This is a genomic window from Streptomyces sp. PA03-1a (assembly GCF_033792805.1).
GTDB lineage: Bacteria > Actinomycetota > Actinomycetes > Streptomycetales > Streptomycetaceae > Actinacidiphila.
On the sequence record NZ_JARAVO010000001.1, the window covers coordinates 1 to 54,695 of the forward strand.

At 70.9% G+C, this 54,695-nt stretch carries 56 protein-coding genes, 1 tRNA gene and 3 pseudogenes; 28 read left to right on the forward strand and 32 right to left on the reverse strand.

What is annotated here, in order from left to right; all coding sequences use genetic code 11:
- The first annotated feature begins 364 nt into the window (after positions 1–364).
- On the forward strand, positions 365–2,173 hold the full coding sequence (locus tag PV341_RS00005) for a thiamine pyrophosphate-requiring protein (RefSeq protein ID WP_500329095.1): 1,809 nt from the start codon (positions 365–367) through the stop codon (positions 2,171–2,173).
- 30 nt (positions 2,174–2,203) lie between these two features.
- On the opposite strand, the gene PV341_RS00010 is transcribed toward PV341_RS00005, so the two are convergent.
- The 5 genes from PV341_RS00010 to PV341_RS00030 all read right to left on the reverse strand — a co-directional run bounded on the left by PV341_RS00010 (position 2,204) and on the right by PV341_RS00030 (position 6,209).
- On the reverse strand, positions 2,204–2,683 hold the full coding sequence (locus PV341_RS00010) for an MmyB family transcriptional regulator (protein WP_500356313.1): 480 nt from the start codon (positions 2,681–2,683) through the stop codon (positions 2,204–2,206).
- Between the two features lie 347 nt (positions 2,684–3,030).
- On the reverse strand, positions 3,031–4,050 hold the full coding sequence (locus PV341_RS00015; protein ID WP_500356251.1) for an ABC-2 membrane transporter-related protein: 1,020 nt from the start codon (positions 4,048–4,050) through the stop codon (positions 3,031–3,033).
- Positions 4,047–4,961, reverse strand: a complete 915-nt coding sequence (locus tag PV341_RS00020) for an ABC transporter ATP-binding protein (protein ID WP_500329097.1) — start codon at positions 4,959–4,961, stop codon at positions 4,047–4,049. The genes PV341_RS00015 and PV341_RS00020 overlap by 4 nt, the downstream gene beginning before the upstream one ends.
- 37 nt (positions 4,962–4,998) lie before the next feature.
- Positions 4,999–5,265 carry a hypothetical protein gene (locus tag PV341_RS00025; protein ID WP_500329098.1) on the reverse strand — a complete coding sequence of 89 codons (267 nt, stop codon included), beginning with the start codon at positions 5,263–5,265 and terminating at the stop codon, positions 4,999–5,001.
- A gap of 299 nt (positions 5,266–5,564) precedes the next feature.
- Positions 5,565–6,209: a hemerythrin domain-containing protein gene (locus PV341_RS00030; RefSeq protein WP_500329099.1), complete on the reverse strand. Its 645-nt coding sequence runs from the start codon at positions 6,207–6,209 to the stop codon at positions 5,565–5,567.
- Positions 6,210–6,281: 72 nt separating this feature from the next.
- On the opposite strand from PV341_RS00030, the gene PV341_RS00035 reads away from it, so the two are divergent.
- Entirely contained in the window at positions 6,282–6,905 is a 624-nt protein-coding gene (locus tag PV341_RS00035) for a TetR/AcrR family transcriptional regulator (RefSeq protein WP_500329100.1), read from the forward strand.
- A gap of 113 nt (positions 6,906–7,018) precedes the next feature.
- Here the strand turns inward: PV341_RS00035 and PV341_RS00040 are convergent, their stop codons facing one another.
- The 3 genes from PV341_RS00040 to PV341_RS00050 all read right to left on the reverse strand — a co-directional run bounded on the left by PV341_RS00040 (position 7,019) and on the right by PV341_RS00050 (position 10,018).
- The gene (locus PV341_RS00040; protein ID WP_500329101.1) at positions 7,019–8,380 is read right to left on the reverse strand and encodes a hypothetical protein; all 1,362 of its coding nucleotides are present in this window, start codon (positions 8,378–8,380) and stop codon (positions 7,019–7,021) included.
- A 65-nt stretch (positions 8,381–8,445) separates the two neighbouring features.
- Positions 8,446–9,453, reverse strand: coding sequence for a CU044_5270 family protein (locus PV341_RS00045; protein WP_500356253.1), 1,008 nt, complete (start codon positions 9,451–9,453; stop codon positions 8,446–8,448).
- The gene (locus tag PV341_RS00050) at positions 9,446–10,018 is read right to left on the reverse strand and encodes an RNA polymerase sigma factor (protein ID WP_500329103.1); all 573 of its coding nucleotides are present in this window, start codon (positions 10,016–10,018) and stop codon (positions 9,446–9,448) included. The genes PV341_RS00045 and PV341_RS00050 overlap by 8 nt, the downstream gene beginning before the upstream one ends.
- Before the next feature lie 185 nt (positions 10,019–10,203).
- On the opposite strand from PV341_RS00050, the gene PV341_RS00055 reads away from it, so the two are divergent.
- Positions 10,204–11,199: a phosphotransferase family protein gene (locus PV341_RS00055; RefSeq protein WP_500356254.1), complete on the forward strand. Its 996-nt coding sequence runs from the start codon at positions 10,204–10,206 to the stop codon at positions 11,197–11,199.
- 102 nt (positions 11,200–11,301) lie between these two features.
- On the opposite strand, the gene PV341_RS00060 is transcribed toward PV341_RS00055, so the two are convergent.
- The gene (locus PV341_RS00060; RefSeq protein ID WP_500329105.1) at positions 11,302–11,604 is read right to left on the reverse strand and encodes a hypothetical protein; all 303 of its coding nucleotides are present in this window, start codon (positions 11,602–11,604) and stop codon (positions 11,302–11,304) included.
- 285 nt (positions 11,605–11,889) lie between these two features.
- Here PV341_RS00060 and PV341_RS00065 point away from each other — a divergent pair, with 285 nt between their 5' ends.
- The 3 genes from PV341_RS00065 (at position 11,890) to PV341_RS00075 (ending at position 14,575) form a co-directional block, all read left to right on the forward strand.
- On the forward strand, positions 11,890–12,789 hold the full coding sequence (locus PV341_RS00065) for a metal ABC transporter solute-binding protein, Zn/Mn family (RefSeq protein WP_500356315.1): 900 nt from the start codon (positions 11,890–11,892) through the stop codon (positions 12,787–12,789).
- Between the two features lie 80 nt (positions 12,790–12,869).
- Positions 12,870–13,682, forward strand: a complete 813-nt coding sequence (locus tag PV341_RS00070; RefSeq protein ID WP_500329107.1) for a metal ABC transporter ATP-binding protein — start codon at positions 12,870–12,872, stop codon at positions 13,680–13,682.
- Entirely contained in the window at positions 13,679–14,575 is an 897-nt protein-coding gene (locus PV341_RS00075) for a metal ABC transporter permease (RefSeq protein ID WP_500356256.1), read from the forward strand. Before PV341_RS00070 ends, PV341_RS00075 begins: the two co-directional genes overlap by 4 nt.
- A gap of 81 nt (positions 14,576–14,656) precedes the next feature.
- Here PV341_RS00075 and PV341_RS00080 read toward each other — a convergent pair whose 3' ends face one another.
- Positions 14,657–15,526: a helix-turn-helix domain-containing protein gene (locus PV341_RS00080; RefSeq protein WP_500329109.1), complete on the reverse strand. Its 870-nt coding sequence runs from the start codon at positions 15,524–15,526 to the stop codon at positions 14,657–14,659.
- A 162-nt stretch (positions 15,527–15,688) separates the two neighbouring features.
- On the opposite strand from PV341_RS00080, the gene PV341_RS00085 reads away from it, so the two are divergent.
- The gene (locus PV341_RS00085; protein ID WP_500329110.1) at positions 15,689–16,744 is read left to right on the forward strand and encodes an NAD(P)-dependent alcohol dehydrogenase; all 1,056 of its coding nucleotides are present in this window, start codon (positions 15,689–15,691) and stop codon (positions 16,742–16,744) included.
- 25 nt (positions 16,745–16,769) lie between these two features.
- On the opposite strand, the gene PV341_RS00090 is transcribed toward PV341_RS00085, so the two are convergent.
- Complete coding sequence (locus PV341_RS00090) at positions 16,770–17,243, reverse strand: Lrp/AsnC family transcriptional regulator (RefSeq protein ID WP_500329111.1); 474 nt, start codon at positions 17,241–17,243, stop codon at positions 16,770–16,772.
- Positions 17,244–17,351: 108 nt separating this feature from the next.
- Here PV341_RS00090 and PV341_RS00095 point away from each other — a divergent pair, with 108 nt between their 5' ends.
- The gene (locus tag PV341_RS00095; RefSeq protein ID WP_500356258.1) at positions 17,352–17,852 is read left to right on the forward strand and encodes a DUF2000 domain-containing protein; all 501 of its coding nucleotides are present in this window, start codon (positions 17,352–17,354) and stop codon (positions 17,850–17,852) included.
- Between the two features lie 148 nt (positions 17,853–18,000).
- Positions 18,001–18,183: a hypothetical protein gene (locus tag PV341_RS00100; protein ID WP_500356259.1), complete on the forward strand. Its 183-nt coding sequence runs from the start codon at positions 18,001–18,003 to the stop codon at positions 18,181–18,183.
- Positions 18,184–18,222: 39 nt separating this feature from the next.
- Here PV341_RS00100 and PV341_RS00105 read toward each other — a convergent pair whose 3' ends face one another.
- Positions 18,223–18,438, reverse strand: a complete 216-nt coding sequence (locus PV341_RS00105) for a hypothetical protein (protein WP_500329114.1) — start codon at positions 18,436–18,438, stop codon at positions 18,223–18,225.
- Positions 18,439–18,558: 120 nt separating this feature from the next.
- A complete protein-coding gene (locus PV341_RS00110) occupies positions 18,559–18,936 on the reverse strand; it encodes a winged helix-turn-helix transcriptional regulator (RefSeq protein WP_500356261.1) in 378 nt (125 codons plus the stop codon).
- Positions 18,937–19,170: 234 nt separating this feature from the next.
- Between PV341_RS00110 and PV341_RS00115 the strand changes: the two genes are divergently transcribed.
- Positions 19,171–19,710: a 2'-5' RNA ligase family protein gene (locus PV341_RS00115; RefSeq protein WP_500329116.1), complete on the forward strand. Its 540-nt coding sequence runs from the start codon at positions 19,171–19,173 to the stop codon at positions 19,708–19,710.
- A 69-nt stretch (positions 19,711–19,779) separates the two neighbouring features.
- Here the strand turns inward: PV341_RS00115 and PV341_RS00120 are convergent, their stop codons facing one another.
- From PV341_RS00120 to PV341_RS00130, 3 genes are all read right to left on the reverse strand, one after another.
- Positions 19,780–20,184 (reverse strand): hypothetical protein, encoded by a 405-nt coding sequence (locus PV341_RS00120; protein ID WP_500329117.1) that lies wholly within the window; start codon positions 20,182–20,184, stop codon positions 19,780–19,782.
- Between the two features lie 137 nt (positions 20,185–20,321).
- Complete coding sequence (locus PV341_RS00125; RefSeq protein WP_500356262.1) at positions 20,322–21,248, reverse strand: right-handed parallel beta-helix repeat-containing protein; 927 nt, start codon at positions 21,246–21,248, stop codon at positions 20,322–20,324.
- A gap of 207 nt (positions 21,249–21,455) precedes the next feature.
- A complete protein-coding gene (locus tag PV341_RS00130) occupies positions 21,456–22,061 on the reverse strand; it encodes a helix-turn-helix domain-containing protein (protein ID WP_500356264.1) in 606 nt (201 codons plus the stop codon).
- Positions 22,062–22,193: 132 nt separating this feature from the next.
- Here PV341_RS00130 and PV341_RS00135 point away from each other — a divergent pair.
- Positions 22,194–23,195, forward strand: a pseudogene (locus PV341_RS00135) (alpha/beta fold hydrolase).
- Between the two features lie 91 nt (positions 23,196–23,286).
- On the opposite strand, the gene PV341_RS00140 reads toward PV341_RS00135, so the two are convergent.
- The 4 genes from PV341_RS00140 to PV341_RS00155 all read right to left on the reverse strand — a co-directional run bounded on the left by PV341_RS00140 (position 23,287) and on the right by PV341_RS00155 (position 25,300).
- Positions 23,287–23,718, reverse strand: coding sequence for a DUF7144 family membrane protein (locus PV341_RS00140; protein ID WP_500356266.1), 432 nt, complete (start codon positions 23,716–23,718; stop codon positions 23,287–23,289).
- A 117-nt stretch (positions 23,719–23,835) separates the two neighbouring features.
- A tRNA-Trp gene (locus tag PV341_RS00145) sits at positions 23,836–23,910 on the reverse strand.
- 210 nt (positions 23,911–24,120) lie between these two features.
- On the reverse strand, positions 24,121–24,678 hold the full coding sequence (locus PV341_RS00150) for a DUF1990 domain-containing protein (RefSeq protein ID WP_500329122.1): 558 nt from the start codon (positions 24,676–24,678) through the stop codon (positions 24,121–24,123).
- 7 nt (positions 24,679–24,685) lie between these two features.
- Complete coding sequence (locus tag PV341_RS00155) at positions 24,686–25,300, reverse strand: hypothetical protein (RefSeq protein WP_500329123.1); 615 nt, start codon at positions 25,298–25,300, stop codon at positions 24,686–24,688.
- A gap of 310 nt (positions 25,301–25,610) precedes the next feature.
- Here PV341_RS00155 and PV341_RS00160 point away from each other — a divergent pair, with 310 nt between their 5' ends.
- The 3 genes from PV341_RS00160 (at position 25,611) to PV341_RS00170 (ending at position 29,082) form a co-directional block, all read left to right on the forward strand.
- Complete coding sequence (locus PV341_RS00160; RefSeq protein WP_500329124.1) at positions 25,611–27,305, forward strand: SpoIIE family protein phosphatase; 1,695 nt, start codon at positions 25,611–25,613, stop codon at positions 27,303–27,305.
- Positions 27,306–27,489: 184 nt separating this feature from the next.
- Positions 27,490–28,089, forward strand: coding sequence for a hypothetical protein (locus PV341_RS00165; RefSeq protein WP_500329125.1), 600 nt, complete (start codon positions 27,490–27,492; stop codon positions 28,087–28,089).
- A 117-nt stretch (positions 28,090–28,206) separates the two neighbouring features.
- Complete coding sequence (locus tag PV341_RS00170; RefSeq protein WP_500356267.1) at positions 28,207–29,082, forward strand: NmrA family NAD(P)-binding protein; 876 nt, start codon at positions 28,207–28,209, stop codon at positions 29,080–29,082.
- 104 nt (positions 29,083–29,186) lie between these two features.
- Here the strand turns inward: PV341_RS00170 and PV341_RS00175 are convergent, their stop codons facing one another.
- The gene (locus PV341_RS00175; protein ID WP_500329128.1) at positions 29,187–29,780 is read right to left on the reverse strand and encodes a TetR/AcrR family transcriptional regulator; all 594 of its coding nucleotides are present in this window, start codon (positions 29,778–29,780) and stop codon (positions 29,187–29,189) included.
- Between the two features lie 162 nt (positions 29,781–29,942).
- On the opposite strand from PV341_RS00175, the gene PV341_RS00180 reads away from it, so the two are divergent.
- The gene (locus PV341_RS00180; protein WP_500329218.1) at positions 29,943–30,902 is read left to right on the forward strand and encodes an SDR family NAD(P)-dependent oxidoreductase; all 960 of its coding nucleotides are present in this window, start codon (positions 29,943–29,945) and stop codon (positions 30,900–30,902) included.
- 331 nt (positions 30,903–31,233) lie between these two features.
- Here the strand turns inward: PV341_RS00180 and PV341_RS00185 are convergent, their stop codons facing one another.
- From PV341_RS00185 to PV341_RS00195, 3 genes are all read right to left on the reverse strand, one after another.
- Positions 31,234–31,839 carry a Fic family protein gene (locus PV341_RS00185; RefSeq protein ID WP_500329129.1) on the reverse strand — a complete coding sequence of 202 codons (606 nt, stop codon included), beginning with the start codon at positions 31,837–31,839 and terminating at the stop codon, positions 31,234–31,236.
- Positions 31,826–32,524, reverse strand: a complete 699-nt coding sequence (locus PV341_RS00190; RefSeq protein ID WP_500329130.1) for a hypothetical protein — start codon at positions 32,522–32,524, stop codon at positions 31,826–31,828. Before PV341_RS00190 ends, PV341_RS00185 begins: the two co-directional genes overlap by 14 nt.
- A 152-nt stretch (positions 32,525–32,676) precedes the next feature.
- A complete protein-coding gene (locus PV341_RS00195; RefSeq protein WP_500329131.1) occupies positions 32,677–32,859 on the reverse strand; it encodes a hypothetical protein in 183 nt (60 codons plus the stop codon).
- A gap of 165 nt (positions 32,860–33,024) precedes the next feature.
- Between PV341_RS00195 and PV341_RS00200 the strand changes: the two genes are divergently transcribed.
- Together PV341_RS00200 and PV341_RS00205 are read left to right on the forward strand one after the other, a co-directional pair.
- Positions 33,025–33,192 (forward strand): DUF5670 family protein, encoded by a 168-nt coding sequence (locus tag PV341_RS00200; protein ID WP_018561957.1) that lies wholly within the window; start codon positions 33,025–33,027, stop codon positions 33,190–33,192.
- A 689-nt stretch (positions 33,193–33,881) separates the two neighbouring features.
- Positions 33,882–37,283, forward strand: coding sequence for a S8 family serine peptidase (locus PV341_RS00205; RefSeq protein WP_500356269.1), 3,402 nt, complete (start codon positions 33,882–33,884; stop codon positions 37,281–37,283).
- Between the two features lie 82 nt (positions 37,284–37,365).
- Here the strand turns inward: PV341_RS00205 and PV341_RS00210 are convergent, their stop codons facing one another.
- The 3 genes and pseudogenes from PV341_RS00210 to PV341_RS00220 form a co-directional block, all read right to left on the reverse strand.
- Entirely contained in the window at positions 37,366–37,566 is a 201-nt protein-coding gene (locus PV341_RS00210) for a cold-shock protein (protein ID WP_499509724.1), read from the reverse strand.
- Between the two features lie 213 nt (positions 37,567–37,779).
- Positions 37,780–38,534: pseudogene (locus PV341_RS00215) on the reverse strand (acyl-CoA dehydrogenase C-terminal domain-containing protein); the annotation flags it as partial.
- Positions 38,535–38,680: 146 nt separating this feature from the next.
- A complete protein-coding gene (locus tag PV341_RS00220) occupies positions 38,681–39,076 on the reverse strand; it encodes a hypothetical protein (RefSeq protein WP_500329219.1) in 396 nt (131 codons plus the stop codon).
- Between the two features lie 400 nt (positions 39,077–39,476).
- Between PV341_RS00220 and PV341_RS00225 the strand changes: the two genes are divergently transcribed.
- Positions 39,477–40,085 (forward strand): type 1 glutamine amidotransferase family protein, encoded by a 609-nt coding sequence (locus tag PV341_RS00225; RefSeq protein WP_500329133.1) that lies wholly within the window; start codon positions 39,477–39,479, stop codon positions 40,083–40,085.
- Between the two features lie 53 nt (positions 40,086–40,138).
- Here PV341_RS00225 and PV341_RS00230 read toward each other — a convergent pair whose 3' ends face one another.
- A complete protein-coding gene (locus tag PV341_RS00230; RefSeq protein WP_500329134.1) occupies positions 40,139–40,765 on the reverse strand; it encodes a TetR/AcrR family transcriptional regulator in 627 nt (208 codons plus the stop codon).
- A 106-nt stretch (positions 40,766–40,871) separates the two neighbouring features.
- Between PV341_RS00230 and PV341_RS00235 the strand changes: the two genes are divergently transcribed.
- The 3 genes from PV341_RS00235 to PV341_RS00245 all read left to right on the forward strand — a co-directional run bounded on the left by PV341_RS00235 (position 40,872) and on the right by PV341_RS00245 (position 44,294).
- Positions 40,872–41,573 carry an SDR family oxidoreductase gene (locus PV341_RS00235; protein WP_500329135.1) on the forward strand — a complete coding sequence of 234 codons (702 nt, stop codon included), beginning with the start codon at positions 40,872–40,874 and terminating at the stop codon, positions 41,571–41,573.
- Between the two features lie 97 nt (positions 41,574–41,670).
- Positions 41,671–43,215, forward strand: a complete 1,545-nt coding sequence (locus tag PV341_RS00240) for a SpoIIE family protein phosphatase (RefSeq protein ID WP_500356271.1) — start codon at positions 41,671–41,673, stop codon at positions 43,213–43,215.
- 428 nt (positions 43,216–43,643) lie between these two features.
- Positions 43,644–44,294: a cysteine hydrolase family protein gene (locus PV341_RS00245; protein WP_500329137.1), complete on the forward strand. Its 651-nt coding sequence runs from the start codon at positions 43,644–43,646 to the stop codon at positions 44,292–44,294.
- A 57-nt stretch (positions 44,295–44,351) separates the two neighbouring features.
- On the opposite strand, the gene PV341_RS00250 is transcribed toward PV341_RS00245, so the two are convergent.
- Complete coding sequence (locus PV341_RS00250) at positions 44,352–45,314, reverse strand: helix-turn-helix domain-containing protein (protein ID WP_500356273.1); 963 nt, start codon at positions 45,312–45,314, stop codon at positions 44,352–44,354.
- A gap of 112 nt (positions 45,315–45,426) precedes the next feature.
- Here PV341_RS00250 and PV341_RS00255 point away from each other — a divergent pair, with 112 nt between their 5' ends.
- Both PV341_RS00255 and PV341_RS00260 read left to right on the forward strand, forming a co-directional pair.
- Positions 45,427–46,458: a saccharopine dehydrogenase family protein gene (locus tag PV341_RS00255; protein WP_500356274.1), complete on the forward strand. Its 1,032-nt coding sequence runs from the start codon at positions 45,427–45,429 to the stop codon at positions 46,456–46,458.
- Between the two features lie 77 nt (positions 46,459–46,535).
- Complete coding sequence (locus PV341_RS00260; RefSeq protein WP_500356275.1) at positions 46,536–47,045, forward strand: SMI1/KNR4 family protein; 510 nt, start codon at positions 46,536–46,538, stop codon at positions 47,043–47,045.
- A 160-nt stretch (positions 47,046–47,205) separates the two neighbouring features.
- Here PV341_RS00260 and PV341_RS00265 read toward each other — a convergent pair.
- The 3 genes and pseudogenes from PV341_RS00265 to PV341_RS00275 all read right to left on the reverse strand — a co-directional run bounded on the left by PV341_RS00265 (position 47,206) and on the right by PV341_RS00275 (position 50,153).
- Positions 47,206–48,781: pseudogene (locus tag PV341_RS00265) on the reverse strand (IS1182 family transposase).
- A gap of 270 nt (positions 48,782–49,051) precedes the next feature.
- Positions 49,052–49,645 carry a hypothetical protein gene (locus PV341_RS00270; protein ID WP_500356277.1) on the reverse strand — a complete coding sequence of 198 codons (594 nt, stop codon included), beginning with the start codon at positions 49,643–49,645 and terminating at the stop codon, positions 49,052–49,054.
- A gap of 136 nt (positions 49,646–49,781) precedes the next feature.
- A complete protein-coding gene (locus tag PV341_RS00275; protein WP_500329142.1) occupies positions 49,782–50,153 on the reverse strand; it encodes an iron chaperone in 372 nt (123 codons plus the stop codon).
- A 455-nt stretch (positions 50,154–50,608) separates the two neighbouring features.
- Between PV341_RS00275 and PV341_RS00280 the strand changes: the two genes are divergently transcribed.
- The 5 genes from PV341_RS00280 to PV341_RS00300 all read left to right on the forward strand — a co-directional run bounded on the left by PV341_RS00280 (position 50,609) and on the right by PV341_RS00300 (position 54,418).
- Positions 50,609–51,328 carry an alpha/beta fold hydrolase gene (locus PV341_RS00280; RefSeq protein ID WP_500356279.1) on the forward strand — a complete coding sequence of 240 codons (720 nt, stop codon included), beginning with the start codon at positions 50,609–50,611 and terminating at the stop codon, positions 51,326–51,328.
- Between the two features lie 135 nt (positions 51,329–51,463).
- Positions 51,464–52,207: an isochorismatase family protein gene (locus tag PV341_RS00285; protein WP_500329144.1), complete on the forward strand. Its 744-nt coding sequence runs from the start codon at positions 51,464–51,466 to the stop codon at positions 52,205–52,207.
- A 114-nt stretch (positions 52,208–52,321) separates the two neighbouring features.
- Positions 52,322–52,519: a winged helix DNA-binding protein gene (locus PV341_RS00290; RefSeq protein ID WP_500329145.1), complete on the forward strand. Its 198-nt coding sequence runs from the start codon at positions 52,322–52,324 to the stop codon at positions 52,517–52,519.
- A gap of 111 nt (positions 52,520–52,630) precedes the next feature.
- A complete protein-coding gene (locus PV341_RS00295; protein WP_500329146.1) occupies positions 52,631–53,572 on the forward strand; it encodes a patatin-like phospholipase family protein in 942 nt (313 codons plus the stop codon).
- A gap of 9 nt (positions 53,573–53,581) precedes the next feature.
- Positions 53,582–54,418 (forward strand): phosphatase PAP2 family protein, encoded by an 837-nt coding sequence (locus tag PV341_RS00300; RefSeq protein WP_500356282.1) that lies wholly within the window; start codon positions 53,582–53,584, stop codon positions 54,416–54,418.
- Positions 54,419–54,695 lie beyond the last annotated feature (277 nt).

Here is a 54,695-nt window from a genome sequence, read left to right on the forward strand (position 1 = left end):
GCGTCGGTCGGCTCTTCGATCCGGGGGTCGGGCACGGTCTCGACCCGTACGTCGTGCTTGCCGTGCCACACGGTCGCCCGCATGATCGATCACTTCCTCCTCGCGGTTGTCCCTCACGGCAGGACCATCGGGTACCCGAGGACACGCCGGTGAACCGCCCGTCCGCATGCTCATCTGGCCGGTCAGTGCCGGGGGCGTTAGACACCGTACGGTCCGGGAACGCGTGACTGGGGCACCGAATCGGTTCACCGACGAGCGGAAGCGGACGACGCTACCACCGTCGCCCTCGTGGCCGGGGCGACCGGTACGGCCGTCACGGTGCGCCGCCACCGACGACGTTGAGCCGAACCGGAGGGTGACTCCCATGTCCATCAAGGTGTCCGACTACGTCCTGCAGCGGCTTCGCGAATGGGACGTCGAGCACGTCTTCGCCTATCCCGGTGACGGCATCAACGGACTGCTCGCCGCCTGGGGCCGGGCGGACGACAACCCGCGGTTCGTCCAGGCCCGCCACGAGGAGATGGCCGCCTTCCAGGCGGTGGGGTACGCCAAGTTCTCCGGCAGGGTCGGCGTCTGCGCGGCCACGTCGGGCCCCGGCGCCATCCATCTCCTCAACGGCCTGTACGACGCGAAGCTCGACCACGTTCCGGTGGTGGCGATCGTCGGGCAGACCAGCCGCAGCGCGATGGGCGGCTCGTACCAGCAGGAGGTGGATCTGCTCAGCCTGTTCAAGGACGTCGCCTCGGAGTACGTGGAGATGGTGACCGTCCCCGAGCAGCTGCCGAACGTCATCGACCGGGCGATGCGGGTGGCGGCCGCGAAGCGGACGGTCACGGCCGTGATCATCCCGGCCGATGTCCAGGAACTCGACTACTCCCCGCCGCAGCACGCGTTCAAGATGGTGCCGTCCAGCCTGGGCATGCCGTCCTTCACCCTGGTCCCCGACGAGGCCGATCTGGACAGGGCGGCCGAGGTGCTCAACGCGGGCGAGAAGGTGGCCGTCCTCATCGGTCAAGGAGCGCGCGGCGCACGGCCCGAGGTGGAGCAGCTGGCCGACACGCTCGGCGCCGGTGTGGCCAAGGCGCTGCTCGGCAAGGACGCGCTGTCGGACGAACTGCCGTACGTCACGGGGGCGATCGGCCTGCTGGGAACCCGGCCCAGCTACGAGCTGATGCAGGACTGCGACACCCTGCTGGTGATCGGTTCCAGCTTCCCCTACAGCCAGTTCCTGCCGGAGTTCGGCAAGGTCCGCGCGGTGCAGATCGACATCGACCCCTTCATGGTCGGCCTGCGCTACCCGTTCGAGGTGAACCTCGTCGGCGACGCCAGGACGACCCTGACGCGGCTGCTGCCGAAGCTGGAACGCACGAAGCACGGCAGCTGGCGCAGGAAGATCGAGAAGGACACGGCCCGCTGGTGGGAGGTCATGGAGCGCCGTGCCGGCGTCGAAGCGGACCCGATCAACCCCGAGTACGTCGTGCACGCGCTGGACGCGCTCCTGCCCGAGGACGTCATCCTGGCCGCCGACTCCGGTTCCGCGGCCAACTGGTACGCCCGGCACCTGCGGATGCGCGGTAGCATGCGCGGTTCCCTGTCCGGCACGCTCGCCACCATGGGGCCCGGTGTGCCGTACGTGATCGGCGCGAAGTTCGCCCACCCGGACCGCCCGGCGATCGCCCTGGTCGGTGACGGGGCGATGCAGATGAACGGGATGGCGGAGCTCATCACCGCCGCCAAGTACTACCGCGAGTGGTCCGATCCGAGGATGGTCGTGGCCGTGCTCAACAACGGCGACCTCAACCAGGTGACCTGGGAGATGCGCGCCATGTCCGGAGCGCCGCAGTTCCTGCCCTCCCAAGCCCTGCCGGACGTCGCCTACGCCGACTTCGCCCGCTCCATCGGCCTGGACGGCCTCCGCGTGGAGAAGCCGGGCGAGGTCGAGGGGGCCTGGCAGCGGGCGCTGGCCGCGGACCGCCCGTTCGTCCTGGACTTCCGCACCGACCCCGCCGTCCCGCCGATCCCGCCGCACGCCACGCTGGACCAGATCGAGGCGGCGGCCGCGTCCGTCCTCAAGGGGGACTCCGACCGCGCCGCCATGGTCCGGCAGGGCTTCAAGGCGAAGGTGCAGGAGATGCTGCCCGGCCGCGGGCGCCACGGCAACGGCGAACCGTGAGGCCGCCCGCCGCGACCGGGGGGCCGCGGCTCAGGTGCCGGGCGCGCGGTCGCCGAGCACCGGGAGCAGTTGCAGCTTCTCGTGGGTCTCCGAGCCCGGGGTGGCGGTGTAGACGAGCAGGGACTGGCCTTGGGCGGCGTCGTACAGCACCTGGCAGTTCAGTTCGAGCAGCCCCAGCTCCGGGTGGAGCAGACGCTTCACCTCGCCGCACCGCACACCGATCTCGTGTGCCTGCCACAGGTCGCGGAACTCCGGGCTCTGGGCGAGCAAGGCCTCGACGATGGCCCCGGCCCGCGAGTCCGCGCCGAGCCGGGAGTAGACCGCGCGCAGGTCGGCGACGAAGCGGCGGCTCAGCCCGGGCCGGTCGTCCTCGTGGTAGGCATGCCTGGCGGCGGGGTCGGTGAACCAGCGGTAGACGAAGCTGCGGGCCGGTCCGGTGAAGCGCGTCTCGTCCCCGAGCAGCGCGACCGACAGGCGCGTCTGCAGCAGGGTCTCCCCCAGCGCGGTGATCCAGCGCGGCGACCACCGGCCCGATGTCCTCCGGCTCCCCGACGCGGCCGAGCGCCGCCCGCTCGGCCATCGCCGTGCGCAGCCCCTCGTCGACGACGTCCGTCCCCGCGGCGCCCAGCGCGAGGGCCGTGGCCCGGCCCAGTCCCCGGTTGCCGCCGGTGATCACCGCGATCCCGTTCACGCTCATGTTCAGCTCTCCTGCATCCTCGGTCCGCGGTCGGGGCCCTGGCCGGGCCCCGAACCGCTCACCACCAGGTTCGGCGGGGGCGCCGCACGGATGAAGGCATCACCGATCCAGGGAGCGCCGGTCCTCCTTTGGCGGGGTCGCCCGAGGAACGCGGATCCGATCAGGCGGGGTTCCGGCGGATCCACCACACGGACAGGGCGGCCAGCGCGACGCCCAGTGCCAGGCACAGGCCCGTGGCCGTCCATTGCAGCGGCCAGAAGTCCGACGCGGGGTGGTACTCCGCCCAGCGGCCGCTGATGCCGCGGGAGGCGAGGCACTGCTTCACGTTCCCGGCGGCGTAGCAGTCCCAGGCCTCGGCCACGCGCCGCCCGTCCTTGGACAGCGGGCCGTCCGCCAGCAGCCACGCGGTCCTGGGGGCCGGCGGTTCCGAGGTGTGCTGCGCGTACGCGGTGCTGACCGGCCAGATGCCGGGCCGGACCGCTTCCAGCAGGGCGAACAGCCCGGCGCCGGTGACGAGGGTCGCCCCCATGGCCAGGACGGTACGGCGCAGGACGAGGCCGAGGGTCGTCCCGAGGAGGTAGAGCAGGACGCTGAGGCCGACGACGACCGGCCCGACCCCGTAGAACGGGTACCACATGTGCCAGTCGAACAGGGGGCCCATGGCCTTGGCGACGGGGTGCCACCACCAGGTCATGGCGGCGGCGATGACGCCGCTGACGACCGCGGTCATGGCGAGCGGCACACCCAGCTTCGCCGCGAACCAGCGCATGCGGGTCACGGACTGGGTGGCCGCCGTGCGGTACGTGCCCGATTCCAGCTCCTGCGCGAGCTGTGGCCCGCCGAGGAACAGCCCGAACAGGAACGGCAGCAGCAGCATCGCCTGGAGCGGCCGCCGCATCGGGAACTGGTACCGCTGCCCGAACGTGTTGAGGCGGCCGAGGCAGGAGTCGGAGTACTCGTGGCCGTGGCAGGCGTCGAGGTGCTGCGCGGCGACGGCCGCGGCGATGTGCTGGTGCTGTACGACGGCGTAGACGGCGATCGCTGCCGCGGCCGCCAGTCCGATCCAGAAGGCGGTGCGGTTCTGCCGCCAGATCAGCCAGGTCAGCCCGTGCAGTCGCGGTCGGCGGCGGACGACGGTGCGCGTGCCGGTGGGCGTGCCGGTGCGGGTGCCGATGCTCATGCCGCCACCACCTCGCGGCCGTTGGTGACCTGCGCGCTCGGGGTGAGCAGCGCGGGTGCGTCGGGCGTCCTGAGGTACCCGAGGACGAGCTCCTCCAGGGTGGCGGCGCGGTGGTCGGCGTCGTGGGGCGGTGCGTCGGGGGTCCGCACCAGCGAGGTGAACCCTCCGTCGCTGCCGGTGGTCGCGATGACCTGGTGGCCGTCCAGATCCTCCCGTCGGCGCGTGGTGAGCTGCCGGTGCCCGGCGAGGAGGAGTTCCACCTCGCCGGCCAGCCGGACGGTGCCGTTGTTGACGAGCACGAGGTAGTCGCAGGCGCTCTCCAGCTCGGAGACCAGGTGCGAGGACATCACGACGGTCGAACCGTGCCGCCGGGCCTCGGACTGGAGGATGTCGGTCATCTGGTGCCGGACCAGGGGGTCCAGGTCGGCCATCGGCTCGTCCAGGAGCATCAGGCGGGGGCGCTTGCCCAGGGCGAGGGCGAAGGCGACGCGGGTGGCCTGTCCGCCCGAGAGGGTGCCGACCCGGGCGTTCAGGGGGACCCCGCCGGCGTCGATGACGGACTCGGCGGTCTCCTGGTGCCAGGTGGGGTTCAGCTCCTGGCCCATGCGCAGGACCTCGCTGACGCGGAACCGCGGGTAGAGGGCCTTCTGCTGGCTGAGGAACGCGGTGCTCCGGCGGGCCCGCGCGCTGCCGGGACGGTGCCCGGACAGCGTGATCGTGCCGGTGGTCGGCGTGATCAGGTCGGCGGCCAGGGACAGCAGGGTCGTCTTGCCCGCGCCGTTGGGGCCGACGAGCGCGCAGACGCGCCCCGCGGGCAGGCGGAAGGAGGTGTCGCGCAGCGCCCACCCGCGGCGGTAGCGCCTGCCCAGCCCGATGGTCTCGACGGCGGGGACGATGGGGGAATCGGTCATGACGTGGTGGCCCGTGTGGTCTTCCTGTGCGTCCCGGTCATTCACCGGCCGGAGGGGCGGCCGGGGCCGCGGCGTACCGGCGGCGCCAGAACAGGGCCAGCAGCGCGGCACCCACGGCGAAGAGGGCCAGGTGGGGCAGTCCGGGGACGGTCAGGGCGGCGCCCCAGAGGGCCAGATGGGCGAGCAGCCGCCCGGCCAGCGGCACACCGCCTAGCAGGAGGAGCGCCACACCGAGCAGGCCGGCGGCGAGCGGTGCGGGGCGCTGGGCCAGGGGGACGGTGTCCGTACGCGAAGTTCGGTTCATGGAAAGGACGCTATGGCGCGGGCCCGGCGCCGGACTTCGGCAGAAAGTCTGCGTTCCACGGGTGACGTAAGTCGCCACCGGCGGCGGCACCCATACCTTCGTCTATTGCTTCGCGCCGCCCGGGCCCGGAGCGTCGCTCCCGGCCGGTTCGCCGGCCTCCGTGCGCCCCGAGGTGTCCAGGGCCGCTCCGGGGCGCACCCTGGAGATGCGGCCCCGCTCCCGCTTGCCGAATCCGCCCTCGGGGCGGGGCCGCCCGGCGTCCGTCCGCCGGCCTGGGCACCCCGCCCCTCGTGCCCAGGTCAGGCCTCGACGCCGCGCAGGCTCCGGAGGTCGTCCGCCGCCTGCTGGCGCAGCACGGGCACGAGCGGCCGCACCGGCTCCGGGAGGGCGGCGAGCATGAGTGCGACCTCCTCGGCGGACCCCACCTCGTCGAGGAATCCGATCATCAGGTGTCCGGCCACGGGCGGCGTGGTGGCGATCACCCGCTGCGAGAAGTCCGCCCAGTACTCGGGCGTGATGTGCTCCCGCAGTGCCGGGAAGAGGACGGGCTCTTCGTGGGCCAGGTGGCTGTGCACCGTGTCGCGTACGGCGACGGCCGCCTCGCGGAGCGCGGCCCGGGCTCCGTCGCCCTCCACGTCGCCCAACTCGACGGCGGCGAGCCGGTCGAGGCCCTCGTCCAGGCGCTCGTGTTCCGCGCTCAGCTCCTTGAGCGCGTCCGCGGCCGACGGTGCGGTCGTCAGGATCCGCGGCCACAGGTCCTCGTCCTCGGTCTCGTGGTGGTGGCGGAGGTTCACCACGAGGAAGTCACGCAGCTGGGCCAGCGTGCTCAGGGGTGCGGAAGGCCGAACGGCCGCCTCCGCCAGCAGTGTCGTGGCTACGCGGTGGACCTCGTGGGCGAGCCGGGTCTCGATGACGGCCATGGGCTCTTGGGAGGAGTGGTTCATGGGGCGGAACATATTCATTAGAAGTAATTATTGTCAATATAGTCACTTACGGTGGAGGGGTACGATGCGTCGGTGACGAGCCGGAAGTACCACTCCCCGCTGCGCGCCCATTCGGCCGCGAGCACGCGCGAAGCGATCCTGAACAGCGCCCAGGCGCTCTTCCTCGCCCGTGGATACGCCGGGGTGACCATCGGGGAGATCGCGGAGGCGGGGAAGGTCGCCGTGCCCACGGTGTACAGCAGCGTGGGGAACAAGCCGAAGATCCTGACGGCCTTGCTGGAGCCGGCCCTCACCGACCCCGCCATCGCCGACTCCCTCGCCGCCGTCGACACCAGCGACGACCCGCGCGCCGTCGTCGAGCTGACCGCCGCGGGCACCCGGCTCACGCACGAACGCCACTGGGAGCTGGTGTACGGGCTCTTCTACCGGGATCCGCCCGGGGAACCGGCTGTCAAGGCGGTGCTGGACAAGGGGGCGGACGACTACGTCCAGGCCCTGAACCGGGTCGCGGACCGCCTCGTGGCGCTCGACGCGCTCCGCTCCGAGGTGAGTCGCGCCGAGGCCGTCGACGTGCTGTGGTTCCACCTCGGCCCGCACGCCTGGATCACGCTCGTCGGCGAACGGGGCTGGGCCTTCGACCGCGCCCAGACCTGGATCGCCCGTGCCGCCTGCCGGGAACTGCTCAAGCAGGCCTGAGGCGACCGTCTCCCTCGACCAGGTGCCCGAGGGCTACCGGGCGATGGACCGGCGCGATGCGCTGGAGGTGCTCATCACTGCGTGAACACCGCGGCACCGGGCCCCGTCCGGCCTCACAAGCCGGCGTCGGCGAGGATGCCATGCATCCGCTCGGGGCGCAGCACGGGGTTGGCGGCGGCACTGTGGACGACCTCCGGATCCGGGTCGTAGAGCAGTCGTTCCAGCAGTGCGTCCGTGATGTTGGGGTGCCGCGCGACCGCTTGACGCAGGAAGGGCTCCTCCGCGGCGGCAAGTCGCTCCAGGACCGGCGGGGGCAGTTCGGGGTCCTGCAGGGCGACGTGACGCACACGGGCATCCGGTTCGTCGGCGAACGTAGGCAACATGTGGCGGGGGAAGTGGGGGTGCTCGACGAGCGGAGGCCGTACGCGGAACTCGTCACCGTGGGCACGTACGAGCCGTTCCAGGACCTCCGGGGGCGTGTCGGGCCGACGGGCGGCGATGCGGCGGACCTGGAGGTCGGGGTCGTCGTCGAGCCGTTGCCACGCCTCCTGGGGCAGGTCGCGGCAGGAGGCCAGTACGCGCCGGAATGCCACATGCGGGCTGTCCAGGTACGTCAGGCGTTCGTCGAGGGGCGCTTCGCTCAGCCAGCCTGGCCTGACGGGGTGCCAGTTCAGCGCGACCTCAGCCTCGATGCTGCCGTCCGCGCGCTGCCGTTCGACGTGGGCGTACAAGTTGTCCCGGGTCTTCGCGTCGACGTGCCGGCTCTGGGCCATCGCGACGCGCACGATCGGATCGTCCACGTCCAGGAGCCGGGCCACCATGTCGGCGGTCAGGTGCGGGTTTCCGGCGACGGCCTGCCGGACGTCCTCGTCCCCGTCTCGCATGAGCGCGAGGAACTGCTCCCCCGTGAGCGGGACGTGGCACGCCACGTTGGCACGGGTGGCGGGGTCGGCGAGGCACCGGTCCCACCACTCCGGCGGAACTCCCGGTCGCTCGTGCGTCGTCGCGGCCGCCCGGACCTGCGGATCGGGGTCGGCGAGCAGGGCCACCTGCACCTCGATGGGCCGCTCCCACCAGGTCTGCGCCACCGCGGCACGCAGCTTCGGGTCCGGCGCGCCGGCCAGTGCCCTCCTCGGCTCGCCATAGGCCTCTTCAAGAGCCTCGATGTGGGTCGGCACGCCGAGGTCGACCATGGAGCGGATGAAGTCCGCGTGCGCGTCGCGGATCGCGGCGTCGGGATGCGCGGCGATCCGGCGGCGCATCTCCGGGGAGATCAGGGACCGGCGCATCAGCACGCCGCTGTCGCTGCCGCCGTGGGTCAGCAGGGCCTCGACGACGGCGTCCGCCAGCCGGCCATCGCGCAGCTCCACCCCGTGCCGACCGGCGGCGTGCGCGGCCAGGCGCACCAGGACGTCGTCGGAAGCCGCGGGATTGCTCCCCAGCCCGGAGAGTCGCGGATGCGTGAGGCTCGTCATGCGCCCAACGTATCCGCACGGCGGACCGGCCGGTGAGCGGCAGGTACTCGTCCCCGCTTCCCCCCTCACATGCTGTCGAGGTAGTTGATGTAGAGGACAACGGCGGGAACCTTGACGTTGAGGGCGCCGGCATCGTTGGTCAACTGCTCGTCGTACGACAGCAGTTGACCACGCCTAGGGTCGAACACGAGGGTCTGAACCTTGGGAAGGCCGCCGTAGGCGGTCGCCACGGAGAAGGCGTCCCCCGATCTGCCCGCGCGATCGCTCACGACGCCGCGGTACTCGAGGCCTTCGACGGTGCTCAGGACCCTCAGCAGCGCGGCCCGCTGGGCCGGGGAGAAGCTGTTGTCGAGGTAGCGCTCGGCGACCGAGTCGAAGAGCTCACCCGCCCCATGCGTCTCGTACCCCGCGCGCAGCCAGCGCTTCATTCCCTCCGCGTCGGAGGGCGCCTCCTGATGGCGGACGTCCTCGGGGTCGGCGGGACCTGCCGAGTCGGTGTACTCCTCCCGTGCGCTCCCCAAAGAGCCGGCGTCCTCCCACGTTTCGCGCTGCTCCGCGGTCTGGAACTGCGGTTCCAGGGTGCGGACGCGCCACGTCTGCGACCCGTCCGGCTTCTTCCACGTCACCCTTCGCTCGGGGACGATCGCGGACGTGACCTGGATGCCGTCGATGCGGGTCGACAGGGACCAACTGTCCTGCACGAAGCGCTCGGTACCGGACGACGGCGAGTCGTCCGGCAGTGCCCCGACCCGCCCGGCAAGGGCCTCGAGGACTTCGGCGGCGGGCCTGTCCGAGTGGCGCAGTGGCAGTGGTTCCGGCGTCACGGCGTACGCGGGCTGCGCTGCCGGGCCGGACACCTGGGGAACCACCACCGCGATGGCCGTCGCCGCTGCTGCCACCGCGACAGCCAGGCCCCACGCGCGGGCCCCGGAGCGCCGGGGCCGCGCCGCTCCGTTCTCGCGGGGGGTCCGCAGGGTCCTCTCCAGCAAGGTCCCGCGCTCGGCTGCGGTCAGGAGCTCCGCCCGACCCATGGCCGGATCCAGGGCCCGGAATCGCTCGTCGGTGTCATGCATCGGATCCACCCCATGTCAGCCTCGGCAACGCGCTGTTCTGAGTGCCCTGTGACGGTCGCTCGATCGCGGCGGGGTGCGAGGCGACCCGTCGGCGCAGACGCTTGCGCGCACGGTGCAGGCGGACCTGGAAGGTGGCGGACGAGCACCCGAGGACGCGCGCCGCGTCCTTCGGCGTCAGCTCCTCCCACAGTGCCAGACGCAGCACCTCTTGGTCGGACTCGCTCAGGCCGTCGAACGCCTGCGCCAACTGGAGACGATCCGCGACGACGTCCGCGTGATCACCGACATCTTCCCTGGGCTGGACGGCAAGCACTTCCAGCAAACCTGCGCGCCGCTGGTCGGCACGGTGGGCGTTGGCCAGGGTCCGCCGTGCCACGCCGTACAGCCACGGCAGCACGTCGAAGGCGGGCGCCTCGTCGAACCTGCGCCACGCGACGAGGAACACCTCGGCGACCACGTCCCTCGCCTGGTCAGGGTGGATGCGACGACGCACGTACGCTTCGACCGCAGGGTAAGTCGCCCTGTACACGCTGGTGAAGCGCTGCTCATCGGTTGTTGTGTCCACATCGCCTCCATCCTGTCTATGTCCGGTCGCGGCGCCCGCTTACAGGCCGGGGTCGAAATCTTCGGCACGTCATAGGCGACCACGGGTTCGGGCGCTCCAGGCCCCTACGGCTAGTCTCTGTGCTGTCGGGGCGCAGCCGGGTGGCAGGGCCCAGGCGGCGGCCGGTGGGCCGGGGAAGGACGGATGTGGACTTCCAGCCGATCCTGCGCGCCGAACACGCCTTTCAGCAGGGCCTGTCCGCGCAGGAGATCCAGGCCGTCGCCGGCCGCGCCTTCGGAGCCGCGGCCCGGGTCGTCTCGGCCGTGGAGCTGGGCCTGGGCATGTACAACAACACGTACCGCCTGACACTGGCCGGGCGGCAACGGCCGGTGATCCTGCGCGTCGCACCGGAGCCACGCAGGCAGTTCCTCTCCGAGCGGGAGCTGATGCGCAACGAGTACGCGAGTGTGCCGTGGCTGTCGGTGGTCGCGCCGTTGATGCCGCGCGTGATCGCCGCCGACTGGTCGCACGAGGTGATCGGGCGGGACTGGATGGTGCAGAGCCTGCTCGACGGCGTGCCGGCGCCGGGCCATCTGGACGCATACCCCCGATCGGCCTGGCCGGGGTTCTTCAGGCAACTGGGCGCGGTGGCCAGGACGGTGCACTCGGTGCGGGGCCCGCACTTCGGGCCGGTCACCGGTCCCGGGTACGCCACGTGGAGCGAGGCGGTCGTCGCCTCGCTCGAGGACATCGCCACCGACCTCGACGGCGTCGGCCTGGACGCGGCGGATCTCCGCAAGGTGGCGGCCCCCGCCATGGAGCGCCGTGCGGTGCTCGACGAGGTCGCCGAGCCACGCATGCTCGCCGGCGACCTGTGGACCGTGAACGTCCTGATCGCCGAGGGTTCTCCCGAGCCCCGGATCACCGGGGTCCTGGACCTGGACCGGACCCTGTGGGGCGACCCGGCGGCGGACTGGACCATCCACATGGCGCGGGCCAGGCCCGGCAGCGAGCGGGACGCGTTCTGGGACGCCGACGGCTACGGCTCGCCGGCGGACTCACCCGCCGCGGTGTGGCGCTCCCACGTGTACCGGGCGCGTCACATCGGTGCGATCCGGCTGGAACACCATCGCCTGGGCAACACCGACGGCGTCCACGGCACCTACGAAGACCTGGCGACCGTGGCGGCGGAACTGGCCTGACATTCGAGCCCGGCCGGGGGCGTACAAGCGGCCCTTTCCGGTGCCGGCGAGGGCGGGCGAGATGACGTGCCGGGCGCTGCACCCGGCAGCCGGCGGAATCCGTCAGTGGTCGTCCCAGTGCCCGTCGTGGGCTGCGTGACGGTGCCCGTCGTGGACGTAGTCGACGTGGTCCCCGTGCGGCACGGCGACGTGGCCGCAACCCTCGGCGTGCTGATGGCCGTGCCCTTCGTGGGCCACGTGGGCCGCAGCATTGCATTCGTCGATGTGGTCGCCGTGGGTGCGGTGGATGTGACCGTCGTGGGCGTAGTCGGTGTGGTCCCCGTGCGGCACGGCGACGTGGCCGCAACCTTCGCCATGAGCGTGCTCGTGCCGATCGTGCGGACGGTGCTGGCCTGTGCTCTCCATCAGGACTCCTTCCATGACGCCTCGCATGCGAACGCGTCGCCGGTTGTTCGTCACCGGTAGAGCATCGACAACCGATAAGCATCGTAGCGCCCGATATGTGCCATTCACACACCCTGACGGTGACGCAACGACCTTCAGGATGCCCTTTGCCCGACCCCTGTCGATAGTGGTATTCATTTTCATCTAAGCTGCCGGTGTGCGTGTGGCCTTGCGCCCACCCGGCAACGCCCCTTCGCAGCCCTTGGAGGCTTCCGTCATGTCCCAGTCCTCTCCCCGTCTCGCCATCTGCTGACCGGTGCCGCGTCACTCGGTCTGCTGGCCGGCTGCGGCGGTTCCTCCGACGGTGCTGCGAGCGCCAAGAGCAGCGCTTCCGCGTCCAGGATCTCCGTCGTCGCCTCCACCGACGTCTACGGCGACATCGTCGAGCGGATAGGAGGCGACCGGGTCGACGTCACGTCGATCATCAGCGATCCCGACCAGGACCCGCACTCCTACGAGGCCGACACCCGCAACCAACTGGCCCTGTCCGAGGCGAAGATCGTCGTGGAGAACGGCGGAGGGTACGACGACTTCATCGACCGGATGCTGAAGAGCGGCAACGCCTCCGCGGACGTCATCAACGCCGTCGAGGTCTCGGGCCGGACCGCTCCGGCCGGCGGAGAGCTCAACGAGCACGTCTGGTACGACTTCCCCTCGGTCAGCAAGATCGCCGACCACGTTGCCGATGCCCTGGGCAAGGCGGACCCGGACCACGCCGGCACCTTCACCAAGAACGCCGCCGCCTTCAAGAAGAGCCTCACCGCGCTGGAGAACAAGGAGGCTTCCCTGAAGTCCGCACACAACGGCGAGGGCGTGGCGATCACCGAGCCCGTGCCGGGTTACCTGCTCGCAGCGTCCGGCCTGGTCAACCAAACCCCCGAAGAGTTCAGCGAGGCCGTCGAGGAGGGCGGCGACGTGTCCGCCAAGGTGCTCAAGGCCACCCTGGACCTCTTCCCCGGCAAGAAGGTCAGGGCCCTGGTCTACAACGAGCAGACCTCCGGCGCCCAGACGGAGAAGGTGAAGTCGGCGGCCGAGGCGGCCGGTGTGCCCGTGGTACCCGTCACCGAGACCCTGCCCGCGGGCAAGGACTACCTGGCGTGGATGAACGACAACGTCGACGCCCTCGTCGACGCCCTGAACAAGTGACCCGGCAGCCCTCGCCGTCGGTCCCCGGGCCCCGCACGGGCAACTCGCACGTTGACGGCAGGCCGGGGCCGCTGATCCGGATGAGGAAGGGCGGTCTCCGGTACGGGGACCGCACCCTCTGGAAGGATCTCGATCTGGACGTGGCGCCCGGGGAGTTCTGGGCGGTGCTCGGACCGAACGGCTCCGGCAAGACGAGTCTCGTCCAGGCCCTTCTGGGGCGCCGGCCGCTCTCCTCAGGCACCCTGCACGTGCTCGGCGACGAGCCCCGTCAGGCCGCGCCCCACATCGGGTACGTGCCCCAGCAGGGGACGGCCATGGCGCACGACATGGTGCGGGCGCGTGATCTGGTGGGTTACGGCCTGGACGGACACCGGTTCGGGCTGCGCCGGCGCGACGCCGCCACCCGGCGGCGCATCGACGCCGTCCTGGACGCCGTCGGCGCTTCGGCCTACGCGAACGCGCCCCTTGGCACCCTCTCGGGCGGCGAACGGCAGCGCGTCCGCATAGGGCAGGCACTTGCCACCGACCCCCGCGTGCTCCTGTGCGACGAGCCCACGCTCTCCCTGGACCTCCACCACCAGCGGGCGGTGACCGAGCTCATCGACCGAAGGCGCCGGGACCACGGGACCGCCGTGGTGTTCGTGACCCATGAGATCAACCCTGTGCTCGACCTGGTGGACCGGGTGCTCTACCTCGCCCCGCAAGGACACCGCACCGGCGCCCCGGAGGACGTGCTGACGTCGCGATCCCTGTCGGCCCTGTACGGCGCGCACGTCGACGTCCTGCGGGTGCGGGGCAGGATCGTCGTCGTCGGTACCCATGACCAGCAGGCCGTGCACCACCCGGGACTTGACGCCGCGGACGCACACGAACCCGACGGAGCAGACCGATGACGGCGGCCGAGATGTGGCAGCAGATGTCCAACTTCCAGGACTACGGCGCCCTGCTCGGCCTGGTGCGCAACTCCCTCATCGTGGGGGGCGCGCTGGGCCTGGTCGGCGGACTGACCGGGGTCTTCGTGGTCCTCCGCGACCTGCCCTTCGCCGTCCACGGGATCAGCGAACTGTCCTTCGCGGGCGCCTCCGCGGCCCTGCTGATCGGGGTGAACGTGGTGGCCGGCTCGATCGTCGGATCGCTCATCGCCGCCGTGGCGATCGGCGTACTGGGCTCCCGCGCCCGGGACCGCAACTCGATCATCGGCATCCTGATGCCGTTCGGGCTCGGCCTCGGCGTCCTCTTCCTCGCGCTCTACAAGGGCCGTTCGGCCAACAAGTTCGGCCTGCTGACCGGCCAGATCGTGGCCGTCGACGATCCGCAGACCGGGTGGATGCTCACCCTGTCCGCGCTGGTGCTGATCGCCCTCGCCGTCATCTGGCGCCCCCTGGCCTTCACCAGCGCCGACGCGCACGTCGCCGAAGCACGCGGCCTGCCCGTCCGCGGGCTGTCCGTGGCCTTCATGCTCCTCCTGGGAATCACGATCGCCCTGTCGGTACAGGTCGTCGGGGCCCTCCTGGTCCTCAGTCTGGTCGTCACCCCTGCCGCTGCGGCCGGCCGGGTCACCGCCTCCCCCGTGCTCCTGCCGTTGCTGAGCGTGCTCTTCGCCGTCCTCGCCGTCGAGAGCGGCATCCTCCTCGCCCTCGGCAGCAGCATCCCCATCAGCCCCTACGTCACGACCATCTCGTTCCTCGTCTACGCCACATGCCGGGCCGTCGGAACACGGCGCGCTCGACACGGGCGGACGACCCGCACGGTGACGGCGGTTGCCGGCGGACCCGTACGCAGCTGAAATCCACCCGGTGACGGCAAGCTTCCTGATGTCGAGCCAGGTCGACCGGCGATCGGACGATCCGCGGGCACCGGCCTGGCCCTACGGCCGGACGTGACGGTCGGCGTCCTCGGCCGCGGGCACGTTCCAGCTGGCCAGGATGCGCAGCTTCTCCTCCGACGGCGAGCCCCGGTCGGCCCTGAAGACGATGACGCTCTGGCCCTTGCCGCCGGGCAGGGCCATCGTCTCGTAGTGCAGGCTCATCTCGCCCACGGTCTCGTTGAAGAACCGCTTCACGCCGTACGAGTGCTCGTACAGCCGGTACTCCGCCCAGTACCGTGCGAACTCCGGCGAGGCCACCGCGATCTCCCCCACGAGCTGCTCCAGCACAGGGTCCGCAGCCCGGTCCGCGGCGACCTGGCGCAGTGCCGCCGCGACCTGGGGCGCGATCCTGTTCCACTCGGGGTAGACGGTCCTGGCCCGGGGGTTGAGGAACGTCCAGCGGGCGAGGTTGCGCTCCTTGACGGGCATGGCGTCGAAGTCGTCGATGAGGAGCCTGGCGGTGTGGTTGACCGCCAGCACCTCCAGTCGCGGCCCGTGCACCATGGCGGGCAGGTCGAGCGCGTGCACCAGGGCGACGACGCCCGGCCTGGCCTTCGCCGGGGGCGGCGCCGAGGGGGTGGGCCGGCTTCCCGCGTTCCGTACCAGTGTGCGGAAGTGCGCGCACTCCAGCTGGTCGAGCTGGAGCGCCTTCTCCACCGCTGCGAGGACCTCCTCGGAGATGCGGCCGATCCGCCCCTGTTCCAGCTTCGTGTAGTAGGCCACGCTCACGCCGGCGAGGGCCGCGACCTCCTCGCGCCGGAGTCCCGGCACCCGTCGGCTGCCGTAGCCGACCGGCAGTCCCGTCCGCCCGGGGTCGATCGCCGCCCGCCGGGAGACGAGGAAGTCCCGCAAGGCCCTCTCAGCGTCCATACCCCAGGTATAGCCGAGCCCCGCCTCCGTGGGGCCCCGAAGGTGGCTCTGCGAGTAGCACCCTCAGCACGGTCACGCTCCCTCTTCGCCGGGGGCCCCGCACCTGGTGCAGTCGAAGACGGAAGTTCTCCCCGTCCGACGTCGCCCCACCAGGAGACAGGCATGCCTTTCGTCGTTCCCGCCCTCGCCGCAGCCGGCCCCGACGCGCCGGTCGAGCTCACGACCATCGAGCGCCGTGACCCGGGCCCTCACGACGTCGTCATCGACATCGCGTACACCGGCATCTGCCACACCGACATCGCCCTCCTGCGCAACCACTGGATGGAGGGCCTGTTCCCCATGGTCCCGGGCCACGAGATCACCGGGACCGTCGTCGCGACCGGCCCGGACGTCACCCGGTACGCCGTCGGGGACCGGGTGGGCGTCGGCTGCTACGTCGACTCCTGCCGCACGTGCGTGAACTGCCTCGCGGGCGAGGAGCAGCACTGCCTCAAGGGTGAGGTCCTCACCTACGGCGCGCTCGACTACGACGAGCGGCCCACCTTCGGCGGCTACAGCCGGAGGATCGTCGTGGACGAGCACTACGTCCTCCGCATCCCCGACGGACTCGCCCTGGACGTCGCCGCCCCGCTGCTCTGCGCGGGGGTCACGATGTACGCGCCGCTGCGCCGCTGGGGCGCGGCGGCGGGCAGGAAGGTCGCCGTCGTCGGCATGGGCGGCCTCGGGCACATCGGGGTGAAGATGGCGCACGCGATGGGCGCGGAGGTCACCGTGCTCAGCCGGAGCCTGTCCAAGCGCGAGGACGGTCTGCGGTTCGGAGCGGACGACTACGTGTCCACCGAGGACGGCTCCTACGTCCGGGATCACGGGCAGGGCTTCGACCTGATCGTCAACACGGTGTCGGGCGGCATCGACACCAACGCCTACCTCGCACTGCTGCGCCTGGACGGCGTGCTGGTCAACGCGGGCGTCACCGCCGAGGCCGCCACCTTCCAGGGCATGCTGCTCGGCAGCCCGCGCCGGATCATCACCTCGACGAAGAACGGCAGCATCCGCGAGAACCAGGAGATGCTCGACTTCTGCGCGAGCCACGGCATCGCCGCGGACATCGAGACCGTGCCCGCGGACCAGGTCAACACCGCTCTGGAGCGTCTGGACCGCGGCGACGTGCGCTACCGCTTCGTCATCGACGTCTCCACCCTCGGGGCGTCGAAGTAGGTGACGGGCGGGTGGGGGGACGGGATCACTCGGCGGGGCCCGGGTGCGGCGTGATCCGGGTGTTGGTGATGTGCTCGTAGACGATCGAGGAACGCACGTCCGCGATCTCGGGGCGTTGGGTGAGCCGGTCGATGACGAACGCGTAGAGCGCGTTGTTGTCGGGGACGGCGACGTGGATGAGGAAGTCCTCCGTGCCCGAGGTCACGTAGACGCCGAGCGTGTCGGGCAGCGCGCTGACCCAGGTGCGGAAGCTCTCGATGACCGTGCGGGACGGGGGCCGGACCCGCACCGCGATGAGGGCCTGGACCGGGCGGCCGATCGCCGCGAGGTCGACGTCGAGGATCGCGCCCCGGATGATGCCGCGCCGGCGCAGTGCCCGGGTGCGGTCGAGGGCGGTGGTGGGAGAGACCCCGACCGCCGCGGCCACCTCCCTGTTGGTCTTCCGTGCATCCGACTGCAGTTCCCGCAGGATCGCCGTATCAATCTCGTCCAGCGCCACCGAAATCCGCCCTTCTCCGATACATGTACGGATGCTTTGCATCAGCTTCGTACGAGTGCATAGCATTCCAGCAGTCCACCCGTACTTGATACCCCGAGGAGTCCGCAGATGGGTGAGTTGCACGAGGCCCGCCAGGACATGCCTGGCATGGCGGTCGGCTTCGCACCGGAGGAGGTGGTCCTGGACCTGTCGACCCGCGACGCGCGACTGAAGTGGGTGGTGGTGGTCGACGAGGCACTGCCGGCGGGCCGGGCGTCGAACGCCGCAGTCTGCGTGGCGGCCCCGACGGCGGCCCGGGTTCCCGGACTGCTCGGCGTGGACGTCACCGACGCCGAGGGCAACGTCCATCCGGCCCTGCCCTGGGTGGGCTGCACGGTGCTGACCGCCGACGCCGCCGCACTGCGCGCGATCCGCGCCAAGGCCGGCGCCTCCGCGGACGTGTTCGTCGCCGACATGCCGGCCGCCGCGCAGCGCACGCTGGTCTACACCGACTACCGCGACGCCGTGGGCAGGACGTCGGCCGAGGCGATGGAGTACTGCGCGGTGAGCATCGTCGGCCCGCGCAACCGCGTCAACAAGATCGTCGGCAGGCTCCCGTTGATGTCCTGAGGTCACGCGCGCGGAAGCGACCCCTTGGGCCCGGGGGCGCTGGGCGCTGGGCGCCGGCGGCATGCGGCACGCCCGGGTGAGGGGCGCCGCCGCGCGCCCTTCGCGGTTGCTGTTGCAGGCTGGGGTTACGCGCACCGAGGGGCCGCCGGTGATCGTGGAACCGCCGGTCGACGGACGAAGGGTCGTGATCCGGGGCGAGTACTTCGGCACCGCGCACTCCCTGGCGGACCTGTTGCGGTACCTGTGGCTCGCCGGGTACGACGCGGGGACGGTCAGCTTGACCGACCCCGGTCAGGTGGAGTGGCGTGGGGGCGGCGCGGAGGCGTGGTGATGCCGCCCGGCGCATCCGTGGGGGCCGGCGGGAGCGGGGTCAGCGGGGCGAGGTGTAGCGGGAGCCCGGCCGTAGCCGTACCGCCCTGACGCGCTGCTGTTCGGTGAGCCTGTCGTCCTGGCAGTCCCCGCAGAGTTCGTGCCGGCCTTGGTCGGTGATGACGGTTCCCCAGCCGAAGCAGGCTCCGCATTCGCGGGCCAGGTCGACGTTCGCGCGGGGAGTGGGGTAGGGCAATCCCTCTGCTCCTCGGGTCATGAGACACCCCTCTGCTCTGCTCTCGGAGATTTTGCGTGGTTATTACCCATTCACCAGCACATACACCCATTCCGGGGCATTTCCGAGTCAGCGGCCCCTCCTCCCCCGCCCCCGCCCCCGCTACCGGGCTCGACGCAAACGACGTGCACTCCACTGCGCGAGGGGCTGCAGGGCCGCGATGAGCGCCTGGCCGTCGGGGGCGAGGGCGTAGCGGACCTGCACCGGGGTGCTCGGGATGACGGAGCGCTCGATGAGGCCCTCGGCCTCGAGTTCCTTCAGGCGCTGGGCGAGCAGCCGGTCGGAGATCCCGGCGATGACGGCGCGGTACTCGCCGAACCGGCGCGCACCCTGGGCCGCCGCGGCCAGGATCGCGCCCGTCCAGCGGCGTCCGACGAGCTCGACGGCGCCTTGGAAGCTCGGGCACGCCTCGTCGTGGACCGAGCCGCGCTCCAGGTGCAGCGGCTGGGGGCTGATCGTCTCGTGGGATCCCGTGGTCATCCTTCGGAGCGTAGCCCCGTCTGCCGACCGGGCGGGCCTCGTGCCTGGTAAGGCCGGTACCAGGAAGGGTCTTCCCTGGCGGCCGGCCTCCCTCCGAGGACCAGGCGTGCGGACGCCCCCGAGACACGACGCGCACGCCGGTTCCGGGAGCTGTCGCAGGCACCGCGGCGAGCAGTGGTCACGGACACATGATGAGTGCTGTCGCCGGCTTCCGAGGTGGCAGCATGCGGTGTCATGGCGGATGACAGCAGCGGTGGATTTCAGGCAGGCCGGACAGGACTCATCGTCAGGATCCCGGACGCCGAGCCGGCCGTCCGCGCATGGCGTGAACGGTTCGATCCGTCAGCCCAAGCAGGAGTACCCGCACATGTCACGGTGCTCTTCCCGTTCCTCGACGAGAACCGAATAGATGCGCGTGTCCACTCGGCTCTCACTGATGTTCTCGGCAGCCGTCACGCCTTTGACCTGCGGTTTGACAGCTGTGGGCGGTTTCCGGGAGTGCTGTATCTCGCTCCTGAGCCCGACGCGCAGTTGCGGGTGCTCACTGAGGTGATCGCTGAGCGGTGGCCCGAAGCCCCTCCCTACGGAGGCCAGTTCAGCGAGATCGTGCCGCACCTGACCGTCGCTGACGGTCAGGACGATGAAGTTCTGGATCAGATTGAGGCCGAACTGCTCAGCAAGCTCCCCTTCACGTCCCGGGTCTCATCAGTCGACCTCATCGTGCATGACGGTGCGAATTGGCAAGAACGGGCGTCGTTCGCGCTCCTTGAATGAACGGGCCGTGAGCTTGGCCGGCCCGCAACGAGCGGCGGACCAGAGACGCGTACGGCCGCCGACCTGGAGTCACGTCCGCGCGTCGAGGCGGTGCTGCAAGCGACCATCCGGGCCGAAGACGTCCATCAGGTACCCCTTATTCAAGGAGACCCCTTCCTCACGCCGCAGGAAATCGGTGATCGATCCCTTGAGCTCCTCGAAGGGCTTGGGATCATCGTCCGAGTTGTGCGTCCACACCGTCACCAGGGGAACCCCGCCAGGGCCGGAACCGCGCAGAAGCCCGTACACGTCCGTCACTCCGCCGGAATGGCGGTAGTGCTCGGCCAACTGGACCGCGGGATCAGGCGCGACCGTGGAGGTGACCGTCGGGCCAGGGGTGTAGCCATCGGTGGCGGAAGCACTGTGCTCGGTACAGCCGGACAGCAGGGTGACAGATCCGGCACAGGCCAGGGCCACGCGGGCGATTCTCTTCATCGCATGATTTTCACCCGGTCACGAGGGGGCGCACCGGCATTCCGCGGGTCTTGAACGTGGGATTGGCTGGGAGTGATCGACACCAAGCGGACGTTGGCGCGATCTTTGGCCGGGGGCCGGCGGGGGAAGGTGGGGGTTCAGCCGGTGCAGCCGGGGACGGGAACGGGCCCGCCGCAGTTGTCCGGGCGGTTGTTGCGCACCGTGGAGCCGGTCAGTGTCACCGTGCCGTCCTTGTTGTAGACGCCACCGCCTTCGGTTCCGGCGGTGTTGTCGCCCACCGTGGAACCGATCAGCGTCACCGTGCTGTTGATGTCGTTCCAGATGCCGCCGCCGACGGTTCCCGTCGTGTTGCCGCCCACCGTGGAACTGGTCAGCGTCACCCTGCTGTTGAAGATGTTGTAGATGCCGCCACCGGCCCTTGCCGCCGTGTTGTGGCGCACCGTGGAGCCGGTCAGCGTCGCCGTGCCGTTGAAGTTGTTGTAGATGCCGCCGCCGTCGATGGTCGACGTGTTGTGCTCCACGGTGGAGCCGGTCAGCCGCACGGTGCCGAAGTTGATGATGCCGCCGCCGGAGTGTGAGGTGTTGTCGCGCACCGTGGAGCCGGTCAGCGTCACCGTGCCGTTGACGTCGTTGTAGATGCCGCCACCCGGGCCTGCCGTGTTGTGCTCCACCGTGAAGCCGGTCAGGTCCAGCGTGCCCCCGTTGTTGCGGATGCCGCTGCCGGTGCCGTTGGTGATGGTCAGCGTGTCCAGTCGCACCCGGACGGCTCCGGTCACGGTCACGGTGGAGCCGGCTTTGTTGCCGTCGAGGACGGCGGGTTTGAGGCCGATCAGGGTCAGGTCCTTGGTGATGGTGAAGGGGCCGGTGCAGGTCCCGCTCACCAGGAGCGCCGCGCCCGGGGCGGCGCTGTTGATGGCCGGCTGCAGGGCTATGGGGTTGCCGCGGCAGTCGACCACGGTGAGTTGGCCGGCCGCGGCCGGGATCGCCCCGACCAGGCCGCCCGCGCCCGACGTCGCCGCCAGCACCGTCGACGACAGCGCAGCACGAACTGATCCCTTGAGCATGCAGCTTCTCCTGTCTCCGCGCGGGGCACGCCCGGGCTCCTGCATGGCCATCGCACCCACACCCGAAGACCACCGGTGCCCCGGTGGTGTGGGAGGCACGCCGACGTCAGGCCTCACACCCCCCGAACGGCCCGGGACAATGACCCGTGCGGCCGAAGGGCGGCCCCAGGCGACTTCGGTCCGGCGCCGGGGCTGGTTTCGAGCACCTCAGAAGCTGTCGTGGTGGGCCGTCGGCTGGACGCGGGGGCGTAGGCGCTCGCCTTGGGGCCCGTACATGATCAGGTATTCGACCGGCGCGCCGAGACCCGCGTTGGCGAATCCATGAGGGGTGCGGGTGTCGAACTCGGCGACCTCTCCTGAGGTCAGGAGGAGGTCATGGTCGCCGAGTGCCAGCCACAGCCGCCCGGACAGCACGCAGAGCCATTCGTATCCTTCGTGCGACGACTGGTGCGGCCGTGGGGGCTGTTCGTCGGTGGCCGGCAGGACGTGCTTGTGCGCGTGCAGCCCTCCGACATAGTGGGTCAGCGGCAGTACCGCCTTGTCGTCCACCGCGCGCTGCACCGGGCGGGACGGCCGCTGCGCGGGGGCCTCGGCTGTGCCGGCCAGAGCGTCCAGGGAGACGCCATACGCCTTCGCCAGGCGCAGCAACAGTTCCAGATTCGGTCTGCGCAGGCCGTTCTCGACCCGTGACAGCGTGCTGGAGGCGATCCCGGTTGCCCGGCTGACCTCGGAGAGCGTGTCCCCGCGCTTCTCGCGCGCGTCCCGCAGCCGCGGCCCCATGGCGGCCAGGACCACGGCGACGTCGTCCGCCATTCCACTTCGCCTCCCTCGTGTGTCCGTCCTGACCTGCCATTTTGCCAGTTTGTCAACGCGGCTCGCATCCCCGCCCGTCGACAGCGGATGATCGACGGGTACCGCGGCCACCGGGGAACCCGAGGAGAAGCCATGCACCAGCCCACGCCGTCCGGCGACCTGCGCCACCACACCGTCGACGCGCCTGCCGGACGGCTGCACCTGGTCGAGCAAGGCAGCGGGCCGCTCGTCCTGCTCGTCCACGGCTTCCCCGAGTCCTGGTACTCCTGGCGCCACCAGCTCCCGGCCCTGGCGACGGCGGGATACCGGGCGGTGGCAATGGACGTGCGCGGCTACGGCCGCTCCTCCAGGCCGACCGAGACGAGCGAGTACCGCATGCGCGCCCTGGTGGAGGACAACGTCGCCCTGGTGCACGCGCTGGGCGAGGAGACAGCGGTGGTCATCGGCCACGACTGGGGCGCGAACATCGCCGCCGCTTCCGCCCTGCTGCACCCCGACGTCTTCCGCGCCGTGGGCCTGCTCAGCGTCCCCTAGGCCCCGCCCGGCGGTCCGCGCCCCAGCGACGTCTTCGCGCGGATGGGTGGAGACCAGGAGTTCTACGTCTCTTACTTCCAGCAGCCGGGCCGGGCCGAGGCAGAGATCGAGCCCGACGTCCGGGGCTGGCTCGCGGGCTTCTACGCCGCCCTGTCCGCCGGCACCATGCCGGCCCCGGGACAGCCCGACCCGCACTTCGTCAGCGCAGGCGGAACCCTGCGCGACCGCTTCCCCGCCGACCGGCTCCCCTCCTGGCTCACCGAGGCCGACCTCGACCACTACGCCGGGGAGTTCGAGCGCACCGGCCTCACGGGAGCACTCAACCGCTACCGCAACATGGACCGCGACTGGGAGGACCTCGTCCAGTTCAACGGCGTCCCCCTGACCCAGCCGTCCCTGTTCATCGGCGGCACCCTGGACGCCTCCACCACCTGGATGTCCGACGCGATCGACGCCTACCCGACCACTTTGCCCGGCCTGGTCTCCTCCCACCTCCTGGACGACTGCGGCCACTGGCTCCAGCAGGAACGGCCCCACGAGGTCAACCACCTGCTGACCAACTGGCTTGCGGCACTGCCTCAGCCGGCACTCCTGCGATAGCGGATCAGCGCGCCGGCGAGGCCGAAGCGGGCGAGGAAATGCTGCACCCAGCTTGGCTGCCGCTACTCGCCGACGGGATACGAAGCCCCGTTCAGTGGCCGCCGCTGGACCCGACGTGGAACCTGGTCAGGGTGAACACGATGATGAGGTCGAGAACCATCACAGGAATCGCCCATGCGGGGTAATACGGAACGAACATGAACTGGGTGATCAAACTGATCCCCGCCACCGCTGCGCCGGCCCCGCGACCCCAGCTCTTGTTCATCAGGACACCGAAACCGGCGACGACGAGCGCCACTCCGATGACGAGGTGGATGACTCCCCAGGCGGTCAGGTCGAACTCGTAGGCGTAGTGGGACGACGTGACGAACAGCGTGTCCTTCGCAATGGCGGTCGCACCCATGAGGATGCTGAGCGGCCCGCTCAGCATCAGCAGGGACCCGGCGGCCACGGACGCGCCACTGAGCATGTCGCCGCCGCCGGGGCCCCCGTTTCCTTGCCGCGCTGTGGGCATCGCTGTCATGACCGCCGCCTCTCCAGTACGGCGCGGTCACCGACGCACACTGCTTGTACGAGAGCGGCCACGCTGTCTCTGACAGCATCACCACAAACGTTCGCCACCGCGACCGGATGGGTCGGGCGAAGCCGACCGGATTCGAACCGATGTCCTCGCGATTTTGGAGACCGCGCGCGACTACCTCTGCGCTACGGCTTCGCCCGGCTGGGATCCTAGTCCCTCCGGCCATGCGCGCAGCGTACGGGCGCTTCCCCGTCAGAACCCCGCACGTTCCGGGTCCGTTGGTGCGTGTCAGCGGCTTGTCCGTAGCCATCTGCGTCCGCGTCTGAGAACCGCGACGGACGGGGTCGTCGTCATCGACATGGAACGAGGCGTTCGAGCCCGCCGGATGAGCCTCAGGGAACAAGGTCAAGACGCCGGCATCAGGGCACGTAGGTAACGGCGCCGGAAGAATCGCTGTGCCAAGAGCAACGCCGGGAACAGCGGCCGCCATGGTCCGTGGGGAGCGGCACGGGTCAGGGAGCGAATCGTCAGTGCGACCCTACCGTCGGGTGAGCGGTGGACGACGAAGGACTCCTCGCCACGGACAGGATGCCCGGGCAGAGTCCCATAGGCGAAGCCGCAACGGTCCGGCATGTCGACCACCGCCACGACCCGCACGGGCTCCCGCACCACGAACGGGCCGAAGCCTGCGGTGATCCGGTACTCAGCTCCCTCGGCGACCTTCTCCCCGGCGTTGTCACGGCCCGTGACGGTGAAGCCGCTTCGCCGCTTCACACCCCAGCGCAGAACGGCGTCCGCCGCGGCGCGCCAGTCCGCGTCCCCGCGTCCGATGACGACGGTGCGCGAGAAGGGCCGCAAGCCCGTGCCCTCCCCCGACCACTGCTGCTCCGCGGGACGCGTCGCTCCGACAGCGCCGTAGTTGAGCGCACCACTCGAAGGGCGGCTCGTACTGCGCTCAGGCATGAGACACCTACCGAACGGTGGACGGTGATGACTCCAAGACGTGGCCCGCCCGCAAAACGGTGTAGACGAGGGCGGCCTGGTTCCGCCCGGAGGAGACGACCACGGTCGCCGTGCCGCCGCCGGCGAGATCCATCGCATGGAAGGCGGCGCGTGGGTCTGTCATGAGAGGCGGCCAGGGTCGCGCTGTGCCACTCCAGCTGAGTGGCTCGCGCGCGCTGTCCTTCGACCGCTCGCTGGGCGTGGACGGCCCAGCCGCCGAGGGCGACGGCGGTGACCAGGCAGGCTGCGGCGGCCAGGTGCGGAAGCGTCTGTCGCCGCTGACACCGAACAGGAGCGCTCCGGCCGCTGCCGCGCGCCGGTGACGGATGCCCGGCAGTCCGAGCGCGACGGTCAGTGCGCCCAGCACGAGGAGGGTGCCGAGCTGCAGCACGAGCTTGTCGTGGGTGACGAACGAGCGGATCGCCCAGTCCTTCACCGCGGCGGGAGTGCGGTCGATCGCCGCTCCGCCCACCGCCACCACCGGCCCGGCCTGCTGCCGCACCACCCCGGCGACGGCGGCCAGCAGACCGGAAAGCGCGGCGGGGCCGCCACGTGCCAGGTGCTGCTTGCTGTGGATCCTCACGCAAGTGATGCGCCACCCAGGCGGCCCCGCGATTGGTGCACCACCCAATCGAGTGAAGCGACGCGTCCCCGGAAGTGCGGAACAGGTGGGCCGCGCAGGCAGGTGCGGCCTCGACCGAGGCCGTGCCACGACGGGTTCGTCGCCGGGTCGCGCACCGGCCGAGGGCCGCAGGCGTGGGCGCCGGCACGTCGTCGTGTCGGCCGCGGTCGGGTTCCCCCAGGCGGGAGCATGGTGGGACGGTCGTCGTCCGCGGTGCCCCTGTCCGGGCAGACGCTCGTGGCGAGCCGCGGAGGCGATCAGGGAGGGTGCGGTGTCGGACGATGCTGACGAGGGACGGCGTTGGGCGTCGCAGCCGGGCTTCTGGCGGCAGGTCGTCGATCATCTGGGGGCATCGCTGGCCGTGGTCGACCCTGCGGGCCGGGTCGTCGCGGTCAACCCGGCCGCCGAACGGCTGCTGGCACGCGCCTCCGACGCGATGGTCGGCGAGGACTTCCACGACCTCGTGCACCGGCACACGGATCGTGAGCGCACCGGGGCCCGGTGCAGGCTGCTCGAAGCGCTGACCCTCAAGGGTGCGGGGCGTGCGGACGGCGACAGGTACCTGTGCGGTGACGGCAAGTTGGTCGAGGTCTCCTGGTCCGCCGCGCCGGTGACGGACGGTACCTCGTTCAAGGGCACCGCGATGCTGTTCGCCGGCCTCACCAACCACGGCAGTGAACGTGCCGAGCAGATGCACGCCTTGGAGGACCTGACCGGCCGCCTGACGCTGGTCGCGCAGATCACCGCGGTGCTCGGCCAGACCCTCGAGACCGACGAGGCGCTCGCCCGCCTGGGTCGCCTGCTGGTCCCCGGACTCGCCGACTGGGTGGCGGTCGACCTGCTCGTCGACGACAGCGAGACGCACCGGGTGGCGGTCACCGGACCGGAGGGCCGGGACCGTGGGCAGGAAGGCTGGAGCGCCCGCCTCCCCTCGGCGGGCGAGTCCCGTTCCCCGCTGGTCCAGGCCGTGCGCGGGGCGGTGCCCGTCCTGCAGGACCCGGCCGGTGCGGCCGCGCGGCCGGACTCGCCGCTGGCCGCCCTGCACAACGGCTTCCTCCAGTCGGTGGGCGCCGCATCGGCACTCACCGTGCCGCTGGGCTCGGGGAGGAATTCCACCGGTGCCCTGACCCTGGTCCGCACCGACCCCGCCGCCCCCTTCGGCAACGACGACCTGCAGCTCGTCGTGGACATCGGCCGCCGGGTCGGCCAGATCCTGGAGAACACGCGCCGGTTCGGCCGTCAACGAGACGTCGCCGAAGCCATGCAACGCAACCTGCTCACGCCCCTGCCCCAGCCCGGGCGCCTGCTCATGTCCGCGCGCTACGAGCCCGCACCCGCCGCGTCCCAGGTCGGTGGCGACTGGTACGACGCGTTCCAGCTCAAAGACGGCGCGACCGCATTGGTCATCGGCGACGTCGTCGGCCACGACCTGACCGCCGCCGCCGGGATGGCTCAACTGCGGGGCATACTACGGTCCTTGGCGTGGGATCGCACCGAACCCCCCGGCGCCGTCGTCGACCGCCTCGACGACGCCATGCCCGTGATCACGACCGTCCCCATGGCCACGCTCATCCTCGCCCGCGTCGAAGGCCCCCAGAACGGCCCCTGGACCCTGCGCTGGACCAACGCCGGACATCCCCCGCCACTGCTGCTCACCCCGGACGGCCCGGGCCGCTACCTCGACGACGCGCGAAGTCCGCTGCTGGGCGCGCACATCGGCGTCCGCGAGCCCCGGCCCGACGCCACCACACCCCTGCCGCCGGGGTCCACGCTCCTGCTCTACACCGACGGCCTCATCGAACTCCCCGGCGCCGACCTCGACACCGGCCTCAGCCGGCTCCGCCGCAACGCCCTCGCACTGGCCGACGAGCCGCTGGACGACTTCTGCGACCAGCTCCTGAGCCGCATGCCCCCCGGCAACGTCGACGACATCGCCCTCCTCGCCCTACGGCTGCCCCGGTCGTGAGAGACGACCGCGTCACGTCACCCCTTCGGCTACACGGCGTGCGCAAGTGAGTACGAACAGTGATCCTTGCTGTGGGTTCGACGTCCTGCGTGACGGTCCCCGCTGCGTACGGCGGGGCGGACGGCACAGGCCGCCCGCAGAACCCATACCTGGAGGTGACGTGTTGTACCGAATAACCAGGCCCATGTCATCGGCACAGCGACGCTACGGCCGTGTCCGCGTGTGGACGGTGGCCGCGAGCGCGGCACTCGCGTCCTGCGTGGTGACGGGTACGGCGTACTCGGCGCCCACGGAAGGCAGCTCCACGGCGGCTGACAGCACGGAGTACGGCGCCGCCCAGCAGGGGTCCGTGCACCCGTGCTACCCGTACCCGTCGTACCCCAACTACTGCCTGAACCGTCCGGGCATCCCCGGTCCTCCCGGGCCGCAGGGACCGGCCGGTCCCGCAGGTCCCGCAGGTCCCGCAGGTCCCCCCGGCCAGGCCGGGCCTCCCGGAACTCCCGGGCCCCAGGGCATCCCCGGCGTCCCGGGCCCCCCTGGCGGGCTCTCCGGGGCCCACACCCTCGTCGCCACGTTCGCGGCGGACGGCCTCGACCACACGTTGTCCTGCCCCACGGGCGAGTTGGCGGTCGGCGGCGGATTCGCGCTCGACACGGCCACGATCGTGACCAGCGTCCCGTTCGCGAACCCCTCCACCGGGTGGACGGTGAACGCGGTACCCGCGGGAGTGGGCCCGCACACCGTGACCGCGGTCGTCGCCTGTGCGCTCAGGGCCACGCCCTGACATGTGCCGACCGAGCCCGGCGCACCCCTTCGGTGCGCCGGGCTCGTCGGTGTCCGGCCGGTGCGGGGTCAGGCGTTACGGAAGGCGTCGCGCAGCCGCATCTCCCAGGAGGATGCCATGACGAACCGCAAACTTCTGGTGATCGGAGCCACCGGCCAGACCGGCAGGTACACCACCGAAACGCTGCTGCAGCGCGGTCACCGCGTCCGTGCCCTGGTCCGCCGCATCGACGGACGTTCCGAGGCACTCACCACGCTGGGCGCGGAGGTCGTGGTCGGCGACGTCCACGACCTCGACTCCCTGGCCCACGCGACCGAGGGCATCGACGCCGCCTACTTCACGTACCCCATCCTCCCCGGCCTGATGGACGCCACGGCGAACCTCGCCCAGGCGGCCGAGGAGAACGAGGTGGGAGCGATGGTGAACATGTCGCAGATCTCCGCACGCCGGGAGGCCGCCAGCAACGCGGCGCGCCAGCACTGGGTCGCCGAACGCCTGTTGGACCGCTCCCCTGTCGCGGTCACCCACCTGCGTCCCACCCTCTTCGCCGAATGGCTGACCAACATGTGGACCGGGACCGGCGAACTGCGCTTCCCCTTCGCCGACGGGCGGCACGCCCCGATCGCCGCCGTCGACCAGGCGAAGGTGATCGCGTCCATCCTCGAGGACCCCGCCCCGCACGCCGACAAGATCTACCCGCTCTACGGAGCCGTCGAACTCGACCACTACGAGATCGCCGAGGCCATGTCACGCGCCTTGGGCCGTCACGTCACCTACGTGCCGATCGACCTCGACGAATTCGCCGCCATCCTGGAGAAGCGCGGCGCCTCCCCCCACCTCATCCAGCACCTCCTCGCCGTCGCCGTCGACTACCGTCACGGCGCCTTCTCCGGCATGAACGACCTGGTGAAGCGGATCGGCGGCGACGACCCCCTGGACGTCGAGAGCTTCGTCCTCCGGCACCGGGCCCGCTTCGACGACCACTCCGCCTGAGCCGGTCGAGCCGTCCGCCGCTCCGGGGACGCGCGGCAGCGCGCGGCCGTACGGCATCCGGCCCGACCCGCACCGCCGGGCCCGGCGGGCCGCGGCGCGGCGCATCAGCTGCGCACGATGCCGTGGAGCAGCAGGTCGATGAGCCGGGTGGCCAGGTCGCGGTGTTCCTCGCTGGCGGCCATGAGGCTGATCCCGCCGAGGGCCATGAGGACGTCCTGGGGGTCGACGTCCGGGCGGGCCATCCGCTGCCCGTCCCCCCCGTCCCTGGGAGCCAGCAGGTGGGTGATGGCCTCGGCGAGCAGGGCCCGGGTGTGCATCTTCTCGCTGTCGTCGGTCAGCACCACGCGCAGCGCGTCGGCCATGCCGTGCTTGGCGGCCATGAAGTCGATGAAGGACTCCATCCAGGTGCGCAGGGCCTCCTCGGGCGGGCGCGTGGCCGCCAGGTGGGGCGCCGCCTCGCACAGGCGCTGCACTTCGTGCCGGTAGGCCGCCTCGACCAGCAGTTCCTTGGAGGGGAAGCGGCGGTACAGCGTTCCTACGCCGACGCCGGCGTCGCGGGCGATGTCCTTGACGGAGGCGCCGATGCCGTCCCGCGCGAAAGCCGCGGCCGCCGCCTCCAGCACCCGGTCCTCGTTGCGCCGCGCGTCGGCACGCAGGGGTCTGCCGCGCCGCGCCGGGGCCTCGTCGTCGCCGGTCAATCCCGTCTCCCTTCCCGCCGCCACTTGCAAGCGGAACCGGTTCCGCTTACAGTCCTGAAGCGAACCGGAACCAGTTCCGGATACGAGAGTACGGCCGCACCGTGCCCGTGCGCCACCGGCCGCACGCGCGTGCCCCGCATCACCGCCTTCCTGGAGAACGTCATGACCGACCAGCTCATCACCACGCCCTTCGGAGCGCAGACCACCGCCACCGACGTACTCGCCGGCGTCGACCTCGAGGGCCGGCGCGCCATCGTCACCGGGGCGGCCTCCGGCATCGGCCGCGAGACCGCGCGCGCCCTCGCCGCCGCCGGCGCCGAGGTCACCATCGGCGTCCGCGACCTGGCCGCGGGCACCCAGGTCGCCCGGGAGATCACCCCCGCGAGCGGCCCGGGAAGCGTGCGCGCCGCCCTGCTCGACCTCGCCGACCAGGGATCCGTGCGAGCCTTCGTGGCCTCCTGGTCGGGACCGCTGCACGTCCTGGTCCTCAACGCCGGGGTGATGGCCTCGCCACTGGAGCGCACCGAGGAAGGCTGGGAGCTGCAGTTCGCCACCAACCACCTCGGCCACTTCACCCTCGCCACCGGCCTGCACGACGCCCTCGCCGCGGCGCGCGGGGCACGCGTGGTCGCGGTCAGCTCGGTCGGCCACGTCAACGGCGACGTGCTGTTCGACGACGTCCACTTCGAGCACCACCCCTACGACCCCTGGGCGGCCTACAGCCAGTCCAAGACCGCCAACGTCCTGTTCACCGTCGAGGCGGCCCGCCGGTGGGCAGCGGACCTGATCGCCGTCAACGCCCTCAACCCCGGCCGCATCACCACCACCCGCCTCGGCCGCCACATCGGTGACATCTCCAACAGTCCCACCACCTTCGACGCCACCAGCACCGACGTGTCCTGGAAGGACATCGAGCAGGGAGCCGCCACCTCCGTGCTGCTCGCCGCATCACCGCTGGTCGAAGGCGTCTCCGGCCGCTACTTCGAGGACTGCAACGAAGCCGCCCCGCACACCCCCGGGATACGCCGCGGCGTCGCCGCCCACGCCATGGACCCCGACCGGGCGGCGCTGCTGTGGCAGGTCTCCCTCGACATGATCGCGTCCTCCGTGACCAGCGCCTGACACCACCCCCGCACGCGAGCGGCGGGCCGCCCGCCTACCTCGCGGACGCGACGGGCCGGCACCGCCCGATGGCGTTGTCGAGCCCCAGCAGGGTCGCGCGTCCGTCGCCGGTCCGGTCTCGCGCTCGCCGTCGGCCCTGACCGATGAGCGGCCTCGCCGGCCAGGGCGGAAGGCGGCGAGGCCGCACGTCCAGGATGCGGCGCCATCGGCGCTCGGGCACGCTGGAGAGGCGAGCCGGGGCATAGGCTCGCACCGGTCGGCGCGTCGACGGCGACCCCTTGGAGCCCTTCGAGGTCCCGGCGGCGCGCCGACCTCGCCTGTCAACCTCGCGCTACCGGCGCCGGTTGAGCACACCGATGAGTGTCGCCAGGTCGGCGGCGCCCACCGGGTCGTCCGCATACCGGGTCGTCTGGAGCGGGCCGACCTCCGGGAGGACGATGTCCTCGCGGGCCAGGACGTGGACCAGGGTCAGCAGGGCCGCGCGGGCATTGCCGTCGGTGAAGGGGTGGAAGAACGCCACGTCGAGGTACGCGCGGGCCGCACGTGCCGCCGGCGGGATCAGCGGGTCGGTCGCCTCCCGCAGGCAGGCGGCGAAGTCGGCCTGGGTCGTCGACGTCAGGCCGTAGCGTTCGCAGCCCGCCTTCGCGTGGGCGTCCGTCTCGCGGAAAGGTGCCTGTCCCCCGCCGAAGACCTCGCGCTGCCAGCCCGCCAGCAGGGCGAAGTCCAGCGGGGCCCGGCGGGCGGCGTCGGCGCGGGCCAGGGTGTGGGCGGCGAGCAGGCGCTCCGCACGGACGGGGTCGCGCCGGCGTACCGGCCCTTCGCACCACGCGCGGAACCCGTCGCGCACGGGCCGCACCCGTCGCAGGGCGGGTGCCTGGTGCCAGGCGGACTCGCGGCGTACGCGCAGCCAGGTCGCGAGGCTGTCAGGAGCGGTCATGGCGGTCCTCCAGGTCCTCTCGCTCACGGTGGTCCTGGTACGGGGCGTAGCCGGTGAGGCCGACGGCGAGGTCCTCACCGACCGATTCGATCAGTGTCCGCGCAGGGGCGACCCAGCTATGGAACCGGCCGCCGATCGCGGCCTCGACCGCCCGTCCGGCGTCCGCCTGGCTCATGCCGCTGGTGGTCAGGTACCAGCGCAGGAGCAGACCTGCCTGCCTGTGCCAGCCGCCCTCCGCGTCGGAGTCGAGCGCGTACGTCACGAGCCGGACGCAGGCGCGCTCGAGATGCCAGCTGAGATCCTCCGGAGCGGCGTCCGGCGGCGGTGCCAGCTCGACGAATCGCCGAGCCGTCGTCTCCAACCACTCCCGCCACTCAAGCAGCGCGGCGACGACGCGGGCGGCGGTCTCGTCGGGGGTCGTCACCGAGCCGGCTCCGGTGACCCAACTGCCGATGACCCCGCCGTACCGGTAGCACCAGTTCCATCCCTGCGCCCAGGTCCCGTACCGCTCCCGGATGATCGCGTCCACCTGGCGTTCGCACCACTCCTCGCCCTGCCACCAACCCGCCATGCCGGAAAGCACGGGTGGCACCCATTCACGGACCAGCGCGCGGAGACGGGCCTCCTCGTCCTCGTCCCAGGCGAACGGGTGGCGACCCGGGTCGAGATCGGCCCAGTCGTGCATGCCCGTGAAGGAGGCCGGAGGCACGCGGTTCTCGGGAAAGGGAAGTGTGTCCCGGTTGTACGTCAGTTCCGGCCCCGCTCTGTCCGTCCGGTGTGATGAGCCCCTCAGTCTCGGCCCTCGGTCACCAGGTTGACCAGCGGTTTTCGCCGGGCTCAGGCGAAGTCTTCCCTGTCGACCGCCGCTTCCTCCATCGCCTTGCGGAGGGCGTCCCCGACGGTGCCCTGCTCACGGTGCGAGGAGTCGCGGCCCCCTTCGTCCTGGGATTCCTGGCGGGGTCGCCGGGTGATGTCGTCGGTCCCGGCGCTCTTCCGGCGGTCTTGTTCTGACGTGGCCATGAGTCCTCCTCGGTGCGTGGCCGGTGACGGCCATGACCTGCCCCTTTCCGGCCCTTCGGGTTCCATGCGGAAAACGGCGGGCCCGTTCACACGCCATCCGGTGCCCTGTGGTTCACGCATGGCGATCGCGCCTCGGGGCAGACGCGTGGTCAGGAGGTTGACGACATGGTTCCTTTGCTTCTTGTCCTGCTGCTGGCCCTGATCCTCTTCGGGGCCGGGTTCGCCCTCAAGGCCCTGTGGTGGATCGCCATCATCGTGCTGGTGGTGTGGCTGCTCGGCTTCGTGTTCCGGGCCGCCGAGGGCGGTGGGCGCCGCCGTTGGTACCGATGGTGACCTGACGCCTCTCCCCCGTGCCAGGGTGGGGTTCGCGCTGCCGGAAGGGCCGCGAACCTCACCCTTTGCACTGCCCGGACGCATCACGGTGGGCGCACCACGGATGGCTCGCCGGCGCCCCGTTCGCCATCAGCGGGGAACCTCCCCGGCGGGCCACACCGCCGTTGGAGTGACAACCGCTCAACGCCCCGCCACGCCGCCCGGTTTCACACCTTCTCATCAGGTTGACTCGGAATGCCGCATCGGTGGTGATGACCACCGATGCACACGGCCCTGTGAGCGGTGGGTTGCAACTGCCGGCCACCCACCGCCGCAGGCGGCCATCCGAAGGGCCCCTTGCCCTGCGCTTGTTGGGCGCGAGGCTGCCGAGCCAGGCCCTCCCGTTCCAACGGCCGTGACCCCCCATCCTTCGGGAAACTCGTGCGACCCGTTCCGGGACCCGTCGCTCACCGCCGGGCCGGCCTGCACCCTGACCAGCGGTAACACACGCTCACCTCTATGCATCCTTGATCAAGTGTGGTTTTCTCGTCGCTCGTGACCAAGGACTCGGTCGGGCGTTCGACCTGAGGGGCAACTCGCCCCAGCACAGGCCTGCCCAGGCCGTCTCCCGGGTGGCCGGCGACCGCCGGGCACTCTCTGTCCGCCGCCCGCGTCCCAGGTCTCCCCGGGCGGCCAAAAGGTACTCATACATGCGTATACGAGCCGGATGGGCCCTGGCGTTGGCCGGGCTGGTCGCCGGCGCCGTACCAGGCGCCGCGCAGGCATCCCCGAACTCCGCACCGCCCGTACCCGCCCTGGGCTCCGCCTCGCCCGGCGCGAAGGCGGTCCGCACCCTGACCCTGATCACCGGTGACAAGGTCACCGTCACCCGAGGTGCCGGCGGCGTCCCCGCGGTCAGCGTCACACGCGGCCCGGGCCGCGACCGCATCGGCTTCGACGTGTCCCACCAGTGGAAGGGCACGGACCACCACATCCTCGTGGTCCCGTCCGACGCACAGCCGCTGTTGACCGATGGGAAGCTCGACCCGCGTCTCTTCGACGTCACCGAGCAGCTCGACGCCGGCTACGACGACGCCTCGAGCGCTTCGCTGCGGCTCATCTACTCCAGCCGCAGCGCCTCTTCCTCGGCCGCTCGCGGAGCGATCCAGCGGCACGGCGCCAGGATCACCCGGACCCTGGACGTCCTCCACGGAGGCAGCCTCGCCCCGGCCAAGCGCGACGCCACCGCGTTCTGGACGTTCGTCAGCGGGACGCAGGGCCTCCGCGGCCCGCTGGACAAGCTGTGGCTCAACGGCCGCAGCCGCGTTGCCCTCGCCGAGAGCACCGCCATCATCGGCGCCCCGAAGGTCTGGGACAGCGTCGACTCCACCGGTGCGCACATCACCGGGCAGGGCGTCACCGTCGCCGACCTCGACACCGGCTACGACCCCACCCACCCCGACCTCTCGGACAAGGCCTCCACCGGCGGGACCATGGACTTCACGGGCACCGGTACGGTGGTGGACGGCAACGGCCACGGCACCCACACCGCTTCCACCATCGCGGGCACCGGCGCGGCCTCCGCCGGCAAGTACAAGGGCGTCGCGCCCGACGCCAAGCTGCTGATCGGCAAGGTCTGCACCGACGACGGCTTCTGCCCCGACGACGCCGTCATCAACGGCATGACGTGGGCGTCCGAGGCGGGCGCCAAGGCCGTCAACCTCAGCCTGGGGCAGGCCCCGTACGCGAAGACCGACCCGCTCACCGAGGCGGTCGACACGCTGACCGCCGAGCGCGGCACCCTGTTCGTGATCGCGGCCGGCAACGAAGGCGCCCCAGCGGCCGACTACTTCGGCGGCACCGTGGGCTCCCCCGGCATCGCCGACTCCGCGCTCACCGTGGGCAGCACCACCAAGCAGGACACGCTCAGCGCCTTCTCCAGCCGCGGCCCGCGGATCGAGGACTTCGCCGTCAAGCCGGACATCGTCGCGCCCGGCCAGGACATCACCGCGGCCCGCGCGGCGGGCACCACCATGGGCGACCCGGTCGGCTCCTCCTACGTCACCGCCTCCGGCACCTCGATGGCGACCCCGCATGTCACGGGAGCGGTGGCGCTGCTCGCCCAGCAGCACCCGTCCTGGAAGGCCGCCGACTTCAAGGCCGCCCTCACCAGTGCCGCCAAGGGCCTGCCCGGCCTGACCGCGTACGACCAGGGCACCGGCCGGCTGGACGTCGCCCGCGCCAGCGCGCAGAACGTACGCGCCACCTCGGGCAGCATCAGCCTGGGCAAGGCCGACTACCCGCACCAGGACGTCACCCGGACCGGCACCGTCACCTACACCAACGACGGCGCGGCCGACGTCACGCTCCACCTCTCCGTCGACGCGTACGGGCCCAGAGGCACAGCCGCCCCCGCGGGGGCCTTCGCCCTGTCGGCCGACACGGTGACCGTCCCGGCCGGCGGCACCGCCTCCGCCACCCTCACCGCCTCCGTCGACGACACGATGGCGGGCGCCTACGGCGGTTCCATCGTCGCCACCACGGAGGACGGCACCACCACGGTCCGCGACGCCTTCGGTGTCTACGCCGAGCCACTCACCCGCGCCCTGTCGCTGACCGTCCTCGGCCTCGACGGCAAGCCCGTGGGCCCGGACATCAACGTTGCCGCCTTCGACAGCCGGACCGGTCTGCAGTACAACGCCTCCACCGACGCCGACGGCAAGGTCGCGATGCAGCTGCCCGAGAGCGAGTACGACGTCTCGGCGAGCAAGTTCGACCCCGTCGCGCAGACCTCGGTCCTCTTCTCCCGGCCCGGCGTCGACCTCACCGCCGACACCACGCTCGTCCTCGACGGCCGCACCGCGAAGCCGGTCGACCTCACCGTCGACAAGGGCACTGCGCAGAACGACGGCATCTTCGCCAGTACGACGTCGATCAGCGCGGACGGCCGTTACGGCACCCAGAAGTTCGTGCTGGGCTTCCCCGGCAGCCGCGTCTACGCCACCCCGACCACGACGAAGGTCACCAGCCACCCGTTCTGGTTCCTCGCCACCCAGCGGTGGAGCGGCACGGTCCCCAGGACCGCCACCAAGCCGGCCTGGAGCTACGCCTACAACCTGGCCGTCAACACCAAGGGCGGCATCCCGGCCACCCTCACCCGCCCGATGCACGACAGGTCCCTCGCCCGGGTCGAGGAAACCTACGCCGACCAGGGCGGCAAGCCGCTCGGGGTCCGGATCGACACCCCGGTCCCGACCTACGGCGCCATCACGTTCGTGGACGGCAACCAGGTCCCGGTCCCCGGCAGGCAGACCCGCTACTACACCGACGACTCCGCGATCGTCTGGGACCGCACCCTCGGCATGCGCGCCCAGGGCACTGCGGGCTACGACGAGATCCAGTTCGCGGGCACCACACGGTTCACCCCGGGCAAGGCCTACACCCGAGGGTGGAACCAGGGACCGCTGCGCGCCCGGTCGGTGGAGGCCCTGCGGCTCGAGGACGGGCTGTACCTCACCCCCGGCCTGTTCTCCACGGCCGCCGAGAACACCGCGACGCACTCGGGCGAGGCCCGGGACACCACGGGCTCGTCGACCTTGTACCGCGACGGCGTGAAGATCGCGTCCCTGGACTCCCTGGGCCGGCTGCAGGCGGCGGTTCCCTACGAGAAGGCGACCTACACCCTGACGTCGTCCGGCACCCGCAAGGTCGGCTGGTCGAGTCTGGGCAGCAAGGCCTCCGCCACCTGGACCTTCACCTCCGGACGCCCGACGGGCCCGGAACCGGCCGAGCTGCCGCTGATGAACGTCCGGCTGGGCGGCCCGCTGAACGCCTCCGGCACCGTCACGGGCGGCCGCACGTACCTCTTCACCGTCGCCGCCGAGCGCGGCAGCAAGGCCGTCACCACCTCGCTGGGCCTGCGGGTCTCCTTCGACGACGGCAGGAGCTGGAAGGCCCTCAAGGTCTGGCGCGCAGGCGACCGCGGCTTCGTGAAGCTGACCACGCCCTCGGCCGGCGGTTACGCCTCGATCCGCCTCACCGCCAAGGACGCGGCGGGCGACGCCGTCGACCAGACGGTCATCCGTTCCTTCCGGATAGCCCCCCGACGGTAGGGGGACACGAGGCGGCCTCGCCGACGGCCGGAAACCGTGGGCGAGGCCGCTTCGTGTCCGTGCTGCTTCGGCAGCACCAAGGTCAGCCGCGGACGATGTTCTCCGCCTGCGGGCCCTTCTGCCCCTGCGTCACGTCGAACGTGACACGCTCACCCTCCACGAGCTCGCGGTATCCGGTGCTCTGGATGTTGGAGTAATGGGCGAACACGTCCGGCCCACCGTCCTGTGCGATGAAGCCGAAGCCCTTCTCCGAGTTGAACCACTTCACAACGCCAGATGCCACTGAGTTCGTCCTTTTCATGCTGCTGAGGCGCGCCCTTGGTGCGCCGGCGGACCCCCGTAGTCGGGCCACCAGGGCACTAATTACCGCATGTCCCTGCCACAGCGCTACCGAATACGCCGATGCAGGACCAAGTGGTCGCTCGAGTGGCCTGCCACCGCGCACCGGGAACGTACCGTCCCGGGAGGGGCGCAATCGGGATGATCGGGGCGCGGGTCAGAGAGCCGCTTCGGCCAGTTCCATCAGCGAGCCGTCGACGGATTCGGCGCTGCGGCGCGCGGCGGTGACCCCGGGCAGGATGTCGGCCGCGAAGAACTCCGCGGCCGCGATCTTGCCGGTGTAGAACGTCTTGTCCTCGGCGGACGCGTGCGCCAGTCTCGCCTGCGCCACGGCCGCGCCACGGAGCAGCAGGTAGCCGACGAGCACGTCACCGGACGCCATCAGCAGGCGGGTGGTGTTCAGGCCCACCTTGTGGACTTCACGTCCTGCTCGGTGGCGGCGAGGTCGGTCAGCATGACACCGACGATGGCCTCCAGATCGGCCGCGGCCTGGGCGAGCTGCTCGCGGAGCGGCGGCCAGCTCGTCACCGCCGGTCCCGGCCGCCAGGAACCGCTTGATCTCCTCGGTGAGGGTGGTCAGCGCGGCGCCCTGGTTACGGACGATCTTCCGGAAGAAGTAGTGCTGGCCCTGGATCGCCGTGGTGCCCTCGTAGAGGGTGTCGATCTTGGCGGCTGCTCGTAGCCCTTCTCGGAGCCGTAGCCCTTGACGATCGGCAGCAGCAGGTCGTTGACGCTGTGCAGGGCCGAGGCGTCCTCGCCGGCCGCTTCCTCGACCTCGATCCCGTCCTGCACGGTGGCGGTGTGGAGGACCAGCGCGCGCATGCCCTTGACGTAGAGGCCCAAGAGACAGGCCCCCGGCGCTTCACAGCGGCGGGGGCCCGGCTCTCGGCCGAGGGGACGTCTGGGGGAGGTCGACGGACCCTCATGCACGAGACGATCCTTGTCCCTGCCGGCCACGGCTGCCAGGCGGGAGGCCCAGTCGGGTGAGGGGCCGGGAGGTGCGAGCTTCCCGCTTCGGCCCCGTGCCGAACCACCCGCTCCTTCCACGACGGTGCCGATCAGCGAGAGCGACCACTGGTGGTGCGGTCGGGGTGGCGGGATGTACGGCGGGCCTCTTTCATCTGGGCCTCGTAGAGATGGTCGCGCCCCTCGGCGAGGTCGTCGACCAGGCGGCGTTCCAGATCTGCGAAGGGTCGGTAGTAGGTGCGGTTGTAGGCCTCGATGATCTCGAAGGTCCAATGCCCGGGGAGGACATCGCGTCCCAGGAGCTCGCGCTCGACGGCGTCGGCTTGCGCCTCATGACCGGCCTCTCGCAGCAAACGGACAGCACGGTCCAGTTCAAGGTCCGCAGTGCCGGTCAATTGATGGAAGCCGTACAGGTGACCGCGGGCGCGCTCGGTGGTCTCCAACGCCTTCGACAGGGACCCGAGGGCCTCGACCGTGAGGTCGCTCATCCCCGTCGGACGCCGGTGCGCCGCGTCCTGCGGCTCCCGCTCCACCTCTGGTTGTTTGCTCACCCCTGCCGTATGCCACGCGAGAGGGCAGATGTATCCCTCGCCTCACCCGCAGGGCGGTGTCGCCATGCCCTCCCCCCATGCAGTTCGCGTGACAGCGGCGCGCAGAAGCCTGGCGGGGCCGCTCGGCCGTGTGGCAACCGCCGTACGCAACGGTCCACCGCCACCCCATAGACTGGGAGCCGGTCAAAACCACGCTGGCACCTGGCGGGCGCCGACTGCGGCGGGACCGCATCCGGCACGGGAAACGGCTGTCCAGCCCTGCCCCGGATCGTCGGGACGCCCGCGGACACTCCACAGACGGCACAAGAGGTCCGACGCCATTTTCGGAGGAGTTGCGATGCAGGTGGCCGTCGTCACGTTCGACGGGTTCAACGAGCTCGACAGCTTCATCGCCGCCTCGTTGATCAACAGGTGCCGCAAGGACGGCCTGGAGGCCTTCATCACGACACCGACGCCGGTGGTCACCTCGATGAACGGCGTCGAGGTGACCGGGCAGCGCCCGATGGAATTCGTGCGCGAGGCCGACGTCGTACTCATCGGAAGCGGCGTGAGGACGCGCGACGTGGTCGCCGACGACCGGTTGCCCTCGATGCTGCCGCTCGACCCTTCGCGACAGCTGATCGGTTCGCAGTGCTCCGGCGCGCTGGTGCTGGCGCGCCTCGGGTTGCTGGGTGACATGCCGGCGTGCACCGACAACAAGAGCCGGCCTTTCGTCGAGGCCTGCGGCGTCACCGTGCTGGACGCGCCGTTCCACGCCGAGGGGAACATCGCCACGGCAGGCGGCTGCCTGGCGTCCCAGTACCTCGCCGCATGGGTGATGACCCGGACGCTCGGGGAGGACGCGGCGCGCGGCGTCATCGACTACGTGGCTCCGGTCGGTGAGAACCAGGAGACCGTCGAGCGCGCCATGCGGGCGGTCCGCGCAGGCGAGGTCGCACTGCACTGACACCCCACGGGTCCGCGGGCTTCACGCCTGAGGGCCCGAGGGCGCGCGGCCGCTCAGGCCATGCCCGCCGCGTCCAGCATGGCCGCGGCGGTGGCGACGGCCAGCCCGCCCAGACCTTGGGCCTGCGCTACGGCGCGGGAGCTTGATCCGTCGAAGGCGATGGTGAGCTGGCGGGCCAGCACATCCGGATCGTGCGCGTCACCGCGGCTCGCCTCCTCACGGAAGAAGTCGGTGAGCGCGTCCTTGTAGCGTCGCGCCACCACCCTGGCGGGGTGGACGGGGTCCTTGAGTTCGAACGCGGTCGCCAGGAAGGGGCAGCCCAGGTACTCCGGGGACGCGGACAGCGACTCGAGCCGTTCGAAGACGTGCATGATGCGGTCGCGCGGTGGCAGTTCGGCCCCGGGAGCGGGCAGCAGCTGGGCCAGGTAGCCGGACCCCGCCCGCTCCAGGCTGGCCGCGAGGACGTCGTCCTTGCTCGTGAAGAGCTGGTACATCGACCGCTTGGAGACTCCGGCCGCCCGGCACAGCGCCTCGACACCGATGTTCACGCCCTCCCGGTAGAAGAGCGCGGCTGCGGCGTCGAGGAGCCGCTCACGGCTCGGGCTCGTCGCAGTCGCAGTCGTACCTGCGGTCGCAGCCGCCGTCGCGGACTCGGACGAGGCCGATGCGGTCGAAGTCATACGCCACAGGCTACGCCCGCTGCTTGCCAGGAGGAAACCGATCGGTTTACGGTACATAAAACCGATCGGTTTCCGCCATCGGCCGCAACGCAACTGGGAGCAGCTCATGACCGCAATCGCAGGTTCGACCGTCCTCGTCACCGGGGGCAGCCGGGGCATCGGCAAGGCCCTGGTCGAGTCCCTGTACGCCCGGGGCGCCAAGAAGGTCTACGCCACCGCCCGCGACCCCCGCAGCGTCACCCATCCCGGCGCGGTCGCGCTGCCCCTGGAGGTCACCGATCCCGCGTCGGTCGCCGCCGTGGCGGCACAGGCACAGGACGTCACCATCCTGGTCAACAACGCCGCGGCGGCCGTCGCGGCGTCCTTCCTGACCTCCCCGGTGGACGACGTCCGCCGCGAGTTCGAGACGAACTTCTACGGCCCCCTGGAGATGACCCGGGCCTTCGTCCCGATCATCGAGGCCAACGGTGGCGGCCATCTGCTCAACGTGCACTCCGTCCTGTCGTGGGTCGCTCTCGCCGGTTCCTACAGCGCCTCCAAGGCAGCGCTGTGGTCCCAGACCGACTCGCTGCGTCTGGAGCTGAAGCCACGCGGTGTCAACGTGACCGGACTGCACGTCGGTTACGTCGACACCGACCTGGCGGCGCACATCGACGCCCCGAAGTCGTCGCCGGAGAGCGTCGCCGAGCAGGCGCTGGACGGCATCGAATCCGACGCCTACGAAGTGCTGGCCGACGAGCTGTCCCACCAGGTCAAGGCGGGCCTGGCGGCCGGCCCCGCCGCCCTGTACCCGCAACTCGCTTCCTGAGCGAACGCCCCGGCGGCCGACCAGCGGAAAGGCGTCGGCCCCGGCGGCGTCGTATCGTCAACGTGTAGGAGCTTCCTCACCGAACGAGGTCGGTGAGATGGACACCTTGGATGGGGCGTTCCCCGCCCGCACCCCGGCCCTCGACGGAGGCCCGGCGGCCTTCGTGGTGGACGCGGCGGGCCTGGTGTGCGGATGGAGTCCGGCGGCCGAGCGTCTTCTGGGGTACGAGACTCCCGAGGTCGTGGGCAGACCGGTCGGCGAGCTGTGCCCGGTGCTTCCGTGGGGCTCCCTCCGCCGGCTGGTGCCGGCCGCGGAGGCCAGCAGTACCCCCTGGCTCCCGGTCGTCCTCATGCACCGGCTCGGCCGTGCTGTGCCCGTCGCGCTCATGGCCTGTTCCGTGACCTCCGCCCTTCCGGGCAGCGAGCGAACGGTGATCCTGGCGACCGCCGGTCCGCTGCCCCAGATCTCGGAGGACGATGCGGCGCGCAGCCTGCTCGACCAGCACGAACACCTTGCGGCGGTCGGCCTGAGAAGGCGCATGGAGGCCGCTCACGCGCCGGACCACAGCGCGGCCGAGATCACCCGCTCGTACGTGCCCGCCCGCAGTGGCACGGGGGTGAGCGGCTCGTGGAGCGACGCCGTCCCGTTGTCCGGCATGCGGGTCGCCTTCAGCGTCGGTGACGTCCTGGTCTCCGGGGTACAGGCCACCGTCTGCATCGGGTTGATCGGCGCCGCGGCCCGGGCCCTGTCGGAACTCGATCTCGCACCCGAGGAAGTCCTCGCCCGGCTGGACGACATCGTGTCGCGCTATGCCACGGGCGAGCCCGACCGGTGGTCCACGTGGTTCGTGGAACGACTGGTCGGCGCGACGTTCCTCTACGCGGTGTGGGACCCGGTCGGGCGCCGCTGCGTCCTGGCCAGCGCGGGCCATCCCCCGCCCGCCGTGGCCGGTCCGGGCGCATCCGTCCACGTCCTCGAACTGCCGGGCAACCGGCCCTTGGGCATGGGCGAGCCGGTCTTCGAACCCCTGGACCTGAAGCTCGCCGAAGGCAGCACCCTGCTCTTCCACACGGGCAGCCTGGTGCGCGCGTGCGGCAGCGACGACGCTGTCCCCCGGCTGCTGCGGACCGCCATGCGGCGCAGCGGCCGGTCGGTCGAGGACGTCTGCCGGGCCACCGCGGACATCGCGGCGCCGCTCCTGGCGGCCGAGGACGACCTGTCGCTCCTCGTGGTCCGCACGCACGGACTCAGCGTCGACCACGTCGTCACCTGGGAGCTGCCGCGCGACCCTGCCGGTGTCGCGGGCGCCCGCTCTCTGGTGGTGCGGCAACTCGACCAGTGGGGCATCGGTGACCTCGGCTTCACCACGGAGCTGATCGCGAGCGAACTGGTCACCAACGCCATCCGCTACGGCCGTGAGCCGATCCGGCTGCGGCTGATCCACGACCGGACCCTGATCTGCGAGGTGTCCGACGGCAGCAGCACCTCCCCGCACATCCGCCGGGCGAACACCAGCGACGAGGGAGGGCGCGGCCTGTTCCTCGTGGCCGAATGCTCGCGGTGCTGGGGGGTGCGGTACACCGGCCAGGGCAAGACCATCTGGGCCGAACAGGCGCTCGCAGGCCGCGCGGCTCGGACGTGAAGCGGTTCGGCGATGAGCTCCCGGGCGGCCTCGTCGAGTTCGCCGAGATCGCCGACGTCAGCACGGTCGCGCCGACACTTCCGGGCCGTCGTCAGGCGCGTTCGGCGCTGCGATCCCCGCCATCTCGCGGCGAGCCGCGAGGGGCGAGGGGCTAGGAGCGAGGAGCGCATGATCACCCGTGCAACCGGCGCAGAGCGGGTTCATCGGCGCCGTTTTAGACTGTGATCTCGGGCGTCACGGCGTTTCCCACGTCGCGTATTCGGGTCGCAAGCCGGGTGCGCCGTGCCACCACGCTCGCGCTGTGCCCATTCCATCGCGACGCACCAAGCGAAGAGCCCCGTCCCCAGGCAAGGGAGTGCACTTCAACCTCATCGGTCACATTGGTGCGCAGGTGCCGGCATCTGCGACGAGACAGGAGCGAGGAAACGATGGACGTCCAAGCGAACACCTACGCGCCGGACGAGACAGCCCTGCTGATCATCGACCCGTACAACGACTTCCTGTCCGAGGGCGGGAAGCTGTGGCCGGCCGCCAAAGAGGTGGCGGAAGGCATCGGCCTGCTCGACAACATGCGCGCCATGCTCGGTGCGGCACGTGACCTGGGCTTCCACGTCTTCATCGTGCCTCACCACCAGACGACGCCCGACGACTACCGCACGTGGGACCACCTCTCCCCCACCCAGCAGCGCGTCGTGGAGGGGCAGACCTTCGCCGCCGGCAGCTGGGGAGCGGAGTGGCACCCCGACTTCGTGCCGCGCGAGGACGAGCTGGTCATGCGCCAGCACTGGGCCTCGAGCGGCTTCGCCAACACCGACCTGGACATGCTGCTCAAGCAACACCGCATCCAGAAGGTCATCTTCATCGGCATGAAGGCCAACACCTGCGTCGACACCACCGCGCGCTTCGGCCAGGAACTCGGCTACCACGTCACGCTCATCCGCGACGCCATAGGAGCCTTCAACTGGGACGAGATGAAGGCGACGTTCGACATCAACGGTCCCGCGTACGCGCACGCCATCCTCACGACCGACGAATTCCTGACGATCGTGGGCAAGCAGCCCCAGGCGATGGCCATGTGACCTCGCTGGGGAGACAGACCGGGCGACCGCCACGGGCCTGCCTGCGCACAACGGCGGTCAACTGCCGTTCGGAGCAGGACGGCTGCGCAGACGGAAGGTGCGGCGGTAGGTGTCGGGAGGTACGCCGACCGTGCGGTGGAAGTGCCGGCGCAGCGTCGTGGCGGTCCCCATGCCGGTGGCCGCCGCGATGGAGTCGACGCTGTCGTCGGTGGTCTCCAGCAGCACCTGGGCGTGCCGGATCCGCTGGGTGAGCAGCCACTGCAGTGGCGTGGTGCCGGTCACCGACCGGAAATGGCGTCCCAGGTTCCGTGGGCTCATCCGTGCCCGGCGGGCCAGGTCCTCCACGGTCAGGGGCTGGTCGAGCCCTTCGATCACCCAGGGGAACAGTTCGGCGAGCGGGTGGTTGTCCGGGGCGGGCGCCGGGGCCGTGACGAACTGGGCCTGTCCGCCGTCCCGGTGCGGTGGCACGACCAGGCGGCGGGCGACGGCGTTGGTGACCGACGAACCGTGGTCCAGGCGGACGATGTGCAGGCACAGGTCCATGGCGGCGGCCTTGCCCGCGGAGGTGAGCACGCTGCCGTTGTCCACGTAGAGGACGTCCGGGTCCACCGTCACTTTCGGGTAGCGGGCGGCCATGACCTCGGTGTGCGCCCAGTGAGTGGTCGCGCGTCTCCCGTCGAGCAGGCCCGCGGCCGCCAGTACGAACGCGCCGGTGCACAGGGAGGCCACACGCGCGCCCGCCTCGTGGGCCGCGCGCACCGCGTCGACCAGGTCGGCGGGCGGGTCCTCGTCGACGTCGGCCCAACCCGGGACGATCACGGTGTCGGCGCCCGGGAGCCAGTCGAGGCCGTGATCCGGCTCCAGCGCGAACCGGCCGGCCCGCACGGCGCCCGGCCCGCAGACGACCAGGTCGTACCAAGGACCTGCCAGGCCGTCCGGGGCGGAGCCGAAGACCTCGTACGCGAGGGAGAGTTCGAAGTGCAGCATCCCGTCGGTAACGGCCAGCGCCACAGTGCCCATGTCCGGAATTGTACGAGGCATGGCGTTCCGGACACTCACGTTCCGGTGCCCGCCCCGGACAGGATGTTCCTCGGCCTATCGCAACGGATCATCCAATACGGGGGAGGAACCCATGGGTTCAGGGCTCGAGGTGGCGGTGTTCGGCGCGTACGGACACACCGGGCGCTTCGTGGTGGCGCATCTGCGGGATCGCGGGTTCGTCCCGGTGCTTTCCGGGCGCGACGCCGACAAGTTGAAGGAGCTCGCGACATCCGGACCCGGGCTGGACTCCCACCAGGCGTCGGTCGACGACCCGGCTTCCCTCGACCGCGCACTTGCCGGTACGGCTGCCGTGGTCAACTGCGCCGGGCCCTTCGCGACGACGGCCGCCCCCGTGATAGAGGCGGCACTGCGCGCCGGAATCCCGTACTTGGACGTGGCCGCCGAGATCGAGGCCAACGCCGATACGTTCGCGCACTTCAACGACCGCGCCCGCGCGGCGGGGACTGTGATCGTCCCCGCCATGGCCTTCTACGGCGGCCTCGGCGACCTGCTGACGACCGCCGCCATGGGCGACTGGACGACGGCGGACGAGGCGCACGTCGCCTACGGGCTGGACAGCTGGCACCCCACCGCCGGCACGCGTGCCGCGGGCGCGGTCTCCCGGCAGCGGCGGGGCGGGCGACGCGTCCGCTTCACGAACGGGCAGCTGGAGTACCGCGACGACGCCCCGCCGACCCTGACGTGGCCCTTCCCCGAGCCGATGGGCCCCCGCACCGTCATCGGGGAGTTCACCATGGCTGACGTCGTCACCGTTCCCAGCCACCTGTCCATCCCCGAAGTGCGCACCTACATGACGACCGAGGCGGCCACGGACCTGGCCTCCCCGGACACACCGTCGCCGGCCCCCGTCGACGAGCGCGGGCGGTCCGCGCAGACCTTCCTCGTCGACGTCGTCGTACGCTCCAAGGACGGCGAACGGCGCGCCACGGCCAAGGGCCAGGACATCTACGCCGTCACCGCGCCGCTGGTCGTGGAAGCGGTCGACCGCATCCTCTCGGGACGGACCACGACGGTCGGTGTCGCCTCCGCCGGAGCGATCTTCGACGCGCCCGACTTCCTCCGCGCGCTGTCCCGGTACATGTCCGTGGACCTGGACGCGTAGCGGTCTGAACCGGTGGCTCCCTGCGCTGCGCCCCCGTTCGGGGGGGGGGCGTGACGTGCACCCCTAAGCTCGACCCCATGACCGCGTTCGACGACCTCACCCGCCTCGTCCCTCCGCCGTCGCAACCGCTGTGGGCGAACGGAGACTGGAATGAGGTGGAGGCAGCACTCGGCAGGGAGCTCCCCTCGGACTTCCAGCAGTTGGTCGAAGCCTACGGGGCCTACCACTTCGCCGACTTCTTGACGCCGCTGACGCCCTTCGGCGGGCGGGACCTGCTCGTCGGCCCGGCGAAGCAGCTGCTGGACCAGGAACGCAACTTCCGGGACAGCCACCCCGAAGACTGCCCCTACCCCTTCTACCCCGAGCCGGGCGGACTCCTGCCGTGGGCAGGAACCGACAACGGGGACCGCGTGTGCTGGCTCACCGACGGGAAGCCGGACGAGTGGACGGTCGTCTGCTGGAATCCGCGAGGCTGGTATTACGACGCCCACCCCGTGGGTGCGGTCGAGTTCCTGGTCGGATGGCTGTCGGGCCGCATCAGCACCCACGTCTTTCCTGACGCCGCCGAGTTCGGCGAGGAGGACTGATGCGCTGCCGCGTTGGCCGTGAGCGCCACCGCGTCGGACGAGCCGGCCGTTGAAGCGGCCTCCAGCAGCTGGGACGTCCATGCCTGGATACGCGCCCTAGAAGACTGGTGAAGATCTTGGTGTGAGGCTGTTCGGTCGTGTGCTGGGCAGCCCCTGTTTGCTAGGTGGTGGCTGGGTTGAGGTGCCAGGTTTGGCCGGTGTGGGTGAGTCCGAGGTTGATGAGTCGGCGGAGGTTGAGGGCGGCGACTCGGGTGTGGAGCCAGGTGTCGTTGGCGATGGTGCCGCGGTAGCGGAGTTTGCGGTTGCCGTGCTGGACGAGCCAGGCGACGGCGCGTTCGACCGGTGGTCGCCAGCGGCGGTAGTCGGCCTGCCATGTGGGGTCGGTGGCGGCCTGGAGGCGGGCAGCGGCCTGCAGGTCGTGGTGGGGGCGGATGGTCAGGATGCGGCCGGCCTTGGCCTTGGTGCATCGCTGACGCAGAGGGCAGCCGGTGCACCGGTCCTTGAAGGCGGCCTTGCGCTGCTGGTGTCGTCCGCCGGGGTCGGACAGGGCGACGGTGTGTTCGGCGGGGCAGGTCACGGTGCCGTGGGTGGTGTCGATGGTGAAGTCGTCGAGGGTGAAGCCGCCAAGGACCGCGGGCCGGAGCGGGGTTGAGGAACAGCCTGTGACCTGCTTGTTCCAGGGCCTGGCGGGCCTGGCCGGTGGAGTAGGCGGTGTCACCGAAGGCGTCCACCGGTCCGTCTTCTTCGGCGAGCAGATCCAGGCCGACGGTGGCTTCGTGGTGCTCGGGGCCGGCGCCGGGCGTGAGGGTGACGGCGGTGTATAACCCGGTCTCGGGCTCGACGGCGAGGTGGGCTCTGTATCCGTCCTGCTGGTGGGTGCGGGTCTTGTGCACGTGCCGGGACTGCGGGTCGACGGTGGAGACCATTCGGCCTGGTGCGGTCCCTTGGGTGATGCGCCAGCGTCCGTCGCGTCCGTCGGAGTCCTGGGCGGGTTCGACGTCCTGCCCGGCGACCAGGGCCAGGATGCCGACGGCGTTGGCGGCTCTCTCGCCCAGTTCCCGCTCGGGTAGATGCCCCAGCAGTCGCAGCGCGTCGCCGACCAGGGCGTCCACGAGATCAGCGCGGGCCTGTTGATCGTTCCAGGCGATCCGTGGTTTGCCCGGGTCGGTGTAGTCGTGCGCGGTGCACTGCACCGCCGCGACCTGGTCGGCGCCGGGAACCTCGCGGATCACCGTGCGGATCGCGGCGATGAGCTGGGTGACGGTGTCCTGGGTGGCGACCGCGTCGTCCAGCACGGTGGAGTCCAGTGCCCGCCGGTGCTTGCCCTGAAGGACCCCGGTGGCTTTCACCACCTCGCGCACGGCCTCAAAGACCCGGTTCGGCCGCACCGAGCGCGCCAGACGGCGGCGGAAGTAGGCCAGCAGCGACGGATCGAAGGCCAGATCGTGCAGACCGAGCCCGCAGGCGGCCTTCCACCGCAGGTCACAGCGCAGTTCCTGGACGGTCTCGAAGTCCGACAGCCCGTGCAGGGCCTGCACCGTGATCGCCGCGGCCAGGATCTGCGGCGGCATGGACGGCCGTCCGTTCGCCGAGGGATACATGTCCGCGAACATCTCCGCCGGGAACAACGCTCCGCGATGCTCGGCCAGGAACGCGAACACACTTCCCGCCGGAATCAACTCCCGGCAGGTCTCCCACACATCCGGCCCGACCGTCTCCCCGGCCCATTCCCCCATCACCACGAAAACGAGTCTGGCCCCACCACTCACACGGCGGGACCAGAACCCAAGATCTTCATGACTCTTCTAGGTCGTGTCGTCAAATGAGCGCCGGCCGCCCGAAGGGCGGGCCCAGCGGCGTCTGGTGCGGTGCATCGCAAGGCGGCGAGTCGTCCTCGTAGTGGGCTACTCGGTCGATTCGACAACGCAGCGTGGGGGCACCCCCGGCCGAAGGCTGGGGGTGCCGTGCCAGGCGCCGCGGGGCAGGCGGGCATTTGACGACACGGCCTAGGGGGCGTGGCCTGCCGTGGGGCGCTGAACCTCCAGTAGGACCGCTGTCCCGGCCACTGTTCGGTCCTCGTGCATGGTGAGCACTTGCCCGGGCTGAACGCGTTGCCACTGCGACGGGTCGAGAGGGGCGAGCCGGATCGTGGCTCGCCCCCCTGGCCCCAGCGAGGGGGCGAACTCCACCCATATGGCCGCGATATTGAGGGCTGGTTGGCCGGAGGGGCTTCGATTGCCGACGTCCCACATCGGTTTCAGGACCCCGGCTCCGGAGAAGGACGTCTGCCGGCGTGCCTCACTGGCCGGTCGGAGGGTGAGGTCAGCGCGGATGATCCCGTTGCTCGTTTCATAGCAGCGCCAATGGCACCAGGCAGTGCTCCTCTCCAGGTGCATCTGTTCGGCAGCACTCGCCAAGGTCTCCCAGAAGCTGAGCGGAAGGGGGCCCACGTCACCAAGCTCTTCCAGTAGGTGAAGGGCCATTTCCCACTCATCGTGGATGAGGTAGTCCCAGACGTCATCCACCGTGATGTCGTTTTCGGTGGCGATCTCTTTAGGTACCAGCAGTGAAGCGGCTTCCAGCATCTCGGGGACGTCCATGCCTAGATTCTGGCCGCCCGCTCGCAGCCCGGGCTACGCACCTCCGCCTCAAGTGGTCCCGGCCGGTGGCGGCCTCCTGGACGTGAGGGCGGAGCCGACGCACTGCCGGGTCGGCTCACCGAAGACGGCGTTGGGGTCACATCCACAGCACGCCGTCGTCCTCGTGCTCACGGACGCGGTGAGCGATCATGCGGCGGAGGAGGTCGGTCGGCACCGGGCTCCCGTACGGGAGCCTGACAGTGCCCTTGCCGGTTCCGAAATCCGTGAGTTCGGCGTCGAAGGCTTCGCGGGTACTGGGGGTGAACGCGAAGTTCGCGTGCTTCGCGTGGCCGCTGATCACGAACAGGATCGTTCCCGACGGGTGCACCCACGCAGGGTGGCCCCATTTGACCGCCTCGTTCGCCTCCGGCACCGTCTCACGCGCCAGCACATGCAGCTGCTCCAGCAGCTCGCGGGCCTGGCCGCCGAAGCCCTCGATGTACTCGTCGATCGTCTGGGGCCTGCTCATGACATCAGTCTGGCAGGCGGCGCGCCCGGCTGGTCCCCGCCACTGCGGGTGGACGGACGAGGGCGCCGCACCGCTCCTTCTCTCCGGCAGGGTCCGGATCCCGTCGCCGGAAGGCTTTCGAGGCTCCCGGCCGCGGCGCGGCTGCTGAGCGGCCCTCGCGCAAAATCGCTGTCACAGGCGGGAAAGCGGTCTTGTCGTCTTTGTGGACAGTCCCCGCTTGGAGGAACGCATGAGGCCAAACCGCCCACACCTGCCCCCGGGCGTCGAGCGGTCCTCGCGCGAGGACACCGTGATCATCTGCTCGTCGCCATGAAAGGCCTTCTGTGAACCGTCCCTCTCAGTACCGGAACGTCAGGACCCCCCTCTCCCCCATGGCCGCGGTGTCCGCTACCGCCGGTCTCCTCTCGGTGGCCGTGGATCCCGCGGAAGCCGTGAAGGAAAAGGAGGGTGGTTCGATGCAGGACGGCAAGCCGACGGTCGTCCTCGTCCACGGCGCATTCGCCGACTCCTCGAGCTGGAACGACGTGATCAAGCAGCTGAGGCGACACGGCTACCCGGTGGTGGCCGCGGCCAATCCGCTGCGCGGACTGGCCGGTGACGCCGCCCACATCAGGAGCCTCTTGGCGAGCATCGCCGGTCCCGTGGTCCTCGTCGGCCATTCCTACGGCGGTGCCGTCATCACCAATGCCGCCCACGGCTGCGACCAGGTCAAGGCGCTGGTGTACATCGCCGCCTTCATCCCGGACGAGGACGAGAGCGCCGACGACCTGGCGAGGAGGTTCCCGGGCAGCTCGCTCGCCGACGCGCTGCGTCCCGTCCCGTGCACCCTGCCCGACGGCTCCCCGGGTGTCGACCTCTACATCGACCAGGACAAGTTCCACCATCAATTCGCCGCGGACGTCCACCCGTACACCACGAACCTCATGGCGGCCACCCAGCGCCCCGTGACCGTCGCCGCGCTCGAGGAGCCTTCGGGCGAACCCGCGTGGAAGACGATCCCCTCCTGGACGCTGGTGGCCGGCGAGGACCTCAACATCCCGCGTGAGGCCCAGATGTTCATGGCCAGGCGCGCCGAGTCCCACATGGTCGTGATCCACTCGTCCCACGCCCCGAGCGTGTCCCACCCGGGTGACGTCGCCGACATCATCGAGCGGGCGGCGCGCTCGGTCCGCTGAGCGAGCGGCTCCACGGGCGGGGCGCTGACGTGACTCCCCTCTCGTCGCTGCACGAGCCATCGCCATCGCCATCGCCATCGCCAACCGCACGTCCATCCTGGCCCCACCCGTCATCGACGAAGAGGAAGAACTCCCGTGCCGTACACCCCCAACGCCGGCCCCTACGACAGTCTCACCCCGGACAACGCGATCGTCCTGCTGATCGACCACCAGATCGGCCTGATGCAGCTCATCGACGACATGTCCCCGGAGACGGCGAAGAACAACGTCGTCGGGCTCGCCCGGGCAGCGAAGACCCTGGGCCTGCCCGTCATCCTCACCACCAGCCGCGACTGGGGTCCGAACGGGGCCCTGCTGCCCGAGCTGGCCTCGCTGTTCCCCGACGCGGAGGTCATCCGCCGACCCGGCGTGATCAATGCCTACCGGTGGCCCGCCTTCCGCGAAGCACTGGAGGCCACCGGCCGGAAGAAGGTCATCATCGCGGGGGTCACCGACGCCACCTGCCTGTCGTTCCCCGCTTTGGACATGGTCCTGGACGGCTACGAGGTGCATGCCGTCATCGACGCCTCCGGCGCCGAGGCACCCGGCGAGATCGTCCGCGACGCGGTCGTGGCGAACCTCTCGCGGGCCGGAGTGCACATCAAGTCGTGGTTCGGCGTGGTCGCCGAACTCATCGCCGACTGGCGCCGCGACGAGGCGAAGGGCTGGCCGCTCGCCGTGGGTGCGGTCCACGACCACCTGCCCAGCTGGGGATACCTCCTGGACACCGACATGGCCTACGGGACCGGCCGGATGACGCCTCCGGAGTGGTTCGTGACGGGCCGGTCCGAGCCGACCGGCCGCACTGCGGCGGTCGGCACCGCGGAGCGTGGCGACTGACCGGGTCCGCCGGCCACGGGTCGGAGCGGCCGCCCTTGGCCGTCGCCTTACTGCTGCGCCGGACGCACCGGCGCGCGTACGTCGTGCACGCGCCGGGTACGCAGAGGACCGGCCGTGCGCAGGCCCATCCGTGGTGACCGTCGGGTGCGGGCCGTGGAGGTCACGCCGCAAGGAGCCGGGGTTGCCGACGCGGTGCATGCGGCCGTCGAGCAACCGGCCGGGTGCATGGTCACCGAACTGAGCCCGGGCGAGCGCGCGCCGTTCGGCGATCTGCCCATGCGCGTCGCCCGGCCCACGAGCGGCGCGACGTAAGCACGCCGGATCGCCTTGCAGGTGTGCGCACTTCCCTCACCTCAGTAAAAAAACGAATGTTCGGCTTGACGTGAGACCACTTGTGCCACAGGATGGGCACCGCAAAACGGAATGGTTGTTCTCGGAAAGGGTGGAGGTGCCGTGGAAACCGTGCACACCTTGGGGTCGGCACTGACCGCATGCCGGGTTGCGCGGGATGGCGGGGCTCCCGCCTCACCTTTGCCAACCGGACCCACCCCGCCCGGCACCGTGGCCTTCGTGCTCCAGGGCGGTGGCAGCCCCTGTGCTTCGCAGGTCGGTGCCTTGCGGGCGCTCACACAGGCGGGCATCACGCCCGATCTCATAGTCGGGTCCTCGGCCGGCGCGCTCAACGGCGCCGCTTTCGCGGCCGACCCGACCGCCGAGGGCGTCGACCGGCTGGAAACGCTGTGGCTCACCATCAAGCGGCGGCATGTGGCGCCGATTTCGCCATGGACCGTGATCCGGGCCGCGCTGGGTCACGCCGAGGCCGCGGTGTCGAGCAACGCGCTGCGGCGGGTACTGAGGTCCGGGGACGGCGTCGACCGCCTCGAAGACGTCGCCGTGCCGGTGCACGTCGTGGCGACCGACGTGGAGAGCGGCGCTGCGGTGGTCCTCTCCCGGGGCGACGCCGTATCGGCCCTGCTGGCCTCAGCGGCCGTCCCGGGCCTGTACCCCCCTGTGCGCGTCGGGCAGCGTCACCTCATCGACGGCGCAGTATCGGCGGACACCCCCGTCCTCCAGGCAGAGGCACTGGGTGCGACGACCATCTACCTCCTGCCCGCCGCCGTTTCCGAACAGACCGGCCGCCGGGCACGGACGGCCCTGCTCGCCGCCTACCAGGCGGTGGGAAAGATGCTGGAGGAGCGGGAACGCCGGGACGTGGCGGCGGTGCGCGGGTCGGTTCTACGGCTGCCGGCCGCCACCACGCCCGTGGTCAGCCTCATCGACTTCCACGAGACCCCGCGGCTGCTCCAGGCGGGCTACTCGCTCACCCGGGACTGGCTCGCCCGGCAGCCCGCGGCGATGGCCTGAGGACGTCCGATGGCCAACACGGCCCGCTTCGTCAGGCGGTTGCTTCCCCGCGCCTCGCGTCCACGGAACAGCCGCGCACCGCGGTGGTGGGCGGAACTGCTGCTGGTCGGGGTGCTGTACGCGGTCTACGAAACCACCCGCGGGCGGCAGCGGGGCTGGGACGCCACCGCGGACAACAACGGCCGGACCATCCAGCGCTGGGAGAACGCCGTGCACATGGCCCCGGAGCAGTCCCTCAATCAGGTGCTGCACCAGTTGCCGGTCCTGGCCGTCGCCGCCGCGTACTGCTACGCCACGCTGCACTACGTCGTCACGCCTGCCGTCCTCATATGGCTCCACCGCAGGCACCCCACGCACTACCGCGGCGCACGCACCTGGCTCGCCACGGTGACACTGGCCGCACTCGTCGCGTACTGGCGGTTCCCGACCACGCCGCCCCGCCTGCTGAGCGACGGCGGCATCCACGACATCGTGGCCGACGTCGAGCATTGGGGGTGGTGGGGCGGCGAGACCAGCGCGCCGCAGGGGCTCGGCAGCCTCGTGAACGAGTACGCGGCCATGCCGTCGCTCCACGTCGGCTGGGCGGTGTGGTCGGGGTGGCTCCTCTTCCGGCATTCCCGCCGGAAGACGCTGCGGGGCTGCGGCCTCGCCTACCCCGTGCTGACCACTCTCGTGGTCGTCGCGACGGGCAACCACTATCTCGCCGACGCCGTCGCGGGCGCACTCCTCATCGTGCTCTTCGGCTCGTTGACCGCTCTCGTGTCCGCCGAACGTTCCGCGCGGAGCGGCGCACGCCGTGTCCGGGCGGGCCACCCGGATCCCCACTCGCAACTCCCCCCAAGGTAGTCCGACATGCCCCACTCCCCCCTACCCTCGCCTCCGGGCGACGGAGAACGCCCGGGCGTCGCGCGCACGACGCCCGACAGCGGACATGGCACCGGGAAGGCCGGTGGCTGGCTGCGCAGCCGGCGCCCGGGTCGGACCGCCTCACACCTCACGTTGCACTTGGGGGAAGTCTTCCTCGTCGGCGAAGACGCCGAGGGACCGACCGGGGGCCTGGTGCGGTTTCGGATATCGGACGCCGTCGAGGAGGGTCGGCCGCGACGCTCGTGGTGGCCCCGGA

Coding starts and splice junctions, on each gene's coding strand:
- PV341_RS00195 (WP_500329131.1), bottom strand. CDS start 32,859: ATGGCCACGTCAGAACAAGACCGCCGGAAGAGCGCCGGGACCGACGAC.
- PV341_RS00165 (WP_500329125.1), top strand. CDS start 27,490: ATGTCATCGGCACAGCGACGCTACGGCCGTGTCCGCGTGTGGACGGTG.
- PV341_RS00025 (WP_500329098.1), bottom strand. CDS start 5,265: ATGAACCGAACTTCGCGTACGGACACCGTCCCCCTGGCCCAGCGCCCC.
- PV341_RS00005 (WP_500329095.1), top strand. CDS start 365: ATGTCCATCAAGGTGTCCGACTACGTCCTGCAGCGGCTTCGCGAATGG.
- PV341_RS00095 (WP_500356258.1), top strand. CDS start 17,352: ATGGGTGAGTTGCACGAGGCCCGCCAGGACATGCCTGGCATGGCGGTC.
- PV341_RS00105 (WP_500329114.1), bottom strand. CDS start 18,438: ATGACCCGAGGAGCAGAGGGATTGCCCTACCCCACTCCCCGCGCGAAC.
- PV341_RS00085 (WP_500329110.1), top strand. CDS start 15,689: ATGCCTTTCGTCGTTCCCGCCCTCGCCGCAGCCGGCCCCGACGCGCCG.
- PV341_RS00115 (WP_500329116.1), top strand. CDS start 19,171: ATGGCGGATGACAGCAGCGGTGGATTTCAGGCAGGCCGGACAGGACTC.
- PV341_RS00255 (WP_500356274.1), top strand. CDS start 45,427: ATGGGTTCAGGGCTCGAGGTGGCGGTGTTCGGCGCGTACGGACACACC.
- PV341_RS00120 (WP_500329117.1), bottom strand. CDS start 20,184: ATGAAGAGAATCGCCCGCGTGGCCCTGGCCTGTGCCGGATCTGTCACC.
- PV341_RS00260 (WP_500356275.1), top strand. CDS start 46,536: ATGACCGCGTTCGACGACCTCACCCGCCTCGTCCCTCCGCCGTCGCAA.
- PV341_RS00185 (WP_500329129.1), bottom strand. CDS start 31,839: ATGACCGCTCCTGACAGCCTCGCGACCTGGCTGCGCGTACGCCGCGAG.
- PV341_RS00250 (WP_500356273.1), bottom strand. CDS start 45,314: ATGGGCACTGTGGCGCTGGCCGTTACCGACGGGATGCTGCACTTCGAA.
- PV341_RS00075 (WP_500356256.1), top strand. CDS start 13,679: ATGACGGCGGCCGAGATGTGGCAGCAGATGTCCAACTTCCAGGACTAC.
- PV341_RS00045 (WP_500356253.1), bottom strand. CDS start 9,453: ATGCATGACACCGACGAGCGATTCCGGGCCCTGGATCCGGCCATGGGT.
- PV341_RS00030 (WP_500329099.1), bottom strand. CDS start 6,209: ATGAACCACTCCTCCCAAGAGCCCATGGCCGTCATCGAGACCCGGCTC.
- PV341_RS00230 (WP_500329134.1), bottom strand. CDS start 40,765: ATGACTTCGACCGCATCGGCCTCGTCCGAGTCCGCGACGGCGGCTGCG.
- PV341_RS00150 (WP_500329122.1), bottom strand. CDS start 24,678: ATGCCTGAGCGCAGTACGAGCCGCCCTTCGAGTGGTGCGCTCAACTAC.
- PV341_RS00180 (WP_500329218.1), top strand. CDS start 29,943: ATGACCGACCAGCTCATCACCACGCCCTTCGGAGCGCAGACCACCGCC.
- PV341_RS00240 (WP_500356271.1), top strand. CDS start 41,671: ATGGACACCTTGGATGGGGCGTTCCCCGCCCGCACCCCGGCCCTCGAC.
- PV341_RS00070 (WP_500329107.1), top strand. CDS start 12,870: ATGAGGAAGGGCGGTCTCCGGTACGGGGACCGCACCCTCTGGAAGGAT.
- PV341_RS00220 (WP_500329219.1), bottom strand. CDS start 39,076: ATGAGCGACCTCACGGTCGAGGCCCTCGGGTCCCTGTCGAAGGCGTTG.
- PV341_RS00130 (WP_500356264.1), bottom strand. CDS start 22,061: ATGGCGGACGACGTCGCCGTGGTCCTGGCCGCCATGGGGCCGCGGCTG.
- PV341_RS00295 (WP_500329146.1), top strand. CDS start 52,631: ATGGTTGTTCTCGGAAAGGGTGGAGGTGCCGTGGAAACCGTGCACACC.
- PV341_RS00190 (WP_500329130.1), bottom strand. CDS start 32,524: ATGCACGACTGGGCCGATCTCGACCCGGGTCGCCACCCGTTCGCCTGG.
- PV341_RS00170 (WP_500356267.1), top strand. CDS start 28,207: ATGACGAACCGCAAACTTCTGGTGATCGGAGCCACCGGCCAGACCGGC.
- PV341_RS00205 (WP_500356269.1), top strand. CDS start 33,882: ATGCGTATACGAGCCGGATGGGCCCTGGCGTTGGCCGGGCTGGTCGCC.
- PV341_RS00280 (WP_500356279.1), top strand. CDS start 50,609: ATGCAGGACGGCAAGCCGACGGTCGTCCTCGTCCACGGCGCATTCGCC.
- PV341_RS00235 (WP_500329135.1), top strand. CDS start 40,872: ATGACCGCAATCGCAGGTTCGACCGTCCTCGTCACCGGGGGCAGCCGG.
- PV341_RS00245 (WP_500329137.1), top strand. CDS start 43,644: ATGGACGTCCAAGCGAACACCTACGCGCCGGACGAGACAGCCCTGCTG.
- PV341_RS00080 (WP_500329109.1), bottom strand. CDS start 15,526: ATGGACGCTGAGAGGGCCTTGCGGGACTTCCTCGTCTCCCGGCGGGCG.
- PV341_RS00300 (WP_500356282.1), top strand. CDS start 53,582: ATGGCCAACACGGCCCGCTTCGTCAGGCGGTTGCTTCCCCGCGCCTCG.
- PV341_RS00200 (WP_018561957.1), top strand. CDS start 33,025: ATGGTTCCTTTGCTTCTTGTCCTGCTGCTGGCCCTGATCCTCTTCGGG.
- PV341_RS00125 (WP_500356262.1), bottom strand. CDS start 21,248: ATGCTCAAGGGATCAGTTCGTGCTGCGCTGTCGTCGACGGTGCTGGCG.
- PV341_RS00015 (WP_500356251.1), bottom strand. CDS start 4,050: ATGAGCATCGGCACCCGCACCGGCACGCCCACCGGCACGCGCACCGTC.
- PV341_RS00040 (WP_500329101.1), bottom strand. CDS start 8,380: ATGACGAGCCTCACGCATCCGCGACTCTCCGGGCTGGGGAGCAATCCC.
- PV341_RS00225 (WP_500329133.1), top strand. CDS start 39,477: ATGCAGGTGGCCGTCGTCACGTTCGACGGGTTCAACGAGCTCGACAGC.
- PV341_RS00270 (WP_500356277.1), bottom strand. CDS start 49,645: ATGGACGTCCCCGAGATGCTGGAAGCCGCTTCACTGCTGGTACCTAAA.
- PV341_RS00060 (WP_500329105.1), bottom strand. CDS start 11,604: ATGGAGAGCACAGGCCAGCACCGTCCGCACGATCGGCACGAGCACGCT.
- PV341_RS00110 (WP_500356261.1), bottom strand. CDS start 18,936: ATGACCACGGGATCCCACGAGACGATCAGCCCCCAGCCGCTGCACCTG.
- PV341_RS00020 (WP_500329097.1), bottom strand. CDS start 4,961: ATGACCGATTCCCCCATCGTCCCCGCCGTCGAGACCATCGGGCTGGGC.
- PV341_RS00140 (WP_500356266.1), bottom strand. CDS start 23,718: ATGACAGCGATGCCCACAGCGCGGCAAGGAAACGGGGGCCCCGGCGGC.
- PV341_RS00275 (WP_500329142.1), bottom strand. CDS start 50,153: ATGAGCAGGCCCCAGACGATCGACGAGTACATCGAGGGCTTCGGCGGC.